The organism is Halorubrum rubrum, from assembly GCF_024494685.1.
GTDB classification, from domain to species: Archaea; Halobacteriota; Halobacteria; order Halobacteriales; family Haloferacaceae; genus Halorubrum; species Halorubrum rubrum.
Genome location: NZ_JANHDM010000007.1, coordinates 1 through 56,880 on the forward strand (window position 1 = coordinate 1; position 56,880 = coordinate 56,880).

Consider the following 56,880-nt stretch of genomic DNA (forward strand, 5'->3'; position numbering starts at 1 on the left):
ATTCGAAAGTGATAGACCGGCAAGATGGTGGCGAATACCCTTTTCAATGATCTCGCGGGGTGTCCGCTCTCGCTCCACAAATTCCAAGTCGATCCACTCGGTAGACTCGCTGAGGCGGTTGGATTCGGACATGGACATTCGAACTACCGACCGCCTCTTTCTTAACTTAACACCGCGGCTGGAATCGGGGTAAGCGTTAATACGGATCACGGAGATCCGTCTGCCGATGAGCACGCAAACCCCGTCTGGAGATCGGCTCGTCGAGTGGGCGAGGCTGGTCGACGAGGACGTGCCGGAGGAGGTCAGGGAGGACCACCCCGGCGACCGATAACTTTCACCCCGGTTCGCGAAGCCTTTAGGCCGAGGGCGGCGAAGCGTCGCCGATGGCGACCGAGGCCGCCGGGATAGACCACCCGTTGCTCGTCGACGACTTCCTCCAGTCCCGCCGCTACCAGCTTCGGCTGGCGGACGCCGCGCTCGACGACCACACCCTGGTGTGTCTCCCCACCGGCCTCGGCAAGACCACGGTGAGCCTGCTCGTCACCGCGAGGCGGCTCCATGAGGCGGGCGGGACCGCCCTCTTTCTGGCACCCACCAAGCCGCTGGTCCAGCAGCACGCGGAGTTCTACCGGGAGGCGACCACGATCCCGGACGACGAGATCGTCGTGTTCACCGGCGACGTGAAGCCCGACGACCGCGCGGCGCTGTTCGCGGACGCCCGCGTCGTGATCGCGACGCCGCAGGTGATCGAGAACGACCTCGTCGGCAACCGGATCTCCGTACGCGACGTGACCCACCTCACCTTCGACGAGTGTCACCGCGCGACCGGCGACTACGCGTACGTCTACATCGCCGAGCGCTACCACGCCGACGCCGCCGACCCGCTCGTGACGGGGATGTCGGCCTCCCCCGGCGGCGACGTCGAGGAGATCGAGACGGTGTGTGAGAACCTCGGGCTGACGAACGTGGAGGTGATGACGGAGGATGACGCCGACGTCGACGAGTACACCCACGACACCGACGTGCGCTGGGAGCGGGTCACGCTCCCCGAGGAGGTCCTCGAGATCCGCGACGCGCTGAACGAGGTGATCACGGACCGCCTGGGGAAGCTGAAGTCGCTCGGGGTGACGAACAAGACGAGCCCGGACCTCTCCCAGCGCGACCTCAACGAGATGCGCGGGAAGCTCAAACGGATGATGGACAACGACCGGTCGGACGGCTACAAGGGGATGAGCACCCACGCCGAGGTGATGAAGCTCCGCCGTGCCGTCGAACTGGTCGAGACCCAGTCGGTGGAGTCGGTCCGGCGCTACTTCGATCGCCAGCGCGAGGCCGCCCGCTCGTCGGGCGCGTCGAAGGCGAGCCAGCGGATGGTCGCGGACCCCAAAGTGAGGGAAGCGATGCGGAAGGCGGAGTCGTTCGACGGGCTCCACCCCAAGTTCTCGCAGGCGCGGATCCTGCTCGCGGAGACGCTCGGGATCAACGAGGGCGAGCGCGCGATCCTCTTCACCGAGTCGCGCGACACCGCGGAGGCGCTCGTCGAGTTCCTCGAGGCGAGCTTCGACGTCCGCAAGTTCGTCGGTCAGGGTGACAAGGAGGGGTCGGACGGGATGAGCCAGAAGCAACAACAGGAGACGCTCGAGGAGTTCAAAGCGGGCGAGTTCGAGGTGCTCGTCTCGACGAGCGTCGCCGAGGAGGGCCTCGACGTGCCCGAGGTCGACCTCGTCTGTTTCTACGAGCCGGTCCCCACCGCGATCCGCTCGATCCAGCGCAAGGGGCGGACCGGTCGACAGGCGGAGGGGAAAGTCGTCGTGTTGATGGCCGAGGACACCCGCGACGAGGCGTTCTTCTGGATCTCCAGGCGGCGCGAGAAGGAGATGGCGAGCCAGCTCGCCGACCTGAAGGCCGCCACCGACGACATCGAGGGGGCCGTCGGTGACGACGGCCAGGCCGGGCTCGACGCGTTCGCCGGCTGCGGAACCGATTCGGCCGGAGACGGGAACCCGGCGGACGGGGGGGACGTCGGGGACGCCGGCAACGCGACGATCGGAACCGCCGCGGACGATCCGGACGGCGCGGCCGCCGCCGGCGACGCGGACGACGGCGGAGACGATCCCGGACTGACCGATTTCGTCGCCGAGGCGCGCGAGGACGGCGACGACGACGGCCGAGACGACGGTCGAGACGGTGAAGGCGACGTCGCGGACGCCGGAGACGCCGTCGTCGCGACCGCGGGCGTCGACGACGGAGTGGAGGTCGTGATCGACCAGCGGGAGCTCGACTCCTCCATCGCGAAGGACCTCTCGACGCGCGACGGGCTCCTCACCCGGCTGGAGACGCTCGCCGTGGGCGACTACGTGCTCTCCGACCGAGTCGCGGTCGAGCGGAAGTCGGCGGCGGACTTCGTCGACTCCATGCTCGATTCCGACCGGTCGATGTTCGAGCAGGTCGGCGAGCTCTCGCGGGCGTACGCCCGTCCCGTGTTGGTCGTCGAGGGAACGAACCTCTACGGCCAGCGCGACATCGAACCCAACGCGATCCGGGGTGCGCTCGCGTCGCTCGCGGTCGATTTCGGGATCAGCGTGCTTCGGACCGAAGGCGAGACGGACACGACCGAGCTGCTCGCGACGATCGCCCGGCGCGAACAGGAGACCCGCGACCGGGAGGTGAGCGTCCACGGCGAGAAGACGACGAAGACCCGCGCGGAACAACAGGAGTACGTCGTCTCCTCCATCGCCGACGTCGGCCCGATCACCGCCCGCGGGCTGCTCGAGCACTTCGGCTCGGTCGAGGCGGTGATGACCGCGTCGGAGGACGACTTACTCGAGGTGGACGGCGTCGGCCCGGTGACCGCGGAGCGGATCCGCGAGGTCGTCGGGAGCGCGTACGAGTGAGCGCGGTCGACTGCGGCCGGGCTCGACCGCTCCCGTCTACAGCTCGTATGTCTCTCCGTCGACCGCGAGCGGCTCCGCGAACGCCTCTTCCGGCGGATAGAAGTGCGCGACGTGGACGAGCCGCGTTCGGTCGGCGTCCAGATCCCCGGCGAGCGCGAGCGCCCCCTCGCGGGTCATGTGTTTCGTGCCGAACGTGCGCGGGACCCCGTCGGGTCCCTCGTGTCGCCCGCCGATCGGATGGTGCTCACACAGCGAGGCGGGGACGATGGCGTCGGCGAGCAGGAGGTCCGGGTCGGCGAGCGCCTCGCGGGACCGCTCGGGCACGTCGTAGCTCGTGTCGCCGGTCAGCGAGAGCTTCCCGCCCGTCTCGGGGTCCTCGACGACGACGCCGAAACACAGGAGGGGCGGGTGGTCGACGGGGACGAACCGGACCTCGAACCCGCAGGTCTCGAACGGTTCGAAGGGGGCGCGCGAATGGACGCCGATCCGGTCCTCGAGGTAGTCGTACTTCCGGCGGACCGTCTCTGCGACGCTCTCGTCGGTCGCCGGGTCGGTCCCGCTCGGCGCGTGGACCGGCAGCCCGTCGACGAGCCGATAGACGTTGCCGAGCCCGTCGAGGTGGTCGAAGTGGATGTGCGTCACGATCCCGGCGTCCGGCAGCCCCACGTCGTTGTCCAGGAACTGGCTCCGGAAGTCGGGGCTGAAATCGACCAGAAGCGACTCGCCGGTCCGCTCGTTCTCGACGTGGACCGAGAACCGCGAGCGCGACACGCCGCGTTCGCGCGCCTCGCGACAGGTGTCACAGCCGCAGCCGACGGTGGGCGTCCCCGTCGTGTCGCCGGTTCCGAGGAGGGTGACCCGCATCTCGTGGTGTGCTCCTCGCCGCACGGCCTTAGCGTCCGTGATCCGGCAACCGGCTCCGTCCCCCGGATCGAGTCGTGATCGCCGACGACCGCGACCCTGATTTATAAGCGAGTTCGGGATCACGCTAACGTATGTACGACAGCCGCGAACTCGTCCTCGCACGGCTCCCGTCAGGCGTCCCGATCCGCACGACCGTCCACGTCTACGGCGAGGGTACCCTCGCCGACGGCGAGGAGGGCCCCGAACTCGACGTCCCCGACGACGGCGGCCCCGTCGTCTACGCGCAGGCGGCCCAACACGGGAGGGAAGTGAACGGCGCGGCCGTCCTCCGGCGGCTCCACGAACGGTTGACGGGTGCGGACGCGGCGGGGGACAGAACGGGGTTCCGCGGGACGTTCGTGAGCGTCCCGGTGGCGGACCCGCTCACGTTCGATCACGTCTCGTACACGACGCCGGAGTCGCTCGACTCGATCAACGCCAACATGAACCGCTGTTGGCCCGGCGACGCCGACGGGACGCTCCACGAGCGGATGGCCGCGCGACTCTGGCCGTTCGCGAGCGCGGCCGACGCGGTCGTCGACCTCCACACCGGCTCGCCGACCATGCTCACCCACACGGTATACATGCGCGGCGACGAGGCGTGTCGCGGGCTCGCGGAGGCGTTCGGCACGGACCTCCTGCTGGCGGAGGCCGCCGGTGACGACGCCGACACGGAGTGGGCAGAGCGGAACTTCGGCGGGAAGTTCCGCGTCGCCGCGACCCGCGAGGGGATCCCGACGATCACGCCCGAGCTCGCCCACAGCCGCGAGATCGTCGAGGAGGCGGTCGAGACCGGCGTCGACGGGATGGTGGGCGTTCTGCGGCACGAGGGCGTGCTCGCCGGCGACCCCGACCCGTGGGAGGGGACGGTCGCGCGCAACCACCTCGGGCGGGTGACCGCGGCCGACTCCGGACTGTTCCGGGCGAAACCCGACCTCGCGATCGGCGACGAGGTGGCGGACGGGGAGCGGCTCGGCGAGGTGTACGACCCGGCGACCTTCGAGACGCTCCAGGTCGCCGAGGCGGACCGCGACGGGATCGTCTACTCGGTCGCCCGCGAGTCGACCGTCACCGCGGGCGCGACGCTGGTGGGCGTCGCCGAGCGGATCGAGGAGTGACGGGGCGGAGGTCCGCCCCCGTGACCCGGCGTCACGCGGTCACCGCACCCGGATCCGACCGTCCGCGTCGACCGTGACGAGCAGGCGCTCGCGGACCTCCCGGCCGTACACCGCGTCGCCGGCGCGCTCGCCGATCGTCTTCATCAGGTCCGGCGCGGTCTGGCTCACCTTCACGCCCGCCTCGTCGCAGGCGTCGTACACGCGCTGTGGCGCGTCGTAGAGGTCGGTTCCCGCGGGGATCTCGACGCGGACGGGCGCGCAGAGCGCCTCGGCGAACGCGACCGTCTCCTTCGCGCGCTCGACGTTGTCTCGCGCGCTCGCCTCGACGCTGGAGACGTTCGCGCGCGAGGTCCCGAACCGGTCGGCGATGTCCGACTGCCGGAGTCCCCGCTCGCGGAGCGCGAGGACCTCGGCCTGCCGCTCGGTGAGCACGCTCGCGTCGGCGTCGAAGCCGGCGCGCGCTAACAGTTCCGCGGCGTCGACGTCGTCCGCGTCGTTCGTGGCGTCCGCGGACGAGGCGTCCTCTGCGACCATGGCTCGACCGACGGGACGGGCGGTGAAAAAACGGCGGTTTCGGCGGGAACGCGACGACGGAGGGAACGACGGCGATCGGCGGGAGCGGGCCGGAATTCGGTCGAACCGGCGGCGTGTGGACTGTCCGTGGGGTGGGCCGACCCCGGCCCGCCTCACTTGCCCCAGAAGTTCTCGCGGCTGCCGAGCCGCTCGCGCTCGGTGCGGCTCGGACGGTCCCGTTCCTCGTCGTCCTCGTCGCCCGCTCCGTCGCGGTCGGCGTCGTCCCCCTCCTCGCCGTCCTCGTCGGGGTCGTCGGGGAGCCGCTCGACTATCTCCTGGGCGGTCGCGTGGCTGGATTTCACCCGGTGGATCGACACCACGGCGCGGGCGGGCGGCAGCAGCCCGTCGACGAGCACGATGAAGCCGTCGTCGGTGCGGCCGACCCCGGCCCCGCTCTCGTGGATGTCGTCGACCTCGACGACGACCTCCTCGCCGGGCTGGACCGGCTGCCGTTTGAGCTCGTAGATCGGCATGTCGTAGTGGTTGCACCACTCGGCACCCCCCTTGTTGCCGTAGTGTTGACACCCCATGCCCTGGATCCGTTCGTCGAAACTGGGGCAGTCGTCGGCGAGTGGACAGTCCGCCATACAGTAGGTCAGACCGGCGGCGGTTGTAAACGTTTTCGACTCTGCGGGTGTGAAACGCCGAGAACGGCCGGCTCGCTCGGGTGAAAATCCGGAGATTCGAGTTCTCGAGGTCCTCTGCGTCACCGGACCGCGACCGTGTCCGACGGATCTCCGTCCCCGGCCTCCTTCAGAGGAACTCGCGGACCTCGGAGTACCACATGTCGTGGTGGTCGACCGCGCCGACCGCGTCCGCGACGTCGACGGCGATGGCGTGCCAGCAGCGCTCCGCGGGGTCCTCGGGGTCGAGGTTGTACGTCGCGTCCGCGCAGTCGCAGCCGCCGTCCTCGACGACGTACTCGTCCTCGTGGCCGACGACGACCGTGAAATCGCGGTAGCGCTTCACCCGCCCCTCCGCGACCGCCTCGATCGCGCGTTTCCCGCGGTCGCCGTGTTCCTCGACGATCGCGGCGGCGATCGGGCCGGTGAGTTCGCCGGCCGTCTCGATCGCCGTCCGCCAGTCGTCGACCGGCTCCATGTCCCGTCCTTTTCGGGCGGCCGGTTAAATCCCGTCGGTGGGGCGGCGGAACGGCCTCTCCGGAGGTGGTTTCAAGCCGCTCGTCCCCGATGACGGGGCATGAGCGAGACGTGTCCGCACCTGGAGTACCGCGAGGAGGGCGACGGCCGGTCCTTCGAGGTCGCCCGCGCGTTCTGTACCGCCACGGGGTCGTTCGTCCAGCCGATGCGCGCTGACGTCTGTAACGCCCGACACGGGCTCGACCCGACGACGGACTGCGAGTTCTACGTCGAGCCCGACGGGGAGACGGGCGACGGATCGGACGGGAACGCCGACGAAGGCGAGGGCGGAAACCGATGACCTACGACGAGTACCTCGACGGGAAGCCGGTCGTGATCACCGCGGCACTCACCGGGGGCGTCCACGGGAAGGAGGCGCACCCGGACCTCCCGGAGACGCCGGCCGAGATCGCCGAGGCCGCGACGGCCTGCGAGGCGGCGGGCGCGAGCATCCTCCACCTCCACGCGCGCCGCGCGAATGGCGAGCGCGCGTTCTCGACCGAGCGGTTCCAGACGGTGACCGACGCGGTCCGCGAGGCGACCGACGACGTCGTGATCCAGCACTCGACGGGCGGCACCGCCGCATCGAACGACCTCCGCCACGAGCCGCTCCGGACCGACCCCGCCCCGGAGATGGCGTCGCTCGACATGGGGCCGCTCAACCGCTACGACCGGCTCACTTCCGAGAACACCCGCGAACTCGTCGCGTCGCTCCACGCGGAGATGCGCGATCGGGGCATCAAACCCGAACTCGAGGTGTTCAACGACGGCCACCTCAACGAGTCGCTCGCGATCCTCGAGGAGTTCGAGGAGCCGCCGTACCTCAACTTCCTGTTCGGCGGCGGCACCACGTCGCCGCCGCACCCGCGGAACCTCCTCAACCGCGTGGAGGGATTGCCAGGACGCGTCGAGTTCAACGTGATCGGTCTCGGTCGCCACCAGCTGCCGATGACGACGCAGTCGGTGCTCCTCGGCGGACACGTCCGGGTCGGGCTGGAGGACAACCGCTACTACGAGCGGGGCGAGCTCGCGACGAACGAGGCGCTGGTCGCGCGGGCGGCCCGGATCGCGGAGGAGCTGAGTCGGCCGGTGGCGTCCCCCGCGGAGACGCGGGAGCTGCTGGGGTTGCGGGGCCGCTGACGGTCCCGTCGGGATCAGTCCTGGCGGTGGCGTCGCCGGCGACCGACGAGGCTGGGGAGGCGTGAGGTACGGGATGGCCGCGGTCGGATGGGACCCAACGGGGTAGCCGCGAGTCGAGCGAGGGCGACCGCAGGGAGCCCTCGCGGCTGGGGCTTCGGCGGTGCTCACCGCAGTCGTCCGTCCCACGTCGTACAGCCGAGCGGCTGGGACTTCGGAGGAGTCATTCGCGGAGATCCCGAGGTAATACCCACGAACGTGCGCATAGAAAAGCATTAGAACGGGCTCGATAACCACGTAAGTGAATGAGTCTGTCCGAGCCGGACCACGAGCTCGTCGCCGCGGAGCTCGGCCGGGAGCCGACGGCGGCCGAGGCTGCGCTGTTCGAGAACCTCTGGAGCGAGCACTGCGCGTACCGCTCCTCGCGGCCCCTGCTGTCGGCGTTCGACAGCGAGGGCGACCAGGTCGTCGTCGGTCCCGGCGACGACGCCGCCGTGCTCGCGCTACCGACCCCCGAAGCGGCCGACGCGCCGACGGGCGAGCGCGACGCCGACGACTACGGCGACACCTACGTCACGTTCGGCATCGAGAGCCACAACCACCCCTCCTACGTCGACCCGTTCGACGGCGCGGCCACCGGCGTCGGCGGCATCGTGCGCGACACGATGAGCATGGGCGCGTACCCGATCGCCCTGCTCGACTCGCTGTACTTCGGCGACTTCGGGAGCGAGGAGTCGCGGTACCTCTTCGAGGGCGTCGTCGAGGGGATCTCCCACTACGGCAACTGTATCGGCGTCCCCACGGTCGGCGGCAGCGTCGCCTTCCACGACGGCTACGAGGGGAACCCGCTCGTCAACGTCGCCTGCGTCGGGGTCACGAACGAGGACCGCCTCGTCACGGCGACCGCCGAGGAACCGGGCAACGCCGTAGTGCTCGTCGGCAACGCCACCGGTCGCGACGGGCTCGGGGGTGCCTCCTTCGCCAGCGAGGACCTCGCCGAGGACGCCGAGACCGAGGACCGGCCCGCGGTCCAGGTCGGCGACCCCTACGCGGAAAAGCGGCTGATCGAGTGTAACGAGGCGCTGATCGACGAGGACCTCGTCGTCGCCGCGCGCGACCTCGGCGCGGCCGGACTCGGCGGGGCCTCCTCCGAACTCGTCGCGAAGGGCGGGCTCGGGGCGACGATCGACCTCGAGGCGGTCCACCAGCGCGAGCCGAACATGAACGCCCTCGAGATCCTGCTCGCCGAGAGCCAGGAGCGGATGTGTTACGAGGTCGACCCCGACGACGTCGACCGCGTTCGCGACCTCGCCGAGCGGTTCGATCTCGGCTGTTCGGTCATCGGCGAGGTGACGGCGGGCAACTACGTCTGTACGTTCGACGGCGAGACCGTCGTCGACGTCGACGCCGAGTTCCTCGCGGACGGCGCGCCGATGAACGACCTCCCGTCGACGGAGCCGGCCGAGCCCGAGCGCGACCTACCGGAGCCCGAACTCGAGGAGGCGTTCGAGGCGGTCGTCTCCGACCCCAACGCCGCCAGCAAGCGCTGGGTGTACCGGCAGTACGACCACGAGGTGGGGACGCGGACCGCGATGAAGCCCGGCGACGACGCGGCGGTCGTCGCCATGCGCGAGGCGGCCCCGGACGCGAGCCCGGACGACCCGGAACCCGTCGCGGACGACGCCACGGGCTCGATCGGCGTCGGGCTCGCGCTCTCCTCGGGCGCGAACCCCCGCTGGACGAGCGTCGCGCCCTACGACGGGGCGCGCGCGGTGGCGATCGAGAACGCGACGAACCTCGCGGCGAAGGGTGCGGTCCCGCTCGCCGCCGTCGACTGTCTCAACGGCGGCAACCCGGAGAAGCCGGACGTGTACGGCGGGTTCGAGGCGATCGTCGACGGGCTCGCGGACGCGTGTGCCGCGCTCGACGCGCCCGTCGTCGGCGGCAACGTCTCGCTGTACAACGACAGCGTCGAGGGGCCGATCCCGCCGACGCCGACGCTCGCGGTGCTCGGCACGCGCGCGGGCTACGACGCGCCGCCCGCCCGCCTGGACGGCGACGCCGCCGACGGGTCCGAGCTCCTCCTCGTCGGTCACGCGGGCGACGGGCTCGGCGGCTCGGCGTACCTCGCGGCGACTGGCGGGTCGGACCGGTTCCCGGCGCTGCCCGAGGACCCGGCCGCGGTCGTCTCGTCGCTCGCGGCGGTCGCGCGCCACGAGGCCACCCTCGCGAGCCACGACGTAAGCGACGGCGGGCTCGCGGTCGCGCTCGCCGAACTCGTCGACGACGACGCCGGCGCGGACGTGTCGCTGCCCGACCACGCGGCGGCCTTCGAGGAGACGCCGGGCCGGGTCGTCGTCCAGACGACCGACCCCGACGCGGTCGCCGACCTGACCGGCGACCTCCCCGTCTTCCGGCTGGGGGAGGTGACGACCGACGGGACGCTGTCGCTGTCGGTCGGCGAGGAGTCGATCGCGGTCGATTCCGACGCGGTCCGGGAACTGCGCGGCGTGATCGAGCGCGAACTGGCCTGACGCTCACCCCGAGGCCGTCCCCCTCCGAGAGCCGCCGCGAACGACACGCTTTTAGGTTCTCCTAAAATATATGACCCCGACCACCGGGCGCCGCTTCTGCCGGCGTCCGAACGCACATGGCTCACTCACAAGGGACGGACTCACGACAGTCGACGGATCGCGCGGGCGGCGCGCCGACCGCCTCGGCGGGCACGGACCGGTCCGTCGCGGACGCCTCGGAGAGGTCGGACGCCGACGACGGGGCCGACCCCGTATTGACGCTCTCGGACGTCTCGAAGGAGTTCGGGCCCGAGCGCGCGGTCGACGAGGTCTCCCTCGAGGTCCGCTCGGGCGAACTGCTCACCTTCCTCGGCCCTTCGGGCTGCGGCAAGACCACCACCCTTCGGATGATCGCCGGACTCGAGGAGCCGACGACGGGGTCGATCGCGCTCGCCGGCGAGACGGTCGCGGACGCGGACGCGGGGAACGCCTTCGTCGCGCCCGAGCGCCGCGACGTGGGGATCGTCTTCCAGAACTTCGCGCTCTTCCCGCACCTCACCGTCCGCGAGAACATCGCGTTCGGGCTGGAAGCCGACGGGACGGACGCCGACGCCCGCGTCGACGAGCTGCTCGAGCTCGTCGAAATGAGCGACCACGGAAAGAAGACGCCCGACCAGCTCTCCGGCGGGCAGAAACAGCGCGTCGCGCTGGCCCGGTCGCTCGCGCCCGAACCGGACGTCCTGCTCCTGGACGAGCCGTTCTCGAACCTCGACGTGCGCCTGCGCGTCGAGATGCGCGAGGAGGTCCGCCGCATTCTGAAGGCCGCGGGCGTCACCGCCGTCTCCGTCACGCACGACCAGGAGGAGGCGCTCTCCATCTCCGACCGCGTCGCCGTGATGAACGACGGCTCCATCGAGCAGGTGGGACGGCCCGAGACCGTCTTCGAACGGCCCGAGTCGAAGTTCGTCGCCTCCTTCCTCGGACGGGCCTCCTTCCTCGAGGGGAGCCTCCGGGAGGGACAGGTCGAGACGGGCGTCGGCCGGTTCAACGCGGTCACGCTGGAGGGGTACGACACGACCTACGACGGCGCGCCCGTCGACGTGCTCGTCCGCCCCGACGACCTGCGGGCGACGCCCGCCGACGAGGACGTCGCCGACGGCGTCGTCGTCTCCAGACAGTACGTCGGCCCCTCGTTCATCTACCGGGTCGAGCTCGACTCCGGCGAGGCGGTCCACTGCCTGCACAACCACGTCGAGGAGTTCGAACTGGACCAGCCGGTCAGCATCGACCTCATCGCCGACCACCCGCTGGCGTGGTATCCGCGGTAGACGTTCCGAGAAGTAGCGTTTCTCGACCGGGTCCGCCGCGCGGCGTCTAGATAACCAACGCCGGCAGCACGTACGCGAGAAGCAGACCGATCAGGGTGACGGCCGCGCCGATGCCGACCTCGCGGCCCCCGAACTCCTGCATCGGGGCGGTCACGCGCTTCTCCGGGTCGGGTTCGTGAGAGTGGTCGTCCATGTTCGGGCGTGTGGTCGCCGGATACAAAAACGCATCTGAACGGAGCGAGTTGGGATCGTCGGCAGTCTGGGGCGTCACGGAGGTTTATACAGATACAAGGAGAATACCTGCGCCTTTAGGCGCAGGATGAATCCGACAACACACTTCGCAGTCCACCGTCTATCGCTAAGCCGGGTATTCTCTCCCCGTCTATACCCGTACTTTTACAATAGATATAAATATAAGATATTATAGAGGCGTTTCAGATGTTGGAAGTCCACAGAACCCACCGGGCGACAATCCGCAACCACTCACAGGTGGCGGAGTCACTCGACCGGCATGGGTGGTCGGCCAGCAAACTCTGGAACGTCGCGAACTACTACGCCTGCAGCGTGTGGGACGAAACGGGAGAGATCCCCGACCACGGCAGACTCAAAGACGAATTGAAGACACACACCAACTACAAGGGACTCCACTCACAGTCCAGTCAGCGCGTTCTGGAGGAACTCGCTGAAGCCTTCACCTCGTGGTATGAGTCTGATGACGATCGGGACAACCCGCCCGGCTACCGCAAGCAAAACTACTACGACTCGCAGGGCCGCCGCGTCCACGAAGAACACCCGCGCAGTACGGTCACGTGGAAACAAAACGGCATCAAACACGACACCGAACACAACCGTGTTCGCCTTTCAAAAGGTGCCAACCACAAGGAACACCCCAAAGCATGGGAGTATATCCTTGTTGAGTACGAACCCCGACCCGGCGTCACCGTCGAGAATCTGCAACAGGTTCGTGCCGTCTACGACCGACAGAAGGACCGGTGGGAACTCCATCTCGTCTGTACCGAAGCGGTGGAAACACCCGACGCGCCCGGCGAGAAAACAGCTGGCGTCGATCTCGGGATCTGTAACGTTGCCGCGGTCGCGTACAGCACGGAAGAAGCAGAGTTGTACCCCGGTAACCGCCTGAAACAGGACGGCTACTACTTCCCGAAAGAGATCGCAAAGTGCGACGACTCGGGCGGCGATCGGGCCACTCGACTGTATCACAAGTGGTCAGAACGTCGCACGCACTTCTTCCACGGTCTCGCCAAGCACATCGTCCAGCGGTGTGTTGAGAAAGATGTTGGTCGCATCAACGTCGGGGACTTAGAAGGCGTCCGCGAGGACGAACCCGGCAACTCGAAGAACTGGGGAAAGCACGGCAACCTTGACCTGCACGGGTGGGCGTTCGATAGGTTCTCGAACATCCTCGAATACAAGGCGAAAGTCGAGGGTATCGACGTCGTAGAAGTGTCAGAGCGCAACACGAGTAAAACGTGTTGTACGTGCGGGAGGAAAGACGAGAGTCAGCGCGTCCACCGCGGTTTGTATGTGTGTGATAGGTGCGACGCTGCGTTTAACGCGGACGTGAATGGGGCGGAGAACATCCGTCTCGACATGAACCAAAGTAACTCCGAGTCTTCGGCCAGTTTGGACGGGGATAGGAGTACCGGCTGGCTGGCACAGCCAGAAGTCTACCTTCATGACTTGTCCAGCGGATTCCAACCGCAGGATCAAGTGGTAGACTGCAAACCCTAATATCCCAATCCAGCGGCGCGGTGCCGTGGGATTCCTCCGCCTGAAGGCGGAGGAGGATGTCAACGGCACTCGTCTCGACGAGCTCGCGATCGGATTCTCTCGGCTCCTCTCACGGCTCGAGAGCGACCACGTCTTCGTGGCGGGCTACGTGGCCATCCTCGCCGGACGATCACGGTCCACCGAGGACGTGGACGTGTTCATCGAGCGCTGGTCGTCGGGGCGGATCGACGACCTCGTTACCGAACTCGAACGCGACGGATACCGGGGGCCGGCCATGCCGCTCTCGGAGACGTACGGAACCCTCGCGAGCGGAACGAGCGTCTGGGTCGCACCGGACGGAGAGACGACCCCCCATCTGGAAGTGATTCCCCGGCGACGAGTTCGATCGTGCCTCCCTGGAGAGCGCGATCGACGTACACGTCGGCGACGAAACGATCCCGATCTGGCCGTTGGAGCTTCGGTGCTGTCGAGGTGGTACCTCCGGCTTCAAGGAGCAAACGGAGTGAGCGAGTAGGGTGGGGTAGTTCACACTCGTTGTCTCTGATGAGAGCCGCGACGACCTCCACGAATCCGCCCGGCAGCCGCTTCACTGTGCCGATCGTGCCGCTTGAGTTCTGTTGGTCCGACGACTCCTACACCGAGTGCGTCACGGCTAACACGACCCCACGCGACGCGCTCTACGACGACCTCCGTGAGGGAACCGGTCTCACCGCGAACCTTGTTCACGAAATCACGCGTCTCAACGCTGCTCACATGGCGGGACCTTGAACGGCGAGAGTCACCAGCCTATTGCCGGCGACTGATTGCCGGGAGTCCACGTCAAAGTCCTACCCTCCAGGACCGAGGCACGGGACGCCGAGGGGGTAGTGTACCAGCGAATGCTCGCCACGGAGTCATAGGGCGTAGGGGCTGTCAGAGTAACGCGACCTGTATGAGCGAAAGCACTACCAACGGGACGTGAAACGCGGCGTGGGCCACCATCGCCGCTTCGAGGCTCCGCTGCCAGTACAGCCACCCGAAGAGAACGCCTGCGATCGCATTCAAGAGAACCGTCCGGGCGACGAGTGCCGGGGTTAAATCAACGGACTGCGCGAGCGCCGGGAGATGGCCGATCCCGAACAGTACTGCCGAGACCACGATCGCGACCCACATGACTCCTGATCCCGGACCGTCCGACCGACGGCCGGTGAGGACCCAGCCGACGAATGCGAGCGTCGACATGAGTCCGTATCGAAGCAGCAGCTCTTCCGTGATCCCACCGTAGAGGAAGCGGACGGGCGCGTAGACGAGGACGGACGCTATTGTCGCGTCGGTCGCTCCGATTGCGGACTGGGGCAAGTCCCGCGTGACGAACGGCGCCAGTACGACATCGAGAAGCAGGATCAGTAGGCCGCCGATGACGCCGAGACTGACAGCGAATCGAACCTCGGGCCGGAGACGTCGCCCGATGTCGTCGCCTGTTCCCACCCAGTCCACGAGGTACGATGACAGATCCACTTGCGGAGCGGTATACGCCCCGACCAGACAGGCGACGGTGAGGAAGAGGAGCGAGTTGACTCCGGCAGACACAGCGAAGAGTGGAAGCGACAGCCCGGCCGGGACGGCTGTCGACGGCGTCGTGAGATAGATGTACCCGCTGAGGGCGAGTATTCCAGGCATACCGGCTAGCAGCATCACTCCGAACCGCTTCGTGAAAGAGGAGGAGGTATGCTCGGTTAGAGACATACGATGCCAAATCTCAGGACGACGATAAAAGTGGTGTCACTGTCTTCGTTCCCGTCGCCAGTATTGTGGGTTCTCACCGAGACGGACCGTCGTATCGCCCCATCCCGGCGTGGAGGTGGCCGTCGAGCTGCGTCCATCCCTGACGGTCGTCCACGTATATTACAGGGGTAGTGCCCGCTTCGAACGTGTTGAAGCTGTTCGAGAGCCAGAATCCCCACTCGTTCCACGCTTCGAATCGGATCTCGTCGATGGTGACGATCGCTTCGGTTGGCGTGTCGTACGTGACTGCGGCGACGGTCGTGAACTCCCAGCACGCGTCCGAGTCGTCCCGCACATACTCACAATCGGTTGAAGAGACGTTTCCAAGCGGTGCGAGGAACGACGCGTTTCCGATCGGATACTGCGTTTCGATGTCGTGGTCAACGGACTGTTGCCACGCGATCGAGTACCGAGTCGGGTCGGGGGAGAGCTCTTTGTTGGTCATGTTCGCGGGAATCTCCTCGGGGTCGATCTGTTCCCGGTCGATCACCGAGCCGTTTGGCGCGTACGTCCAGAGGATGTAGCGGTCGTCGCCGACGAGGCGATCGACGTGGAGCCGGAGCATCGGGCCGTGGGCGGTCTGTACTAGGGTCGTCTCCCAGTCGGAAAGCTCCGTGCCGTTGTCGTCGTAGATCCAAAGTTGCGATGCGGCGTCAGCGTCTACGTCCGCACCAGCGGGAAACGGGAGACGGAACGTGGCGTTCTCGATCGTCGTATTCGTGCTGATGGAGGTCGTGTAGGAGTACGTCGACGTGTGGGAGTAGGCGAAATCCGGCGGGAAGAAGAGAAAGCCGACGGCTGCGACCGGCACGAGAACGACGAGGAGAGCGACTCCGATAACGAGAAGTTGCTTTGAGGAAACCATACAAAGAGTACATTCATATCAAATATAATACTATTGTGGGTCTGGATAGCACTCGGCAGCATCTGATTGGTCGTTCTGGCACGATAGAATCTTTATCTCTGACGATTGTCTTGTTGTGGCGAGGCAGGATTAACCATCGTCATCCGGGTTTGTCACACACGGTCATCACTCGCACCTCGACCGTCGTGGGAGTTGTAGTATTTACAGTCAATCTGGTCGCGTTCTACCTCCAGCGGGTGGGTAGATCATAGAGGCACTAGAGGGGATGGCTCGGATGAACCGGGCTACAAGGGTGAGGCCAGTGAGACTCAGGAGAGCGAACAGCACGACCTGTGGAAGCGGGACGGATTGGCCGTTCTGGAGCATGAATACAATCATAGAATTCCGGGACAAACAGCCCAACACCGGTCGCTACAACCGACAGCACGATGATGCGTATCGACGACACCCCATACAGACGAGAGAGTTGTTGTGGGGTTGGCGTGGCGGTCATGTCGCCGAGCCCTCTGAGCTGTCCGGAGTGACGCCAAGACGTCCTTCGACGAACGCCGCGACATCCGATGTAAACGCATCGACTGCGTTCCAGTCGGTGAATTCAACATCACCGTGTGACCGCCGCTCTTCGTCGAGCAGATCCTTTGCGATCTGTTTCATCATGAGACGCTTGAGGAATCCATACTCTGAGAACCGAAGCGCGCCGCCGAACTGACCGATTCGATCCGGATGCCACCCGGTTTCGGTGATGAATGACTCGACGTATCCGGCAGCTTCATCCCGCTTCTCCTCGCTTGCTGAGGACAACGAGACCTGGAAGAAGGCGGTCGGCATCTCCGCCAGAGCGTCTCGATTTTCGGAGACGAAATCCCGAATCGCCTCCTGATGTTTGCCGACGTGGATCGACGCGCCCACGATGACGGCGTCGTACATGTCCACGGTGAACGAGTCCGGTCGATCGCGCACGTCGAGCGCGCTCGCCTCGTGACCGCGCCCACTGAGTTTCGCCGCAACTCGCTCTGCAACTTTGGCTGTTTGACCTTCTTCCGTCCCGTAGAGTATCAGAAAGGAACTCACGTGTTCTCACACCTCAAGACGGTGTTCGTCGGACCCGTACATAAATTCTGGTCGAACTTGCGCTGCCGTCCAAGTCACGGTGTGGCGGGTGTGTTAGTACGTACCGGGGCAGTTCAGAATTCTCAATAAGCGTCCAATGTTGGTGGGTGTTCACCCGACAGGGTCGGACTCTGTTTTCGGGGGGAGGCCGGCATCTTGGGGCGTTGGCGGATCGCGATTCGCGAGGCGGTCCCTGCCGTAGACGATGATCAGAAGGATCGCAATGAGTACGAGTGGAACTGCCCCGGTAACTTCGGCGAGCAGGTTCAGCCACGGGTCAGGGACACCATTCGGGATGAGCGCCGCCGGATCGGCGGGATGGAAGATTCCCATCGCATTGACGCCAGCATGGAACACCGCGACGGCGAGTACGCTGCCGCCGGTGCTGTTGTACATCCACGTCCAGAGGATGGAACCAGCAAGGATGGAGACTATCCAGAGGAGTTGCTGGGAGAGCGGCCAGCCGCCGTGGGTGGTCGTCGCGTTCAGGAACAACGGGAGATGCCAAGCAGCCCACGTGACGCCCACGATAACACTCGAGGTCAGCGCGCTGTAGGTGTCCTGTAGGATAGGGAGCATGAAGCCACGCCAGCCGAGATCTTCCTGGCCGCCACCCCACACGGTTCCCCACACCATCGCGAACAGGTAGACGAAGGGCGATTCGAATTCGGTGAGGTCGATTGGACCGCCAGCTAAGACGAACAGCAAGACGCCCAGTGAGAGAATAATCAACGGGAGCCCGAACGCGATCGCCCACCATTTCGCACCGATTCGCCACGTGAACATCTGGCCGACCCACTTACCGAGGCTTCCACCGGAAGCCCAGATGACCACCGCCGCACCGATCGGCGGACCGAATCCGCCGAACCCGATCAGGATCGAGTGCGTCCAGGAGGCTTCCATACCCGAATACGCGAGCGCCGCCTGAATCGTCCAGGTGAACGCATAGGCGATTACAACGAAGCTTAGGAGGCGATGTTGGTTGACCCACGAGCGGATACTGGCCATACCTCCGGTTGGGGCACACATCGTAATTAACGGTACTCCCAGGTGCCGAGTTTTCGTCACTCCGCTCTTCTCAACCCCCCTCGAACTCTATCGTATGCCTGACAACGTTCTCGTCGCCTTGGACGGCTCCCCGCTTGCCGAGCGTGTATTCATGTACGCACTCGTGACCTTTCCGAACGCCACGATCACCACAATTTACGTCATCAACCCGATCGACTCGGTAACCATCATCGGATGAAATCCTCGACTCGTGTGCCGAGAGTCGGATCGGATGAATGCTCGTGGGCCCACCTCAAACGTGAAATCAAACCAAATCATAGGTGTCGAGAACGTGCCTGTTACTGAATCACCTCCTCTCTCGACGTGTACGATCCACATTGAACGACGGGGCGGTCGTGGCGACGCGGGAGCACGGGCACTTGAACGACATCTCAGGCGTCTCTCCGGCGTCCACGCTGTTGACGTCTCGTTTCGAACAGGGGACGCCCGGATCACCTACGACGGGAGCGTCATCTCAGAAGAAACGATTCGAGACGCTGTCCGCGACCGCCAGGTGTCGATTCGGGACGAATCTGAGACAGCAACGGATGACGCGAGTACCCGCTCGGAACTCAGGCAGGAGGTCGTGTTCGTCGGCTTGACCCTTCTCGGGATGGCGATCGGCCTAGTGACGGGATGGCTCGAAGGACCACAGCTTCTCATGTGGGCCGGGTACGGCGTCGCATACGTCTTCGGTGGCTGGTACGGGCTCAAAGGCGCGGTCGAGACGCTCCGCCACCGTGCGGTCGACATCGACCTGTTGATGATCGTCGCTGCCCTCGGTGCCCTCTCGATTGGCGCCCCGTTCGAGGGCGCGATGCTGCTGTTCCTGTTTTCGTTATCGAATACGCTCCAACACTACGCCATCGGCCGCTCACGCCGAGCGATCAAGTCACTCGTCGAAATGCGACCGGACGAAGCGCAGGTCCTCCGCGACGGTGAGGAGGTCACTGTGGCCATCGACGAGGTCGCCGTGGGCGACGTGTTCGTCGTCCGGCCCGGCGACAGGATTCCGCTCGACGGCGTCGTCGCGTCTGGCGAGGGGACGGTCGATCAGGCGTCGCTCACCGGCGAGTCAGTGCCCGTGCCGAAAGAATCCGGCGACGAAGTGTTCGGCGGGACGATCAACGGGAGTGGCAGCCTGGAGATCGAGGTCACACGGCAGGCTCACGAGTCGGCGATCAGCCGGCTCATCCACATGGTCGAGCGTGCCCAGAGCGAGAAGGCGCCGACACAGCGGCTCATCGACCGCCTCGAACAGCCGTACGTCCTCGGCGTGTTCGGGCTGACGATCGCAGCGATCGCCATCCCGCTCGCGCTCGGAAGCGAGTTCACTAGCACGTTCTACCGCGCGATGACCCTGATGGTCGCCGCCTCGCCGTGTGCGGTCATCATCTCCACGCCTGCGGCGGTGCTGTCGGCGATCGCCTCCGGTGGGAGGCAGGGCGTCCTGTTCAAGGGCGGCGAACACGTCGAGACGGCGGCGAACATCGACGCGGTCGCGTTCGACAAGACGGGCACACTCACGCGGGGCGAGACACAGCTGACGGACGTGTTCGTCCGGGACGGCCTCGCGGACGAGTCGCTGACTGCCGACGACCTGCTCTCGCTCGCGGCCTCCGTCCAGGCCCGCTCGGAGCACCACCTCGCTCGTGCGACCGTCTCGGAAGCCGAAGACCGCGCCCTCGACGTCCCCGACGCACGTCGGTTTCAGTCGGAGGCCGGGAAAGGAGTGCGCGCCGACGTCGCCGACGGAACCATCCACATCGGAAATCGGAGTTATATCAAGACGGTTCTCGAAGACGCTGCGATCGAGGGGCTCGAACCTGGTCTCGATCGGCTCCAGTCCCTGGAGGCGGAGGGGAAGACCAGCGTCCTCGTCGCCCGCGAGCACGGCGGCGACGTTACGGTCCTGGGATGGCTTGCGTTCACCGACACGGTCCGGCCGAGGGCTGTAGAGATGATCGAGAATCTCCGGTCGCTCGGCGTGGAGCACATCGTCATGCTGACCGGCGACAACGAACGGGTCGCCCAGCAGATCGCCGATGAAGTCGGGATCGACGAGGTACAGGCGGAGCTGCTGCCGGAAGAGAAGGTGGCAACTATCGAAGACCTGGTTGAGCGATACGAGAACGTGGCGATGGTGGGTGACGGGGTGAACGACGCACCGGCGCTGGCGACGGCGACGCTCGGCATCGCCATGGGTGGCGCCGGGACCGACGTTGCCCTCGAGACGGCGGACGTCGTGTTGATGGGCGACGACATCGGGAAGATCCCTTACGTGTTCGGACTCGGTCGCCGGACGCGCCGGACGCTGACAGTCAACCTCGCGATCGCCTTCGGTGCGATCGCGCTGATGGTCGGCACGATTCTGTTGCGAGGCATTCCCTTGCCGCTTGCCGTGGTCGGCCACGAGGGTTCGACGGTCCTCGTTTCCCTGAACGGCCTTCGGTTACTCGCGTTCCACGAATAACCGATCGCTAACAGCTTCGAATAGACCGATGACACCGATCAGCAACAGCTGGTGTCGTCGGGAGTCCACGCACACGCCCTCCCGTCCGCTCTTGGGCGATTTCTTCACCAACACGTCCATTCCGGCAATCTAATTCAACACCCAAAACTGGTAGTTGAGATACGCGGCAAAGGAGACCCACAGGAGGTATGGAACAAGTAGCAGGGCCGCACGTCGATCAACTCGATTGAAGACCCACATCGTTGCCACGATGAGCGCCCAGAGAACGAGAATGACCGCAAGGCCGAGGCCGATCTCTTGCATTCCAAAAAAGACCGCCGACCAGCCTAGATTAAACACAAAATGGAGAGCAAAGACGCTGAATGCGAGACGAACCGCAGTAGGTGCCGAATTGGCCTGTCGCCAGACCAGCCACAGGGCGACCCCGATCAGGGCGAACAGAAACGTCCAGACGGGGCCGAACACCCAGTTCGGTGGCGCAAGTGCGGGACGCTGTAGTGTTCCATACCACTCGCTGAGTCCCTGGACGGTGAATATCGCCCCCGAAGCGCCGATAATCTCGACAGTTAGAATAGCAAGCGCAAGCGCGAGAAGCGGGCGAGTCCGAGCGAGCTGGCTGGCCTTAGCTCCGTATGATGGCATATGTATGACTCAGGTCGCGGCGTCAACGCGATTACCCTCATCGGCACCGTGTTTCTGATGACTGGTGGAGTTTCGTTTACAAAGAGTAATCCCGGACTCAAAAGCTCATCGAAGAGTTCGAACGACCGTTTCGCCGGCATCAGTCGGTCACCCATTTTCAGGAGATAGCGAGCAACTCTGATGCGACTATACACAGGCGTAATAGGCAGGCTGCTTTCGGAGACAGTCGGCTCATGGCTCCTGACGGCACGCGGTGTTGCGACCCCCGTCATATCGGTCCACGCCGGACAACCATCGCAACGACGATTAATGAGGAGTGTGAACAAATCACAAATAGCTAAACTCACCCCCGATCAATCAATGACCTACGAGATCCTTGACCACCCCGCAGACGTCAAGTTCCGGACGTATGGAGCGACGCTTGAAGAAGCGTTCAGCGAGGTAGTCACCGCCGTATCCGATCTGGTCGGAGGTGTGACTGACTCCCATCACCAAACAACTACGCGTGAGACCGATCTGGAGGCCCGGAACCTCGAGGCACTGCTCTTTGATTTCCTGAACCAGATAATTCTGTTTCAGGACCTTGAAGACGCCGTGGTAACACGAGCTTCGAATCTCGATATCGAAGAAACCGACACCGGATATCGGCTCTCGGCGGTACTCCAAGCGAGTCGGATCCCCCCGGATCAGGCCCTGCTCGATCTCAAAGCACCCACCTACAGCCAAATGATGGTTATCGGAAACGGAGAATGGACGATCGAGGCCGTGATAGACGTTTGATCTCACCCTTTGATGTTTGCTATCGGTCGGGTTCGAGCAACTTTGGTGCCGATATCGAGAGCGTCACTCACTCGAATCACCTCGTCGATGTCCTTGTACGCACCGGGGGCCTCTTCGGTGAGCGTCCCGCCCGATCGCGCTCGAACGTAGATACCCTGGCCACGAAGCGTTTGCTGGAGTTTGTTGGCGGTGTACTCCTTCTTGGCTTGGGTTCTGGACATGACTCGACCAGCACCGTGTGCCGTTGAGCCGAACGTCCGGTCGAGGGACTTCTCGCCACCACACAGGATATACGATGACGTTCCCATGCTTCCTGGGATGAACACGGGTTGGCCGACCGCTCGGTATGCCTCGGGAATTTCAGGACGTCCGGCTGGAAACGCCCGTGTCGCACCTTTTCGATGAACTAGGACGGTCTGCTCGTGACTATTGACCCGGTGTCGTTCCTCTTTGGCGATGTTATGACACACGTCGTAAATCAGTTCTATATCGGTTTCACCGAAGATGGCTTCGAACACCTCACGGACGGCCTGTGTCATCGCCTGCCGGTTCGCCCAAGCGAAATTCGCTGCTGCGTGCATCGCACGCTTGTAGTTCGCAGCGACTTGTTCGCCGAGCGGCGCGTAGATGAGCTGTTTGTCCGACAACGAATCCGCGATTTCGGGGAAGGCCCGCTCGAACCGACGGACGAACTCGGTACACGTCTGATGTCCGAGCCCCCGAGAGCCCGAATGGATCATCACGACGACACCGTCTCGTTCGAGTCCGAACGCTGCTGCAGTTCCCTCATCGTAAACTTCCGCGACCCGCTGAACCTCGAGGAAGTGGTTGCCTGATCCGAGCGACCCGACTTGGTTCTGTCCCCGGCTCAGTGCCTCGGCAGGAACGCTCTCAGGGTCGCCTGCCAACCGCCCGTTCTCCTCACAATGGTCGATGTCTGCCTCGGTCGCATGGCCCTGTTCGAGCATCCACTCCATCCCGCCCGCAAGAATCCCCCTAAGGTCGTCCATATCGGTATCGAGGTATCCGCCCTTTCCGAGTCCGCAGGGAATCGTCCGGTAGGGGTGTTCGACGAGCTCTTCCTCATGCCCCCGCACGTCGTCGTATTTCAGTGGCGTTCGCAGAAGACGGACGCCACAGTTGATGTCGAAACCCGATGCCCCCCGGGCTGATCACCCCCGTTTCCGTGTCCACGGCCGCCACGCCTCCGATCGGAAACCCGTATCCCTGGTGGCCATCAGGGAGGACGATCGCAAATTTCTGGATCCCTGGGAGCGTCGCCACGTTCCGACCCTGGGTGAGTGTGAGGTCACCTTCCGTTCGCATTTCCTCGATAAGTGCTTCCGAGCCATAGACGCGGACTGGAACGTACATCTCGTCGGCTCGTGGGATTTCGTAGATGTTCTCTGCCACTTGTGAAAGCTGGATCTGTTGTGTCATGGGCGTGTTCGGATTCACGTTCTCACGGCTCTGGAGCCCGTCTCGACGACGTATTTGTCGGCGGGTGGCTTCGTTTGAACTCGGCTGTCAGGCCGTCATCACCCGGCGCTGACCGAGTGCGGGTATGGGCTCTTCAACTCGTAACTTGTTATATGTTACCAACACCCGCAAAAACCATCGTTCCCGCCCAGTAGCCTCCGGTAGAATTCGACTTCTCGGACGGTGACCAATCGAGTATGGTAGTCTCTAACACAGCATCTAATAACTACGCCGGTCTCAGTAGGAGTATGCCGGATACGAGAGAAGGCCGCGACAAGAAGGGACACGACGAAGAGAAGAGACAACGAGAGCAAGAGCTTGAAGAGGATCTTGAATACGAGAAAGAAGCCGAGAAACGGCGTGAAGAACACGAGGAAGCGGAAGAAGGACTCGCTCAAGACGAATAACGCATCCGAAGTGCTCTTGTCCTGTAACCATACGAGTGTGTGACTGTCTGTGATTCCTGAAGACGATCTCGACTCAGGTAGGTGACTCCGCAGGATTTCTCCATCGGCTCGCTTCACGATTAACGCCCCTGGTCTTCGGTTCCGTCGAGACAGGCTTTCGCTCGTTCGTCGGAGACCTGCTCGAACGACTCGTAGAACTGGCCCACTGCTCCGAAGTGTGGCGGAGATTCGACACAGATCACTTCATCAGCTTCTGACTGGAGCTTTTCAATCGTCTCTGGAGGGGCGACCGGGATAGCGAGAATCACGCGTTCAGCACCCGCGTTCTTGATCTGTCTAATGCACGCGATGGTTGTCGCACCCGTTGCAACACCATCATCGACGATGAGTACCGTTTTTCCGCTGTACTCCAGTGGCGGTCGTTCTCCACGGTATCGCTTTACTTTGTCGAGGGCGGCTTGGCGCTGGCGTTCGATCTGGTCTTGGAGGTACGTGTCCCCGAGCTTCAGCTCGCCGATCAACGATTCGTTTAGCCACACTGTCCCATCACTAGCGACGGCACCAACGGCGAGTTCCGGATTCTGCGGCGCTCCGATTTTTCGGGCAGATACGATGTCGAGCGGGATCTGAAGGCTGTTCGCAACAACCCGTCCAATCGGGAGTCCTCCGCGAGGGATCGCCAGCACAACGTCTGCCTCGGTATCGTGATCGCCGAGAATACGAGCGAGCTGCTGGCCGGCGTCGATTCGATTTTTAAACATGGGATTCCTGTGTTCCGGGACGTTCTTACTGAACCTCTTGGTCAGGCAGCTAATTGAACGATTCGACGGTCCAGACTGGCTGTAGTTGCCTATCCGGCTACAATTTCATTTCAAAAGATAGGTAGATTGTATACTAGTCCGGCTATGTTCCCTCGATTTCGATTTTTCGGGCCTCTTCGGTCTCGAGTTTCGGGAGTGTTACGGTTAGCACACCGTTCTTCATTTGGGCTTTCACACCGTCTTTGTCGACTTCTCCGGGGAGCCGTATCGATCGCTTCGTCGACTCGTGGCGGCGCTCGTGTCGAATAAATCGTTCCTCCTCTTCGTCGAGTATCTTCTCGTGTTCGGCCTCAATCCGGAGCGTATGATCCGTAACCTGAATGTCGACGTCGTCGCGGTCGAAGCCTGGAAGGTCGACCGTCGCGACGAACTCGTCATCCCGATCAACGAGATCGATCGCCATCGCCTCGGCCTCCGATACCCACCGACCAATGGGGCCCTCTGACTCCCACATACGGGACGCGTCGTCAAATTGTCGGCCCATGCGTTCGAAGAGTCGTTCTAATTCCGCGAAGGAGTTACCCCGAGTATTCATTGTTTGAACCACCACCAGATCTATGACAGCCATCACGGAATAGTATTTACTCCATAACATATACTACATCTGATGTTTATTTCAGTACCCTTGAGATCTTCAATCACGATACAGTGGACGTTCTGATAGTGACCTGACCCGACGGTACACCTCCTCGGCTCGGATGCGCTGGAGAGGGATCAATTCGGTGACGAGCGCAACTACGGCTCCGGCGAGGCCCATCTGAAGGACATGTAGATAGTCGACCGTGACGGGCTGAACTACTCACGATTTAAACTCACAAGGATGGATCTCATAGAATCCGTGACGCCGTTCGTCCCGTCGTCCGAGTATTCAGAGGCGAACGATCGCATGGCGAAGACCGTAGGGAATGCCATCACGCGAGTCGGCCCTTCTGATACGGCTTCGGAGAACGACGACTGGACTCCTCTGTGAAACAACTAGTATTGGAATATAAAGGCCCGATTACACCCGTGAGTGCGTACAAACAGTGATGAATCGTCCGATGTTCCCGATACAAATCGAACGGGAACTCGCATTTCCAACAATCAAAAGGGCACGGCCAGTCGGGCCGGTCGCGTTATGTTTGGCGTGAATTGTGGTAGACGGCGACGACTTCGAGCCGATTTTGAGCTGTCTCTAGCCCGACATTGTTGAAACTATTCGCAAACGATGATGTTCGTCGTTCTATCTCTCAAAGGATATGTTCGATGGCATTCCGATTTCCATGTTGAATGACTTGAAATCGATAGCCGTCTTCGGCGAGAGTTGGTCCAAGATAGTCCGCGTCATCGACGCTCGACGTCCTCCATTTCCGCGGTCGGCCGGTCACCTCGTCGATCAGGGAGTTCGCGGACGACGTGTTGCGGGCGGAAGCTGAAGACACTGAAACGGAAGCGGGACCGAGCGAGGAGTAACTACCCCCTACAGCGTGCTCGGATCGATCCGGTTCACCAGTGCCGTGCCGCTCTGCCCGAAGGACTAAACGGATCTCGGTCGTACCTCGCGGTATGGCCTCGATCGTTCGGGACGACGGAATTCGCTCCGGCGAGCCGCGCGTCGAGGGGACGCGGATCACCGTGTACGACATCAAGCGGCGCGTGATCGATGTCGGAGAGGATCCACACGTCGTCGCCGGCGAGTATGGGATCTCGATGGCCGACCTCTTCGGCGCGCTCGCGCACTACTACGAACACCGCGACGGGTTCGAGGACGGCGAGCGGGAGGCCGAACGGACACGTCGCGACGGCGAGCGACGGACCCGGACCCTCGTCGAGGAACTTCACGGCGAGAACGCAGAGTCGACGGAGGACGCGGCGTAGTCGTGTCGTGGATCCTCGCCGACGCGAACGTGCCCGAAGAGTACGTCTCCGCGCTCCGAGGCGACGGGCACGACGTCGTATACTCTCGGGAGATATCCGGACTCGGTCCGGAGGCGACCGACGACGCGATCGTTGCGTACGCCGAATCCGAAGCGATGGCGATCCTCACGACCGACGTGAAAGATTTCGCCGACCGGGACGCTGCCGTCCCGGTGTTCGTCGCACCGCAGGACATGACTGGCGGGGCCGTCCGCGCAGCGGTCGCACGCGTCGAGGCGCTGCCGTTCGATCCGGCGGAGACCGACCCCACCTGGCTTTCGGCGCTGTGGACCGGTACGGTAGGGGGTCGCTCCTCGCTATAGCGTACTCGGACCGATCCGGTTCACGACGCCGACGTCGACGATCCCGAGACGACGACGATCAACGTCCGCGCCACCGAACGCCAGTTCGCGGAGATCGATGCGGTCTGGAGGGAAGAGGGCTACACGTCGCGGAGCGAATTCCTCCGACACGCGATCCGGGACGCGACGGAGCATGCCGGCGCGTCGCGCGACATGCTGGCGAGCATCGCCGCCGAGGAGTACGCGATGCGGAAGGGAGAGCACGACTCCGTTTCCTGCGAGTAAGTTGTCAAAACAGCCGATGACAACTGGATGTAATTATTGAAAAATACAACTACTGTTTAGTTATCTTGTGGACCTTCTGCTTTGATTGTGAGTGATCCTGTCAGATCGTCCTCAGTAGTTGCCAAGGAGCCAGTCGTGTTGACTTCAACAACTACATATATTTCTTGTCCTGACTCAAAATCAACAGGACCTGAAGTGGGTAGATTTTTTGACACAGGGATCGGCGTACCCAGTGCGTTATTCGGTGCTTTCAAATCGGCCCAATAACCATCGGGGTCATTAGACCCGGAGGTGTGGAACTTGATGAATGACTCATTGGAGTACGTAGTACTGTTGTCTACCCAACTATCGTCATCAAGTTCATACTCTAAAATGAGATCGTCGTAATCTTGTCCATCGTTATTGACGATTTTGAAGGCGTAATTAGAGGCGGGATCATCTGTGTCTCCCCAGGTGTATTGAGAGTTAATATTCACACCCTCTTCATTTGGACCTTCGAGATCGATAGTAAGCTCACCGTTGCTATCGATCTCAATGCCTTGATGATCTCCTGCCATCAGTCCAATTTTACTCCCTTCATCACCACTAACATTCACGCTCACTGAGCGAGATGCTGAAGCAGTAGTAAACGCACCGGTACCTGTTGCAGCTGCCGAACCGGCAGCGAGCGATCCGATCCCGATCATGAATTTGCGTCGTTCCATGGTTGGTCTACCTCTGTTACCGCACGCGACCCGCGTTCGGGGACATGAGACATCTCGTGTCACCCTGGGTCGCTCTACTACACCCATGGAACGTATCCCATATCGTTATGAGTCAGCAGAAGAATTTCCGGGGAGAACTGAATCCCTTCTGAGGGTGTCTGTAACTGTTCTGAATGTTCCTGAACCGGATTCAGGGGATACCTGTGGAGAGGGTGTGGACCGTTTCGAAACGAGAGTACAGCAGAATCATCCCTGATCTCGTCGAGATGTTTCCTGGATTCGTTCGTCAGATCGAAGATCTCGATCCTATCTACATTGAATTCTCGACGTTGTACGACGAAACGTCGAAAAACACGCCGAATAAGAGGTAGATCGTGTCGACAGAGAGTGTCGTGAATCAGCTGTACGCTTAGTCGCCGTTGTCGTCGTTGTTGCCGTTATTGTCGCTATCGCCGTTATCGTCGTTGTTGCTGTTATTGCCGTCCTCAGTCGACCCCGTCGATTCCGACGAACTCTGGTACGATCCATCGACGATCTCCTGTCCTGCTCCAGTCCCCCAGCTATCCGGCAGCTCGCCGTCGTCCACGTCGTATTCGGGATGAACGAACGTTTGGTTCGTTTCGGTGAAGTAAACGGCCACGAGATTTCCGCTCGAGTTTCCGTCGAACGAGTGTTTCAGTTTCTTTCCGGTGTCCCAAGAGAAGGAACCTTCCACGCGGGCGTCATCGAGATCGGTGTCATCACCCGGCTCGACGAACCACGCTTCCGCTTCGAACGTTCGTCCTCCCGCGTTCGCATCCGCGTTTCCGGATCCACGGAAGGTGACCTCCGATACCGGTTCGATACAGGTCACTTCGAACTCCCGTGTGTCGCCGAACAGCGTCGCGACGAGGCCCGTCGCTTCGACGGTGACGGTCACCTCGACCTGTGAGGTACCTCCACCTTCCGAGCAGTGGACTTCACCGCGTATCACGTCGGTCGAACCTGGTTTAAACTTCTCACGGTCCGTCTCCGCCAGTTCGATCATCGGCCAGCCGTCATCACCGCTCTGTGGGTTAACTCCGATCTCGACGTTGGTGATCTCGAGTTTAACATCTCCAGCAAAACGATTCTCGACGGTCACCAGATCGATCGTTCCGTCGTCGTTTTCGTCGGCTGGAACGGTCCTGTCAGCCGCGTCATATCCCACGAACGCCTCGTCGTCGCCTACCACGTCCACCGACACCCCCCGTTCCGCCTCCATGCTGCTGAACGCTCCGGTGCCGACGCTCAGCGCGCCGGAGCTCGCGCCGCCGCAAAGCAGGATGAAGCGTCGTCGTTTCATGTCGAGTGACCCCCTCTCATCCGTTCCATCGCCTCCTACCCCTATCGTTATGCGGTTCCGGAAGACCGGTACGCGCCCCCTGAAATCGGTTCAGGCGTCGATCACCCGCTCCGAAATCCGGACCTATCCCCCCGTCCGGCTCACTGGAGCTCCGGCGGCTCCTCCAGTTCCCCGACCTTCATCTCCGCGGTGTAGTACTTGTGCGCGATCGCCGAGAACGTGAATGCGACCACGATAGCGAGGGTCCACGCGAGCGGCGGGAGCAGGGTAAAGGGCCACGCGCCCACCCACACCGCGGCCACGAGTGCCAGTGCGACCCCCGATAACCCCAGGTAGTACTCGCTCCAGGGGATCTCCTTCCCCTCGACCACGTCCATGTAGAGGTCGATGTTCTGGAGCGCGTCGGTGGGCTCGACCACCCCGCGGTTCTTGTTGAAGTCGACGACGCCGGCGCGGTCCATCTTCGGCAGGTGCGACTGCTGGAGCGCGGTGTAGACGCGCTTGCGGTCGCTGCCCGTGATCTCCGCCATGTCGACGTCGTTCTCCCAGGCCGCGATCTGCTCGGCCATGTCGCCGATCTCCATCGTCTCCTCCTCTCGTTTCAACAGATGCACCGCGAACCGTCGCCGCTGGTTCGCGAGCACGTCGTACAGCTCGTCATCGGAGATGTCGACTCCGACGTCAGAGGGCCCCCCGTCGATCTGCTGTGCCGACGCCATTGCTGTCAGACATATATGATCCTGTTAACATAAATCCTCTGGTCGTGATAATCTAATGAGGGTTCTCACGGACTGAAACGGAACTATCGTTGAAAGACTGAAACGCAGTTTTCTCGGGTTTGAACGCGTGTAGTGGTTGTTATCCGAATTGATTACGAGTGTCTCGGGACGTGAGAACGCGCTCACGTACCTGGTTAATTATATATTTTGGCGCGCAGATCCGCCCTTCAGGCCGATCGTGAACGGTGGGAGAGCGGTCTTCAGACCGAGCCTGAAGCGGATCGAATCGGCGCTCAACGGAGACGGAGCGGTCTCCGTTGCTGTTCGAGCTCTCTCCTCCGGAATTAGATCGAGTCGTTTGGTATGGACGTACCTCCGCGGTGAACGCTTCCGAAGCCCCGGCCGCGAGGCCGGCACGTGCGTTCACGAGAGTTGCTCTCGTGAGCCAATCGGAGCGGTGCGTTCTGATGACGACGTAAGCACCGGGGAGCGACAGCGACCGAGCGGGAAGCGTGGTTCGAGAGAGCGCCGCTCTCTCGTCATCACGGACGGCTTCGCCGTCTCGAACGACGGCGAGCGTGCGCCGTCTCCCGGCTGTCTCGTTGAGTCCCGCCCGCACCGCACGCTTCCCCGGCGTCGCCGGACGACGTCCGGGTGCCAGAGGCGCACGGCGCCTCGCTCCGACTCCCTCGCGCGTTTCGGCTCGCGCCACCGCAGTCGATCGATTCTCTTTCCACATGAGCGACGTATCTCCGGGATCGTTCCGCCGACAACGACACCCTTCAGTGGCTTCAGGAACCCCATAATCAAGGCCCCCAGTCCCCAATCGACGGTCGACAGCGACCCATGCCCACCGCCCGCCGCACCGCGATCCTCGCCGTCCTCCTCGTAGCCGCGGGCTCGCTCGCGTTCGCGACGGGCGCGGCCGTCCTCGACGGCGAGGCCGACACCCTCGCCGACGACCGCGTGGCGATCCAGCCCGCGGACGGGCCGAACGGCAAGTACGCCTACCTGAACGAGGACGACGAGATCACGATCGACGTCTCGCCGTCGAACCCGAACCTCTCCGCCGACTTCGAGGGCGTCAACGTCGACTCGACCGGCCGGATCGACGACGTGTTCACGATCACCTACACCGCGAACGAGACGGCCGACGTCTGGATCGAGCACGCGGGCGAGAACCTGACGTTCACCACCGACGACGGCCCGATCGAGAACGAGTCGAACGCGGTCACCCTCGGGCCGGACGGCTCCGTCTCGGTCGGCCTCCGGTTCGACACGCGCGGCGCGGAGGCGGGCACGTACCTGAGCGGCGACGAGTTCGCGGTCCACGCGAACGTCACGGACCCGGCGTCGGCGGAGAACGCGGCGTTCACCGCCGAGGGCGACGACGACGCCGCCGGCCCGCGGGTCCTCGTCGCGGACGCGGGTCCGTCGGCGCGCGAACTCGAGGCGAGCGACGTCGACCCCGGTGACACGCTCCGGTTCGAGACGGACGGCATGTCGGTGAACGGCGGAGATCTCACGCTCGACCGGATCGACCTCCGCGGCGTCGCGACCCGGACCGTCCGCATGGACGCCGACGGAACCCCCGACCCGCTCCCCGAGGCCGGCCCGCTCGAGGCGGCACGGGACCCGGTGCCGCTCGGCTACCTCGCGCTCGAGTACGACTTCGATCCCGCCGAGGTCGACGAGATGGCGATCCGGTTCAGCGTCGACCGCGAGTACCTCGGCGACACCGACCCCGAGAACGTGGTCGTCTTCCGCCGGAGCGACGACGGCGACTGGGAGCCGCGCGAGACCGCGGTCCTCGACGAGGACGTCGTCGAGATCCGCGGGCTCTCCGAGGACCGAGTCCACTTCGTCGCGCGCACGACGGAGTTCTCGACGTTCGCGGTCGCGACCCACACCGACCGGATCGGGATCCGGAACGCCTCCACCGCCGACGAGGCCGTCGAGGCTGGAGCCGAGACGACCGTGACCGCGACCGTCGAGAACGCGGGCGGCGCGGCCGGCGAGCGAACCCTGGAACTCACCGCGGACGGCGGGACGCTCGACGACGAGGCGCTCGACTCCGAGACCGTGTCGCTCGATCCCGACGAGTCGACGACGGTCTCCTTCCCGGTCGAATTCGCGGAGAACGGCGCGTACGACCTCGCGGTCGACGGGACCTCGGCCGGGACCCTCCTCGTCGGCGACGGGACCGGATCGGGCGACGAGACGGCTCGGGCCGCCGCGGACGAGGGGAGCCAGCCCCAGCCCGACGCGGACGGCGGGAACGAGGTCTCCACGGACGGCGGGAGCCAGTCCGACGCGGAGGGGTCGGAAGCCTCCGAGCAGGACCCTCCGACCGAGGAGCCGGGCGGGTTCGGTATCCGGGAACTCGCGGGCGTGATGGGCGTACTCGCCGTGCTCCTCGGGTGGTTGGCGGTGATCCGCCGAATGCCGCGTTCCTGACCGCTCGCGGCGACAGGGATTTACTGTCGGCTGCCGCACGCGTAGTCGTGACGAACCGGTCGATCGACTCGAGCGTCCGTAGCCTGGATCCACCGCTTCGTGAGGTCCTTCTCTCGCGTACGCGCCCGGTCGACCTCCTCGTCCTGTCGGTCGTGCCGGCCGTTCTCCTCGCGACCTTCACGCTTCCGGAGACGACTCGGCGGTCGCTCGCGTTCGCGTACCACGACCCGACCGTGCTCACGGCGTTTTCCGCTCACTACGTCCACCTCGACGCCGATCATCTCCTCGCGAACGTCGCCGCATACGGGCTGCTCGCTGGCGTCGGCTACCTGCTGGCGATCGCGAGCGGACGCCGGCGGTTCTTTTTCACGGCGTTCTCGACGTTCGCTCTCGCGTTCCCGTTCGCGCTCTCCGCGCTGAACCTCGCGGTCCCGCGGCGTGCGATCGGCTTCGGCTTCTCCGGCATCAACATGGCCTTCTCGGGACTCCTGCCGCTTCTTCTCGCCGCGTTCGTCCACGCGAACCTCTCGGGACGCGGCGGGGGGTCCCCGGCTGGGCGAACGGTCCCGCTCTCCGGGTCCGTGCCGATCCGTCTCCTCCCGGCGACGTTCCTCGTCGTCGTCGGCTGGATCGGGGTGTTGGCGCTGCCGGCTTCGACCGAGTGGTCGGGGGTCGTCGGTCCCGGTATCCTCCTCGGGGGGCTACTTCTCGGCGCGGGCGGGGTCCTGTCGACCCCGCTGGAGCGTCGCCCCTCGCTTCGGGAGGGCCTCCGTCGGGTGGTCGACCGGCGGGGATACGGCGACCTCTTCGCCGTCGGCGCGACCCTGGCGGTCGCGTACCCGGTCGTCGGGTTCCCCGCCGAGCCGGCGGTCGAGGGCGGTGTGATCAACCTCTATGTCCACCTCCTCGGCTTCTGTCTCGCCTTCATCGGTCCGTACGTCCTGGTCGCGGGCGGCGTCTTCGACGACCGGACCTCCCGGTCCGAGGCCCCCGCCGACCTCCGAGTCGATTGACACGATCCGCGACTTTATTACGCGCCGACGATAGCGTTCTACCGAGCGCGGCCGTTTCCCGATCGACACATGTCACCTCGACGAATCCTCTCGGTCGGCGCACAGGTCGCGGCCGTCCTCGTGGTGCTCTCGCTCGTCGTCGGCCAGTTCCTCGGACAGCCCGTCCTCCTGAGCTTCGTCGAGACGGGGAGCATGCAGCCCACGCTCGCCCCCGGCGACGGGTTCGTCGCGATCCCCGCGCCGGTCGCCGGCGGGATCGGCGTCGGCGACGTCGTCACCTTCGACGCCCAGGAGATCCAGGGCGGCGGGCTGACAACCCACCGCGTCGTCGACGAGACCGAACGCGGGTACATCACGCAGGGGGACGACAACCCGTTCACCGACCAGGACGGCGGCGAGCCGGTCGTCCAGGAGGCGGACGTCGTCGCCAAGGCGCTCACCGTCGGCGGGAGCGTCGTGGTGATCCCCCACCTCGGGACGGTCGCCATGGCGTTCCAGTCCGGACTGGAGGGCGTCCAGACGTGGCTCGCGGTGACGTTCGGGATGCGGTCGCTCCAGGGCACCCAGGGACTCGCGTACCTCCTCTTCGGGCTCTCGGTCGTCGCGTACGCGGCCGACTGGCTGCTGACGGGGTCGACGCGCGACCGGCCGGAACGCGACCGCTCCCGCGACGACGGCACCTCGGTGACGTTCATCCTCGCCGTGCTCGCGCTCGTGTTGATGAGCACCGCGACCGCAGCGATGGTGGTTCCGGGGGGCACCCAGGAGTACGGCGTCGTCAGCGCGGAGTTCGAGTCCGACAACCCCACAGTGATCGAGCGGGGGACGAGCCAGGAGCTGGAGTACGTCGTCCCGAACGCCGGGCTCGTCCCCGTCCGGACGTACGTCGAGCCGGCCAGTCCGGGCGTGGCGGTCGAGCCGCAACGGGTCGCGGTCGGTCCCCGCGGCGAGGGGTCGACCACGGTGACGCTCACCGCGCCCGAGGAGACCGGCTACTACCGGATGTACGTCGTCGAGCACCGCTATCTTGCGGTGTTGCCGCCGGCGGTCATCGACGGCCTCCATCGGGTCCACCCGTGGGCGCCACTCGTCGCGATCAACGCCCTGCTCGGCGGCGGCATCCTCCTCACCGGCCTCCTCCTGCTCCGCGGGGAGCCGGCGCGGATCCGGAGCCGCGAGTCGCGCCGGAAGACCCCGCTTCACCGACGCCTCCTCCGTAAACTCTACTGACACCATGAGCACGTCCACAGCCCCCGACGAAAGCCGCCTGCGGCTTCGAGCGTTCCTCGACGCACAGTTCACCGTCCTCCTCGTCGTCTGTCTCCTCGTCGCCGCGGCGGGCGGAGCCGTCGTCTACACCACCCACGTCGAGCCCGGCACCGAGACGCAGACGCGGACCGTCTCCTCGTGGACCGTCGAGACCGAGTACGTCCACAGCGCGGAGGTGACGGAGCCGAGCCCCGTGTTCTCGATCGGCGACGAGCTGACGAACCGCGAGACGTACTTCGCGAGCGTCGCCCCCGAGCTCGACGTCGCGGCAGAGACCACCTACGCCGCCGACTCGGCGGAGTCCGTCGACGTGGCGGTCAACTCGACGCTCGTCGTGCGTAACGTCGGCGAGGAGGACGTCGTCTACTGGGAGCAACGCGAGCCGGTCGACTCGACGAACGCGACGGACGTCGAGCGGGGCGAGACGGTCTCGGCCCCGTTCACGCTCAACAGCACCGCGATCGACGAGCGGGTCGCGACGATCGAGGAGGAGCTTGGGGCCTCCCCCGGCGAGACGGAGACGTTCGTCGTCACCGACGTCGAGGTCGCCGGCACGCTCAACGGCGAGGAGGTCACGTACACGCGGTCGACCCAGTTCGGGATCAGCCACGAGGGGGCCACCTACACCGTCTCCGATCCGGGCGTCCAGTCCGACGGCGACGAACAGCAGGTCACCGAGACGGTCGAGCGGACCTACGGGCCGCTCCGGGGGATCGGCGGTCCGGCCCTCCTCGTCGTCGGTCTCCTCGGCACCGCGATCCTCGGGTACGTCCGGTACGAGGGACTCCTCCGAGTCACCGAGGCGGAGCGGGAGTACCTCTCGTTCCGCGACGATCGCTCGGAGTTCGGCGAGTGGATCACGCGAGTCCGACTCCCGCCCGAGGCGCACGAGCGGCCGGAGGCGCACGCCGACGACCTCCGGGACCTGGTCGATTTCGCCATCGACAACGACACCGGCGTCGTCGAGGACCCGAACACGGGCGCGTTCCACGCCGTCTCCGGCGAGTTCGTCTACACCTACCGACCCCCGCTCGCGCCCGCCGCCGGAAGTCTCGACGACTCGGGCGGGGACGGATCCGACGTGGGGGGTCCCGAGGAGGACGACGGGACCGAGGGGGGGCTGTTCACGCGGCCGCTTTTCGGCGGCGGATCGGACGGCGAGGGCCGTGAGATCGACGGCGACACCGGCGTCGACGGCGACGCTGAGAGCGCGGACGACGCGGACGGTCGCGTCGGCGACGACGCGTGATCGCGGGAAAGTAACCTACTTGAGTCCGGCCCGGTTAGGTCCGGCCGCAGTCCCGTGGTGTAGTGGCCAATCATAATGGCCTTTGGAGCCATTGACGGCGGTTCGAATCCGCCCGGGACTATTCGTGCTCACTTCGTTCGCACGGAATAGTCCCGACTCCGGATTCGAAGCAGGGAACGGAGCGAAGCGGAGTGACCGCGGTTCGAATCCGCCCGGGACTACTTTGCGCCGAACAAACTCGTGAGGCGCACATGTCCGCAGCGGTTCGAACCCAGAGGACGAGGGGGTCGCGTCCTCGCGATTCGAGTTCCGCTCGGACTCCGGAACGGTCGTTGACGTTCGTGCTCCCGGCGAGCCCGCGCCGGGCGTCCGGATGACGGATCGGTTTCCGGACTTCTCGCCGGTCGCGCTCGGCGACGTCGGCTTCGTCGGGCGTGTCAGGTCGGGGCTCGAACCGGTCGTCGACGTCGTGGCGCTTTCGGGGCTCGCCGTCCACGATTCACAACGACGGTGTTCCTGACGGGTCGTGTCGGTTGCGACGGCAACTCGTGCGGTACACGCCGAAACGGGCCACGGAACGTCGATCGAGCGTCGCGAAGATAATACGATCGCCGAGCGAGGTCCAATCCGGTGACGCACTGTGCTAAGCGCGGCCCTTGGCGGGCTCGTCTTTGCCCTTCTGCGTGACTTCGTTTGGCGGTGGTACACCAATCCGGATCTCCACCTCGCCGACTCAGCCGATCGAACCTCCGGGAGGATCGAAACGACGTGGGTGACTGGTCCTGTCGCGGGCCGTTCGTGAGCCGGGGCGCCGCCGCGAAGCGTTTCCGGCTCCAGTAAATATACTATCCCTGACGATTCTCATCGGGACGAATGTCGGCGCACGCTCATCCGTTGGGAACGGTCGAGGCGCTGAGTGACGGGGCGATAGATGGATTCGCGGCCGACCTCGACGGCGACCTCATTCTGCCGGACAGCGAGGAGTACGGGGACGCCCGCAACGTCTGGAACGGCCTGATAAACGAGTATCCGGCCGTCGTCTCCCGGGTCGCGAACGCGGGCGACGTGGCCCGATCGATCCGATTCGCCTGCGAGCACGGCCTCCGGATCGCGGTCCGCGGCGGCGCACACCATCAGGCCGGGAGCGCGGTCGTGAGCCAGGGGCTCGTCGTCGACCTCGCGGACATGGACGCGATCGACGTCGACCCCGAGGCGCGGGTGGCTCGTGTCGAGCCGGGCAACCGCGCCGAGGACGTGCTCGCGGCGACCCAGGAGTACGGGCTCGCGATGCCCACCGGCAGCGCGGGGGACGTGGGGATCGCCGGCTCCACGCTCGGCGGCGGCATCGGCTGGATCCGACGGAAACACGGGCTCGGGATCGACGCGCTCCGGAGCGTCGAGATCGTCACTGCCGACGGCGAGCGGCACAGGGCCTCCCCCGAGCGCAATCCGGACCTGTTCTGGGCGGTCCGCGGCGGCGGCGGCAACTTCGGAGTCGTGACCGAGTTCGAGTTCGACCTGTACGAGGTGGGGCCGATGGTCCAGGGCCTCGGCGTCTTCTACCCCGCAGACCTCGCCGAGGAGGTGATGGCCGTCCACCGCGAGGTCGTCTCGGACGCCCCCGCGGAGCTGACGACGATCCTGCTCGACGGCCACGTCCCGAACCTCCCGCCGATGCCCGACGAGATCGCCGGTACCGACGCGGTCGGCGTCCTCGGCGCGTACGCCGGCGACCCGGAGGCGGGCGCGGAGGCCGTCGCTCCGCTCCGCGAGGTCGACGAGCCGATCGTCGACATGAGCGACGTGATGCCCTACGAGGCGCTCCACGACCTGGGGTCACAGCTCTACCCGTGGGGTCGCAAGTACACCCACCGGTCGGTGTTCGTGGACGAACTCACCGACGAGATCCACGGGATCGTCCACGAGCGGACCGCGGCCGCGCCGACGCCGATGTCCGCCGTCGGGATCTGGCCGCTCGGCGGCAACGTCGGACACGGCCCCGACGCCGCCTACGCGTGGGCGGACGACGGGTACATGATCACCGTCGAGGGCAACTGGGAGACGGTCGAGAACCGACCCACGCTCGACTGGGCCGCCGAGACTGACCGGCTGCTGCGCGAGGCGGGCGGCGAGGGCGCGTACGCGGGCTTCACCGGCGTCGAGGAGCGCGACTGGGAGGACTGGGCGGCGCAGGTGTACGGCGACAGCTACGACCGGCTCGCCGCGATCAAAGCCGAGTACGACCCCGACAACGTGTTCAGCCGGAACGTCACCGTCGACCCCGACGACGCCTGACCCGTCGACGGGGGTCGACCCGGACTCGGGGGAACGACCGGAGAGCCGAACCGACCCGACCGGTCGAGGACCGATCGCGAAACCGACGCGAACCCGCATGACCGACCACGCGACTCGCGGATCGACTGACGAGCGCACTCTCGAGAAGCGGGTCCTCCTCGAGAACGAACTGCCGCCGGAGCTCCGACGAGCGATCCGGCGCCGCTCCGACGTCGCTCGAAACCCGCGCTCGCCGAGCGCGGGTGGTCCAACCCGGTGCGCGGTCCGCGAACGCGCCCGCGAGGGCGAACTCGCCCGGCTCCGCCGAGGGAGCCTCGCGTGGAACACGTGCCCGGCCGAACGTTTCCGCGTCGCGTTCTCGCTCAGACCAGTCGCTCGGCGATCCGAGCCGCGCCCTCGGCCGCCGCGGTCGCGGGGTCGTCCGGGGCGACGACCTCGACGTCGCGGTCGAGTTCGGCCGAGAGCCGCTTCTCGAACTCCTCGACGAGTCCGGGGATACACGCCATGCCGCCGGTGACGGCGATCGGGCGGCCCAACGCGAGCTGGTAGGGTTTCATGTGGTCGTTCGCGAGTTCGGGGAGGAACTCGTTTGCCACGACGTCGACCGCGTCGTCGATGTAGCGGTCGACGGGGTCGCGGACGCCGCGATCGACGGTGAACTCGTGGCTCCCGCCGCCGGGCTGTTGGACCACGTCCGTGAACGGCTCGAAGTCGTACACGTCGGCGTGTCCTTCTTTGTACTCGCGGGCGGTCGTCCGATCGATGTGGACCCGACCCTGACTCTCCTCCTCGACGGCGGCGACGATCCAGCGGTCGACCTCGTTGCCCGTCACCGAGCCGGTCGAGAACGGCGAGAGCTGCTCGCCGCGGCGGTACGCACACGCCTCGAGCGTCGTCGAGCCCATGTTGACGGAGACGAACACCTCGTCTATCGCGTCGAGCCCGTCGCCGTAGGCGGGGATGGCCCCGCAGAGCGACTCGGGGAAGCTCCGGACCGCGGCCTCGCCGACGCTCGAGCCCTCGATGACCGCCTCGAGGTTCTCGACGCCCGCCTCGTTGTCGATGGTCGGCACCGCGTAGACGACCGCGCTGTTTTCGGGGACGTCGTGGGCGTCCACGACCGCCTCGAAGAACGCTTCAGCGTCGGCGACGCCGTCGTCGTTCTCGGGGAGTCCCGATCGGAGCATGAACCGCACCGAGTCGGGGTACTCGACGGCGGCGTCGTGGCCGAAAAGCGCCTTCTCCTCGCCCGTGATGGCGTCCTCGTAGGTCGCCAGACAGGTGAGCGTCGAGTGTCGCTCGCGGCCGTCGCGCTCGTCGGGGAGATCGAGCACCGTTCGAGTGCTTCCGAGTTTCACCCCGACGGCGGTCGGGGCGTTCTGGTCGTCGGCGTTCGTCGTGGTGGATTCTGCGTCGCTCATTGTTCACTCGCACACGAGACGATCCGGACGACGGAGACGAGGCTGATCCGATGGTCGGCGGGGGAGAAGGGCCGGTCGCGTCGGGGCGCGTCGAAGCCGGCGAGCCGGCGTTCCAACGCGTCCGCGACCGCCGGCGCGATCCACCCGAGCTCGGCGTAGTACGACAGCGCGTCGCGGCTCCGCAGGTGGCCGCCGACGTCGACGAGGTAGCCGAGCCAGTCGGCGATCTCCCGCTCCGCTTCGGGCACGCTCGGTACGGATCGCAGGTAGGGACGCTCCCCGCCGTCGACCCGCCGCAGCCCGCGTTGCCGCCGGAGGACCTCCCGGAACGCGGCCGAGCGAGCCGCCTGTTCGGCGCGGTTCCGGTTCGGTCGACGAAGTCGCCGCTCCCGAGGCGCTTCGTTCACGCCGCCCCGCGTTCCCGCGAGCCGGCGCAGTTCCCGTACGTCGTATCTCCGTGGGTTCAGACTCATTGTCCGTCCGTCCGTCGTTCGCGTCCGTACCCGAACGCTTCCCACCGACGTATATGAGCGTTCGTGCGCAGTTATCACCCCTGAGAAACTACCACGCGTCTCGACGCCCCGTTCGAGAGACGATCCGCCGGGCGACGGCGACGCTCCCGGCCGCGAGCGCGGCCCCGGCGATCACGTCCGTCGCCCAGTGGGTCCCGAGGTACATGGTCGCGACCACGATGCTGCCCGCGAGCAGGCCCGCAACGGGGGTCCACCGCGGGAACTCCTCGTGCGTCGAGACCGCGACGAGGAGGACGGTCACCGACAGCGCCGTGTGAAGCGACGGGAACACGTTCGTCTCGACGTTCACCCGCGCCGTGAGCCGCGTCACCTCCGGGAACGCCTCGAGCAGCGGTGCCTCGACCCGTGCCGCGTCCGGGTCGGCGCCGGGGAGCCGGTGGTAGTTGCGCGGTCCGTACGCCAACACCGCGCCGTAACAGACGATCGCGACGGCGTAGTTGACCGCGTACGCCGCCACCAGCGTCTTCAGTGGTCGGGGGTTCGACGCGAACAGGTACGCCACGAACGGGAAGACGAGCACCACGACGTACCCGAACACGTACATCGGTCCGAAGTAGTAGAGCCCCCAGTCGGGCAGGGTCGCCTGGAGGGTCGCGACGAAGTCTCCCTCGACGGCGTAGAACCACTCCGTCGGGCGGAGCCCGTGTCGTCGGGAGAACGCCTCGATCCGATCGAGGAGTCCCTTGTTGAGCAACAACACGACCGCCAGTCCGCCCACGTACGGGGCGGCGACGCGGAGCCGCCGCCGGAGTCGGTCGCGGTCGGCGACGACCGACCGGACCCGGTCGAGCCCGACGCACGCCGGGAGCAGAAGGGCGAAACACGCGAGGGTGATCCCCGCGACGAGCGCCGCGAGCACCGCGAAGAGCATGGTCTGCCGGGATTACGATCGCGACGGTTTCACTGCTCCGCCTCCGGCGGGACGGACCGGTATCGACCCGGTGGCCCGGACGGCCGTCCCGACCCGGTGGTCCGTTCGAGGGCGGGCGTCTACTCCCCGTCGCTCCACGGCAGCGGCTCCGTACACCAGTGACAGAAGTCGAGTTCGGCGTCGGTCTCCCGCCCGCAGTGGGGACACTCGAGTCGGGTCGGCCCGCCGCCGTCCGAATCGACGCCTCCGGGACCGGCGCTCCCGTCGTCGCCCTCCTCGGCCGGGTGCCGCCGGACGGCCGCCGCGAGCGCGGCGTCCCGATCCGCCTCCGCGGCCTCCGAGCGCGCGACGAGGTACGCGTCCACCGCCGAGAGGCCGACCAGGACCGAGATCGGCAGGGCGACCCCCGCCGGCACCGCGGCCGCGACGTCGGCGAGCGACCCGCTGAGATCGATCGGGCCCGCGTCCGAGAGACTGTACAGCGCGACCGCTCCGCCGAGGACGGTCACGTGCCACACGATCGCTCGCCCGAACCGCCCCAGGAACGCGTGTCCCAGGCCGGGGACGAACGTCGCCAGGAGGGCGGCGATCGGCGCTCGGAGACGGCCTCGCATGTCGAACGCTTCTCGAGGCCGCTACTTACCCGCTACGGTGTCGGACGGGCGCGGATGACAACGATTAATCGAGGGCTCCGCGTGCGACGATCCATGAACGGGAAGCGGGCGACCGCGTTCGTCCCCGGCCACGTCACCGCCTTCTTCAGCGCGCACCCGGCGGCGGATCCGGCCGCCGCGGGCTCGCGCGGCGCCGGACTCACCCTCTCCGACGGCGTCGACGTGACGGTCGAACCGATCGGCGACGCTTCCGACCCGACCGACGACGCCGACGACTGGTCCGCCGCGGACGACGATGCGGCCGCGGCGATCACCCTCGACGGCTCGCCGGCGGCGATCGGCGCGGTCGCGGACGTGCTGGCCGCACTCGGCGTGCGGGCGCGGGTCGAACTCGAGACCGACCTCCCGCTCGGGGCGGGGTTCGGCGTCTCGGGGGCGGCGGCGCTGGGAACCGCGCTCGCCGCCAACGCGGCCGCCGACCGGGGGCGCACCGAGAACGAGCTCGTCCGGATCGCCCACGAGGCCGAGGTCGAACGCGGAACCGGGCTCGGCGACGTGGTCGCACAGGCCCGCGGCGGACTCCCGATCCGGCTGGAGCCGGGCGCGCCGGGCCACGGCGAGCTCGACGGGATCCCCGCGAACGCCCGCGTCGAGTACGTCACCTTCGGCGAGCTGTCGACCGAGGAAGTGCTCGCCGGCGACACCGCCGCGCTCACCGCGGCCGGCGAGCGGGCCCTCTCCCGGCTCCGTGCGGACCCGCGGCTCCCCACGCTGATGGACGCCTCCCGCGAGTTCGCGGAGCGGGCGGATCTCCTCGTCCCCGAGGTCGCGAAGGCGATCGAGGCGGTGGACCGCTCCGGCGATCGGGACCCGGAATCCGACCGATCCGGCGGCTCCGCGGCGATGGCGATGCTCGGCCGCACCGTCTTCGCGCTCGGAACCGATCTCTCCGACGCCGGCTACGATCCCGCCGTCTGTCACACGCATCCCGCGGGCGCGCAGCTGACCGGCTGCGACTGACCGAGCGAGAGCGGTAACCGCCGCGACCGACCGCGTCCGGCGTCGACGACGGCCCTCTCCGGCGTCAGTCCGTTCGCGCCGTCGCCGGACGCCGCGCGTCGAGGTGGTCGCGGGCCGCCTCGGCGATCACCTCGCCCGGACCGCGGACGCAGTCGCGGCGCAGGTCCGGGTAGTGGCCGTCGACGAGCCCCTCGACGATCTCTTCGGCCTCGAGCGCGCGCTCGATCGGCTCGCCGCGGAGCGCCTCCGAGACCATGCTCGCGACCGCGGTGCTCACCGCGCAGCTCTCGCTCTCGAAGCCGATGTCGGCGACGGTTCCGTCGTCGTCGATCTCCACGAAGAACTCGCCGTCGTCGCCACAGGAGGTCTCCGCCGAGTGTTTCGTGAACGTCGGATCGGCGATCGAACCCGCGTTCCGCGGCGCGCGGTAGTGGTCGGCGAAGCGGTCGTGGAAGCGGTCGGAGGCGACGAGGTCGTCGCGGTGCTGCCGGGCGTTCTCCAGCGCGTCGATCAGGGCGTCGACCTCCCGCTCCGTGTTGTAGACGTAAAACGAGGCCCGCACGGAGCCGGGGATCTCGAGCCGGTCGTGGAGCGGCTGGGTACAGTGGTCGCCGGCGCGGACGGCGATTCCGCGGTCGTTCAGCACCGACGAGAGGTCGTGGCCGTGGACGCCGTCGACGTTGAACGAGACGAGCCCGGAGCGCTCCTCGCCGCGCGGGACGCCGTAGACGGCCACGTCGTCGCGCTCCTCCAGTCGCCGCATCGCGTACTGGGCGAGGTCGTTCTCGTGGGCGGCGACGGCGTCCATCCCGATCTCGTCGAGGTAGTCGGCGGCGGCCGCGAGCGCGATCCCCTCGGCTATCGGCGGCGTCCCGGCCTCGAACTTCCAGGGCGGCCGGTTCCACGTCGCCCCCTCGAAGGTGACGTGGCGGATCATCTCGCCGCCGTAGAGGAACGGCTCCATCTCCTCGAGGACGTGCCGTTTCCCGTAGAGCACGCCGATCCCGGTCGGGCCGGCCATCTTGTGGCCCGAGAAGGCGAGGAAGTCGGCGTCGAGCGCCTCTACGTCGACCGGGCGGTTCGGAACCGACTGCGCCCCGTCGACGAAGACGAGCGCGCCGTGGTCGTGCGCGAGGTCGGCGAGGTCGGCGACGGGGTTCACCGTGCCGAGGACGTTCGAGACGTGCGCCACCGACAGCATCCGGGTGTCGTCGTCGATCACCTCGGCCGCGTGCTCCATGTCGAGGTGACCCTCCTCGTCGACGCGGACGTACCGGATCTCCGCGCCGGTCCGGCGGGCGACCTGCTGCCAGGTGACGAGCGAGGCGTGGTGTTCCATCTCGGTGACGACCACGTTGTCGCCGGGTTCGAACTCCTCCATGCCGAACCCGTAGGCGACGAGGTTCACCGCCTCCGTGGCGTTCTTCGTGAAGACGATCTCCTCGAGTCCGCCGCTCGCGCCGACGAACTCCGCGATCCGCTCGTGTGCCTCCTCGTAGGCGATCGACGCCTCGTGGCTCAGCCCGTGGATCCCGCGGTGGACGTTGGCGTTGTACTCCTCGTAGTACTCGCGGAACACGTCGTACACCTGCGTGGGCGTCTGGGTCGTCGCGGCGTTGTCGAGGTAGACGAGCGGCTCGCCGTCGACCTCCCGGTCCAGTATCGGGAAGTCGTCTCGAACGTGTGCGGGGTCGGCCATACCGGCAACAGATACCAGTCGTACAATAAGTTTCGGGGTGAGGAGATGGCCGCTCCCGTTACCGATCGGGAGTTACCCCGTGCCCTGGGCCGCCGATGTCGTGTACCGGACCCTCGCCACTCTCGACGACGTCCTCCGCCAACAGTCGGTTGCCGTCGAGGTCGACGTACGAGAACGACCCCAGCCCGGCGACGACGTGGGCGCTGGTGTGGATGCCGACCGAACTCTCCAACATACAGCCGACCATCAGATCGAGGTCCGCGCCGTTCGCGATGGCGGCGATCTCCGCGACCGCGAGCGGGCCGGACTTTCCCAGCTTGACGTTGACGACGTCGGCCGCCTCCTCCCGGACGACGCGGACCGCGTCCTGTGGCGTGAAGACGGTCTCGTCGGCCGCGACGGGGACGTCGATGCGACGGCGCGCGTCCGCGAGCCCCGCGAGGTCGCTCGCCGGAACGGGCTGTTCGATCAGATCGAGGCGTATCCCCCGCTGGGCGACGCGGTCCGCGAACAGCGCCGTCTCCTTCGGACTCCACCCCTGGTTGGCGTCGACCTTCAGCGCGGCGTCCGGCGCGGTCTCCCGTATCGCGGCCACCCGCTCGACGTCCGCGTCCAGGTCGGTTCCCGTCTTGATCTTCAGGTGTTCGTACCCCGCGTCGACCGCCTCCTCGGCTCGTCTCCTGGCGGCCGCCGGCTCGACGATGGGGATCGTCATGTCCGTCTCGACGGGCGAGGGCGTGCCGCCGAAGAGCTCCGAGAGCGCGATATCCCGCTCCCGACAGAACGCGTCGAGGATCGCCGTTTCGACCGCGAACGTCGCCGAGACGGCTCCGGGGAACGTGTTCCGCAGCTCCGCCACGACGCTTCGGTACTCGCCGACGGGCCGGTCCTCGACGACGTCCGCGGCGGCACGCGCCGTCGCGACCGCTGCCTCACGCGTCTCCCCGGTCACCGGCGGAAGGGGGGACCCCTCGCCGTACCCCTTCACGCCCTCCTCGGTCTCGACCGTGACGAGCACGTTCGAGGCCTCGTGTTGAACGCCGAGCGAGATCTCGAACGGCTCGGAGAGGGGGAGGTCGAGCGGTTCCACGGCGAGGTCGACGACGGTACTCACGTTCCACCTCCCGTCGCGCCGGTCGAAGCCTCCGGTTCCAGGGCGTCCCGAACCGCGCCGAGGAGCTCCTTCGCGCCGCCTTCGTCGTAGACGTTCGCGACCGGGTACTCGTGACGATCGCGCTCCGCTTCGGGATCTCCCCAGGTCGAGATCCCGGCGACGGTAGCGTCGGAGAGCGTTTCGACGAGTTCGGCCTCCCGCTCGACGCCGTCGACCCGAAACCGGTCGAAGTGTGTCCGTCGGACTCGAGCCGGGTCGTCGGCGAGGACGACCGCGTCGGGCCACGACCCGTGGAGGACGCCGAGCGTGACGCTGGAGTACGCGCGGTGGGTGAGCGACGCCTGCCCCTCCACGAAGACGAGGTCGTGTTCCGCTCCCACCGACATCACCATGTCCTCGACGACCCCGCCCGTGAAGTCGGCGGGGACGCGGTCGACCACGACCCCCTCGTGCGCGCCGACCATGATCCCGGTCTGTCCGGTGGCGACCCAGCCGGCGTCGAGGTCGGCCTCGCGGGCCGCCTGATAGAGTTCGAACGTCGTCGTGCGCTTGCCGACCGCACAGTCGGTTCCGAGCGTGAGAACCACGTCGGCGTCGACGTCGTCGACCGACCCGTCCCCGACGCGGAGCGCGTCCTCCCTGGGGGGCTTCCGTACGTCGAGGATTCGGGCGCCGTGCCCGTCGGCTACCCCCGACCAGCGTTCGTCGTCGCCGAGGAAGTGGTGGAGCCCGCTCACGACGTCACAGCCCGCGCGAAGGGCGTCCTCGATGTCCCCGATCCACGCGTCGGGGAGCTGTCCTCCCGCCGGCGCGACGCCGATGACGAGTGCCTCGGCTTCCGGAGCGATGTCGAGGGCGTCGGCCACGCACTCCACGATCGGAATCTCGGGTGCGTCGCGTTTCTCGAGGACTTCGGCCGGCGTCCGTCCCGCCGTCCCCGAGTCGACTACCGCCCGGACGTCGAACACCTCGCTGTGTGTGACGACTCCGTTTGCCGTCTTCCCGCCGTTCTTCCCGAACTCTCCCTCGGCGAGGACGATGGCGGGAGCCGGGACGTCGAACGTGTCTCGAAGGTTCATCGGATACGAGACGGTCACTCCCGTTCAAGCAAAACCCTACAACCTTCCATGATGGGTCCCCGACGCCCCTCCGATTCGGGTGTGGTTCAGTCGATCCGATACCGTTCGACCGCCGAATCGTCCAACGTCACTCCGAGGCCCGGATCGCTCGGGACCGTGAAGCGACCTCCCGAGGCGTTCCACGCCTCCGGGTCCTCGACGAGCGTCGACGCCGCGTGGACGTTCAGGGCACCGGACGGATAGGGGATCGCCGGCGACGACGCCGCGAAGTGCGCGTTTGCGGCCGTCCCGACACCGAGTTCGAGCATCGTTCCCATGAAACAGGGGAGTCCGTGCGCGCTCGCGACCGTCGCGACGTCGCGCGCACGCGAGAGCCCGCCGGTCTTCGCGAGCTTGATGTTGACGATATCACAGGCGTCCCGGCCCGCGAGGTCGGCGACGTCCGACGGGGAGAAACAGGCCTCGTCGGCCAACACCGGCACGCCCGTCGCCTCCCGTACCCGCCGGAGCCCCGCGACGTCGTCGTAGGGTACCGGCTGTTCCACCAGGACGAGCCCGCCGGCGGCCTCGTCGAGGACGGGGACGCGACGCACCGCCTCCGCGGCGGACCATCCCTGGTTGGCGTCGACGCGGATCCTCGCGTCGGGCACCGCGTCGACGATCGCCGCGATCGCCTCCCGCTCTGCCTCGAAGTCCGGCCCGCCGACCTTCACCTTGAACGCCGTGAACCCCTCTTTCCGGGCCTCGACCGCGAGCTCGCGGACCTCCTCCGGCGGACGGATGCCGATGGAGTAGTGGAGGGGGATCGTCGGATCGCCGTCGGGCGCGCCGCCGAGCAGATCGTACACCGGGAGGTCGCGTAGCTTCCCCAGCGCGTCGTACAGCGCCACGTCGACGCCGCTGATCGGGAACGGCTCCCCCGAGAGCGTCCGCTCCGCCCGGTCGACGAGCCGCGGGATGCGGTGGAGCGGCTCGCCCTCGACGAGCGGCGCGAGACGATCCTCGACCAGGTCCAGGACCGCACGCCGTGTCAGCCCGTGCGGCCACGTCGACAGCGGCGCGATTTCGCCGACGCCCGTGACGCCGGCGTCGGTCTCGACGCGGACGAGGACGTGGTCGTACGACCCTTGTCCACCGGCCGCGACCGAGAGGCTCGTCTCGTAGGACGTCTCCACCGGTACTGACACCGGGATCGTCTCGACGGCGGTGACCGTGGCGCTCATGTGCCGATCACGTCCCCAGGCCGCGCGCCGGTGTGGTCGCCGTCTTCGACGACGAACTCCCCGTTGACGAGGACGTGCTCCACGCCGGCGGGATACGCGGCTGGATCGAGGAAGTCGCCGGTCTGCTCGACGGTTTCGGGGTCGAACACCGTCAGGTCGGCGCGGGCGTCCCGTTTCACCACGCCGCGATCGTCGAGGCCCAACCGCGAGGCGGGCATGCCCGTCATCTTGTGGACGGCGCGCTCGAGCGGGATCACCTCCTCCTCGCGGACGTAGTGGCCGAGCACGCGCGGGAACGTCCCGTAGTTCCGCGGGTGCGGAACGCCCTCTCCGAGCGGCCCGGACTGGCGGAGCGAGGAGCCGTCGCTGCCGACCATGGTGAGGTCGTGGCGCATCACCGTTCGGACGTCGGTCTCGTCCATGCCGAAGTTGACGTGCATGGTCCGGTTCCCGTCCTCGAGGACGATGTCGAGGAGGATATCGGCAGGTCGGCGGTCCTCCCCGTCACGCGCCGCGAGTTCGGCGATCGTCTTCCCCTCACACGCCTTCAGGTCGGGGTTCTGGACTCCCGTCACGAGGATGCCGTCCCAATTGCTCGTGCGGTCTGCCTTCAGGTCGTCGCGGATCCGGGCTCGGGTCTCGGGGTCGCGGAGCCGCTCCAGGAGCGCGTCGTCGCCCCCGTCGTGGGCCCAGTTGGGAAGCAGCGCCCCGAGGCTCGTCGAGGAGGCGACGTACGGGTACTGGTCACACTGTACGTCGATCCCCTCCCGCTGACGAACGAGCTCCATCCGGCGGAGGGTGGCCCTGACCTTGCCCCAGTTGTCGGGACCGATCGCCTTGTGGTGGGACACCTGTACCGGAACGTCCGCCCGGCGGCCGATCTCGAGGGTCTCCTCGACGCTCTCGATGAGGCCGTCGCTCTCGGAGCGCATGTGGGTCGCGTAGAAGCCGTCGTGGTCGGCCGCGACCTCGGCGAGCGCGACGACCTCGTCGACGTCGGCGTAACACCCCGGCGGGTAGAAGAGGCCGGTGGAGAGGCCGACCGCGCCGTCCGCCATCGCCTCGGCGACGAGGTCGCACATCTCCTCGAGTTCGTCGGGCGACGGAGAACGGTCCTCGTGGCCTAAGACGGCCGCGCGGACGTTCCCGTGGCCGACGAGCGACCCGACGTTGAGCGAGAGCCCGTCCGCCTCGAGGAACGCGAGGTAGTTCGCCATCGAGTCCCACTCGTCGGGATCCACCTCGTCCCCGAGTCCGTTGCTCTCGAACCAGTCGTCGACGGAGCGGGCGGCCGCCCCGTACCGCGGCGCGGCGCTCGTCCCGCAGTTCCCGACGATCTCGAGCGTCACGCCCTGTCGGACCTTGCTGTGCGCGTCGCGGTTCGCCGGGAGCGTGAAGTCGGAGTGCGTGTGGATGTCGATGAATCCCGGCGCGACCACGTCGCCGGCGAGGTCGATCTCGGCGTCCCCCTCGCCCGCGACCGCACCGACCGCGGCGATCCGACCGTCGGCGACCGCGACGTCCCCGCGGTACCACGGCGATCCAGTCCCGTCGACGATCCGCCCGTTTCGAAGCACGTATTCGTAGCTCATCGAGCGAACTCACGGGAAGCGGTGGGTAAAGCGTGCTGCCGCTACACCGCAGCCGAATCACGGGAGGCGGAGGAGTGAAAGCCGGGACGACCGTTCCATCGGAACATGTCACGGACGATATCGGGCGAACGGTTCAGAGAGCGGTTCGACCGCTTCAACGAGATCGGGGCGACGGAGCGGGGCGGCGTGAACAGGCCGACGCTCTCCGAGGAGAACGCACGGGCACGGGACACGCTGGTCGAGTGGTTCGAGGAGGCCGGCCTCGAGGTTCGGATCGACGAGATCGGAAACGTCTTCGGGAGGCGTTCGGGTCGAAACGACGACCTTCCGCCGGTGCTGCTCGGCTCGCACGTCGACAGCCAGTACAACGGCGGCCGATACGACGGCGTCATCGGCGTGCTCGGCGGCCTGGAAGTCGTCGAGACGCTGAACGCGGCCGGCGTCGAGACCGAGCGGCCGATCGAGGTGGTCTCCTGGACCAACGAGGAGGGCGTCCGGTTCCAGCCGGACATGCTGGGAAGCGGCGTGTTCGCGGGGAAGTTCGACCTCGAGTTCGCGTACTCCCTCGAGGACAAGGAGGGGAACACCTTCGGCGAGGAGCTGGAACGGATCGGCTACCGCGGCGAGGAGCCGTGTGAACCCCGCGACCTCCACTGTTACCTCGAGCTCCACGTCGAGCAGGGGCCCACACTCGAGGACCGCGACCTGGCCGTCGGCGTCGTCGAGGGCGTCTACGGCTTCGTCTGGTTCGACGCCGCGTTCACGGGCAGCGCGGACCACGCCGGCCCGACGCCGATGCACCTGCGGAACGACGCGCTTGTCGCGACGGGCGACGTGATCGAGTCGGTCCGGCGCATCGCCGGGACGGGCGGCGACGACCTCGTGGGGACGGTCGGGTCGCTCGACGTCGACCCCAACTCGATCAACGTCATCCCGGAGCGCGTGGAGTTCACCGTCGACTTCCGCTCCTACGACGACGCCGTCGTCGACCGGGCGGCCGACCGGGTTCGCGAGGAGATCGACCACGCCGCGTCGCGTGAGGGGATCGAGGCCGAACACGAGGTCATCATGCGGATCGACTCCCAGTCGTTCGACGACGACGTGGTCGAGGCGGTCGCCGACGCGGCCGACGCGCTCGACGCCGACGCCACCCGGCTCGTCAGCGGGGCTGGCCACGACGCGAGCTACCTCAACCGCGTCTGTCCGACCGGGATGGTGTTCGTCCCCAGCGTCGGCGGCGTCAGCCACACCGAGGACGAGTTCACCGAGTGGGACGACGTCGTCACGGGTGCGAACGTCCTCCTGAACGCGGCGGTCGAGAAGGCGAACGAACGGGCCGACGGCGAGTGAGATCCGGAACGTCCCCTCGCCGCCGCGTGGAGCGACGCGGACGATCCGACCCGAGGATGGACGGGGGCGGGTTTTTCTAGGACGGAACGGGACCACACCCCATGACGGATCTGCTCATCGAGAACGCTCGGGTCGTCGACGGGACGGGCGCACCGTGGTTCCGCGGTGCCGTGGCCGTCGAGGACGGCCGGATCGAGGCGATACGCCGCGAGTCGTCCCCCGACGTCGATCCGGTGGCGACGGTCGACGCGGCGGAGAAGGTGGTGTGTCCGGGATTCATCGACACGCACTCGCATTCGGACCTGGAGCTGTTCGAGGACCCGACGCTCGCACCCAAGATCAGACAGGGAATCACCACCGAGATACTGGGGCAGGACGGGTTCTCCATGGCTCCGATGTATCGCGACGGCGGTGCCGACCAGTGGGCGAAACAGCTCGGCGCGCTCGCCGGCCGGGCCGACGTCGAGTGGACCTGGGGAAGCGTCGCCGACTACCTCGACGCCGTCGAGGAGAACGGCGTCGCACCCAACGTGGCGCTCCTCGTCGGACACGGGGCGGTTCGGTTCGACGTGCTCGGGATGGCCGACCGCGCCCCCACCGACGCCGAGCTCGACGAGATGGGCGAGCTGGTTACCGAGGCGCTCGAGGACGGTGCCGTCGGCTTCTCCACGGGACTGATCTACACGCCGTGTACCTACGCGGACACACGCGAGATACGGGAGCTGGCCGCCCGTCTCGGCCCGTACGGACGACCGTTCGTCGCGCACGTCCGGAGCGAGGGGCGGTGGATCTGGGAGGCGCTCGACGAGTTCGTCGACGTCGGTGCCGCGGAGGACGTTCCGCTCCACCTCTCACACTTCAAGGTCGCCGGCCCGATGCAACACGGGAAGGCCGGACGGGCGACTGAGCTCGTCGAGGCCGCCCGCGAGCGGGGCGTCGACCTCACGGCCGAACAGTACCCCTACACGGCCGGCAGCACGATGCTCTCTGCCGTTCTCCCGCCGTGGGTTCATGCTGAGGGACCGGACGGAACGCTCGAACACCTGACCGACGAGACGGCCAGGGACCGCATCCGCCGTGACGTCGAGGAGTGGCGCATCGACGGCTGGGAGAACATCGGCAAGCTCGCCGGGTGGGAGAACGTCGTCATCGCGAACGTCGAGACGGCGGCGAACGAGCACGTCGAGGGCATGGACGTGGCCGCCATCGCCGCGGAGCGTGACGTGGAGCCGGTCGACGCGATCTGCGACCTCCTCGTCGAGGAGGACCTCGGCGTCAGCATGACGATCCACATGCTCGAAGAGTCGGACGTGCGGGAGATCCTCTCGTACGAGCGGGTCTGTGTCGGGTCCGACGGACTGTTCGGCGGCAAACCCCATCCCCGCGTCTACGGCACGTACCCGCGGATCCTGGGACACTACGTCCGTGAGGAGAATCACCTCTCGTTGGAGGAGGCGGTACGGAAGATGACGTCGCTTCCGGCGCGCGCGATGGGACTCGACCGGAAGGGCGTCCTCCGGCCGGGGATGGACGCCGACCTGGTCGTGTTCGACCCGGTCACCGTCGAGAGCCGGGCGACGTTCGAGAACCCGCGGCGGCATCCGAAGGGGATCGACCACGTGCTCGTGAACGGCGAGTTCGTGGTTCGTGACGCCGAGACCACCGGAAACCTGGCCGGTCGGGCGGTTCGCCGGTAGTCGCCGGGTGATTCGCCGGTAGTCGCCGGACCGCCCGACGGAAGTCGTCCGGAGCCGCTCCCGCGACGAACAAAGCCTTTACCGCGTGGCCCGCCTACTCCCGGCAAATGGTGCTCGACGACCTCGGAACGTCCCTGCGGAGCAGCCTCGACACGCTCCAGGGGAAGACGCGTCTCGACGAGGACGACGTCGAGGAGATCGTCAAGGAGATCCAGCGGTCGTTGCTCTCCGCCGACGTCGACGTCTCCCTCGTCATGGAGCTGTCGGACTCGATCGAGACGCGCGCGCTGGAGGAGGAGCCGCCCGGCGGCACGACCGCCCGCGACCACGTCCTCAAGATCGTCTACGAGGAGATGGTCGCCCTCGTCGGCGACTCCACGGCGCTGCCGCTCGAATCGCAGACGATCCTCCTGGCCGGGCTTCAGGGCTCCGGGAAGACCACCTCCGCCGCCAAGATGGCGTGGTGGTTCTCGACGAAGGGGCTCCGCCCGGCGGTGATCCAGACGGACACCTTCCGCCCCGGCGCGTACGACCAGGCGAAACAGATGGCCGAGCGGGCGGAGGTCGACTTCTACGGCGACCCCGACGGCGACGACCCGGTCGAGATCGCCCGCGAGGGGATGGAGGCGACCGCCGACGCCGACGTGCGTATCGTCGACACCGCGGGCCGACACGCCCTCGAGGACGACCTCATCGCCGAGATCGAGGAGATCGAACGCGAGGTCGACCCGGACCGCTCGCTGCTCGTGCTCGACGCCGCGATCGGGCAAGGGGCCAAGGATCAGGCCCGCCAGTTCGAGGAGTCGATCGGGATCGACGGCGTCGTGATCACCAAACTCGACGGGACCGCGAAGGGCGGGGGGGCGCTCACCGCCGTCAACGAGACGGGATCGTCCATCGCCTTCCTCGGCTCCGGCGAGACGGTCCAGGACATCGAGCGGTTCGAGCCCTCCGGGTTCATCTCCCGGCTGCTCGGGATGGGCGACCTGAAACAGCTCTCCGAGCGCGTCGAGCGCGCGATGCAGGAGACCCAGGAGGAGGACGACGACTGGGACCCGGAGGACATGCTGGAGGGGAGCTTCACCCTGAAGGACATGAAAAAGCAGATGGACGCGATGAACCGGATGGGCCCGCTCGACCAGGTGATGGACATGATTCCTGGGATGGGCGGCGGGATGATGGACCAACTTCCCGACGACGCGATGGACGTGACCCAGGACCGGATGCGCAAGTTCGAGCGGATCATGGACTCGATGACCGACGAGGAGCTCGAGAACCCTCGCGTCGTCGGCCAGGAACGCACCCGCCGGATCGCCCGCGGCTCGGGGACCGACGAGGAGACGGTCCGCCAGCTGCTCGAACAGCACTCGATGATGGAGCGGACCATCGAGCAGTTCCAGGGGATGGGCGAGGGAGACATGCAGCGCATGATGAAGAAGATGGGCGGCGGCGGTGGCGGCCTCGGCGACATGATGGGCGGCGGCAAGGGCCCGTTCGGGTAGACCGCCCCGCGAGCCGCGGTCGCGCCCGAGTCGGTCCCGCCGGCCGGGATCGGAGCCGTCTCACACCCCGTCCGGCAGACCGTCAACTCTGCCGACTTCCTCCGTTTTAAGCGTTCGACCGGACAAGGGCGGCCGATGGACCTCCGGCGGCTCGCCGAGTACGACGTGCTCCTGTTGACCGCGCTTCTGTGGTTTCTCGGCAAGTTCCTTCGGTACGCGTTCCCGCCGCTTTTCGAGCCCCTCCAGGCGAGTTACGGCGTGAGCAACGCCGCCGTCGGAACGGCGTACACCGGATTCATGCTGGTGTACGCGCTGATGCAGTTCCCGAGCGGCGCGCTCGCCGACCGGGTCGGCGCGGTGCGAGTGATGGCGGTCGGCGCGGCGGTCGCGGGGACCGGGGCGCTCGCGCTCGCCGTCGACGCCCCCTTCGTCGCGCTCGCGGCCGTCATGCTCGTCATCGGCGGCGGGACGGGCGCGCACAAGACGGTCGCGGTGCGCCTCCTCGCGCGCGTCTACCCGGCGCGGACGGGCCGCGCGCTCGGCGCACACGACACGCTCGGCGCGCTCGGCGGGGTCGCCGCGCCCGCGGCCGTCGTGCTCTTCCTCTCCGCCCCGCCGCTCCTCGCGAGCGTGCTAGCGCGTCTGCCGGGTGCGGACTGGCGCGGGCTGTTCGTCGTCTCCGGGGTCGTCGTCCTCGCGGTGGCGGCCGCGTTCGCCCTCCGCGTTCCGGACCGGCTCCCGGAGGACGCCGACCGCGGGGAGCCCCGCGAGGGTCCCGATCCGAACGCGCGAGACTACCTCGTGTTGTTTCGCGACCGGCGGATGACGGCGTTCGTGCTCGTGACGATCGCCTCCTCGTTCGCGTACAACGGGGCCGTCGCCTTCTTCCCGCTGTACCTCTCGCAGGCCGCCGGCCTCTCCACGTCGACGGCGAGCCTGCTGTACTCGGTGCTGTTCGCGGTCACGTTCGTTCAGCTCGTCTCGGGCGACCTCTCCGACCGGCTCGGTCGTCTTCCGGTGATGACGAGCGCGCTCGGGCTGGCGGCGATCTCGCTCGTCGGCGTCGTCGTCCTCGTCGATGCCGGACCGCTCGTTCTCGGGGTGCTCGTCGCCGTCCTCGGGATCGGTTCGCACGGGTATCGTCCCGTCCGGGGTGCGTATCTGGTCGAGGAGCTCCCGGAGCGACTCGCCGGCGGCGGCCTCGGCGTCGTCCGGACCCTGCTTATGGTCGCCGGCGCGCTCGCACCGGGGATCGTCGGGGCGACCGCCGACGTCGCCGGGTTCCGGCCCGCGTTCGCGCTGCTCGCGGGAGCCGTCGCACTGGCCGCGATCGCGGCGGCGGGACTGTGGGCGACCGAGTGAGCCCGCCCGCTTGAGTCCCCGACCGGCTCCGCGCTCTCGGACGAACCGCGGATCGTTCGCGGTCCGCCGCCGTGAGCGCTGTGAGCGCCTCGCGTGGCCACGGGGATCGATCGCGGACGATCTCCCCGGCGAACGATCCGTTAGTCAATCGGCCGTTCGCGGTACGTACCTCACCGATCACACGACAAAAATCACCGATTCGACCGCTATCTACGCGTTTCATGTGTGTACTAACACATTTGCACGAACATCGGTGGGTTTATATATATATTCTCGCGACACTACATCGGACATGGTAGGGAGTAGCATATGTTACACGTAAACAGCTTAACTACCCGACCGGAGGCGGAGTACGGGCCGAGAGACGATCCGATCGGCACGGGTCGTCGTCTCGAAACATGCCGCGATACGGGGGGTACTCCATGACGGGTGCCGAGACGTTCGGTGCGATCTCGATCGTCCCGCCGCTTCTGGCGATCGTCCTCGCGATCGTCACCCGTCGGGCGATCCTCGCGCTGTTCCTCGGGATCTGGTCCGGCGGGATCATCTTCACGGGGAGCATCGGAGTCATCCAGACGCTCAACTGGACGGTCTCGTCGCTCGGCGAGAGCCTGTTCAACGCCAAGATCCTCACGATCGTGATGTTCCTCGGCGGCGGGGTCGCCATGATATGGCGGCTCGGCGGGGCGAAAGCCATCGGGAACGCCGCCACCGCTCGGCTGGACTCCCAACGGAAGGTCGGGCTCGCGACGTGGATCTTCGGCATGCTCTGGTTCTTCGGGGACTACTCCAACACCGCCATCGTCGGCACGACCATGCGGGACATGGCCGACGAGATGCGGATGTCAAGAGAGAAGCTGTCGTACATCATCGACTCCACCGCCGCGCCGGTGGCGACGTTCGGCATCTCCAGTTGGGTGGTCTACCAGCTGAGCATGATCGAACAGGGGTACGAGGCTGCCGGGATCGCCGACCAAGCGCCCGGAGCGTTCAACCTCTTCCTCCAGAGCATCCCCTTCAACATGTACTGTATCTTCGCCGTCGTGATGGTGGGTATCCTCGTCATCACGCAGCGTGACTTCGGCGAGATGCTCGATGCCGAACACCGCTCGTGGAAACACGGGAAGGTGCTCCGGGACAACGCGGTCCCGATGCAGAGCGCCGAGGACAGTCTGGGGGAGATGGTGACGGACTCGCCGCAGCTCCGGTACTTCCTCATTCCCGTCGGCTCGCTCATCACCGTCGTCTTCGCCGGCTCCGCCTACACGGGCATCGCGGAGGCCGGGGCGAACCCCGAACTCATCGACATCGTCGGCAACGCCGCGTTCGTCGACGCCCTGCTGTGGGGGTCGTTCTCGATGGTCGCGATGGCTCTCATCAGCGGGTTCGTCGGCGGCCTGATGGACCTCGAGGAGGCGATGGAGACGATCATCGACGGGTTCAGCATGATGATCACCGCGGCGTCGATCCTCGTCATGGCGTGGACCATCGGCACCGTCACGACCGAGCTCGGGACGGGCGTCTACGTGACCAGCGTCGCGGAGA

Annotated in this window: 50 protein-coding genes, 1 tRNA gene and 5 pseudogenes (1 of these 56 only partly in view); 28 read left to right on the plus strand and 28 right to left on the minus strand. The window is 66.3% G+C overall.

Features of this window, described 5'->3' with window-relative positions; translation table 11 throughout:
• Positions 1-132 (minus strand): annotated as a pseudogene (locus NO889_RS08770) (IS6 family transposase); the annotation flags it as partial.
• Between the two features lie 251 nt (positions 133-383).
• Between NO889_RS08770 and NO889_RS08775 the strand changes: the two are divergent.
• Entirely contained in the window at positions 384-2,894 is a 2,511-nt protein-coding gene (locus tag NO889_RS08775) for a DEAD/DEAH box helicase (protein ID WP_256411884.1), read from the plus strand.
• Between the two features lie 36 nt (positions 2,895-2,930).
• On the opposite strand, the gene NO889_RS08780 is transcribed toward NO889_RS08775, so the two are convergent.
• Positions 2,931-3,758 (minus strand): MBL fold metallo-hydrolase, encoded by an 828-nt coding sequence (locus NO889_RS08780; protein ID WP_256411885.1) that lies wholly within the window; start codon positions 3,756-3,758, stop codon positions 2,931-2,933.
• Between the two features lie 131 nt (positions 3,759-3,889).
• On the opposite strand from NO889_RS08780, the gene NO889_RS08785 reads away from it, so the two are divergent.
• A complete protein-coding gene (locus tag NO889_RS08785; RefSeq protein ID WP_256411886.1) occupies positions 3,890-4,915 on the plus strand; it encodes a succinylglutamate desuccinylase/aspartoacylase family protein in 1,026 nt (341 codons plus the stop codon).
• A 39-nt stretch (positions 4,916-4,954) separates the two neighbouring features.
• On the opposite strand, the gene NO889_RS08790 is transcribed toward NO889_RS08785, so the two are convergent.
• From NO889_RS08790 to NO889_RS08800, 3 genes are all read right to left on the minus strand, one after another.
• Complete coding sequence (locus NO889_RS08790; RefSeq protein ID WP_256411887.1) at positions 4,955-5,449, minus strand: Tfx family DNA-binding protein; 495 nt, start codon at positions 5,447-5,449, stop codon at positions 4,955-4,957.
• A 152-nt stretch (positions 5,450-5,601) separates the two neighbouring features.
• Positions 5,602-6,075 (minus strand): TRAM domain-containing protein, encoded by a 474-nt coding sequence (locus NO889_RS08795; RefSeq protein ID WP_256411888.1) that lies wholly within the window; start codon positions 6,073-6,075, stop codon positions 5,602-5,604.
• Positions 6,076-6,241: 166 nt separating this feature from the next.
• Positions 6,242-6,589, minus strand: a complete 348-nt coding sequence (locus NO889_RS08800; protein ID WP_256411889.1) for a hypothetical protein — start codon at positions 6,587-6,589, stop codon at positions 6,242-6,244.
• A 99-nt stretch (positions 6,590-6,688) separates the two neighbouring features.
• Here NO889_RS08800 and NO889_RS08805 point away from each other — a divergent pair, with 99 nt between their 5' ends.
• The 4 genes from NO889_RS08805 to NO889_RS08820 all read left to right on the plus strand — a co-directional run bounded on the left by NO889_RS08805 (position 6,689) and on the right by NO889_RS08820 (position 11,605).
• Positions 6,689-6,928, plus strand: a complete 240-nt coding sequence (locus NO889_RS08805) for a hypothetical protein (RefSeq protein ID WP_256411890.1) — start codon at positions 6,689-6,691, stop codon at positions 6,926-6,928.
• Positions 6,925-7,767, plus strand: coding sequence for a beta-keto acid cleavage family enzyme (locus NO889_RS08810; protein ID WP_256411891.1), 843 nt, complete (start codon positions 6,925-6,927; stop codon positions 7,765-7,767). The genes NO889_RS08805 and NO889_RS08810 overlap by 4 nt, the downstream gene beginning before the upstream one ends.
• A gap of 302 nt (positions 7,768-8,069) precedes the next feature.
• The gene (purL, locus tag NO889_RS08815) at positions 8,070-10,298 is read left to right on the plus strand and encodes a phosphoribosylformylglycinamidine synthase subunit PurL (RefSeq protein ID WP_256411892.1); all 2,229 of its coding nucleotides are present in this window, start codon (positions 8,070-8,072) and stop codon (positions 10,296-10,298) included.
• A gap of 116 nt (positions 10,299-10,414) precedes the next feature.
• Positions 10,415-11,605, plus strand: coding sequence for an ABC transporter ATP-binding protein (locus NO889_RS08820; protein ID WP_256411893.1), 1,191 nt, complete (start codon positions 10,415-10,417; stop codon positions 11,603-11,605).
• 46 nt (positions 11,606-11,651) lie between these two features.
• On the opposite strand, the gene NO889_RS08825 is transcribed toward NO889_RS08820, so the two are convergent.
• Positions 11,652-11,798: a DUF7550 family protein gene (locus NO889_RS08825; RefSeq protein WP_256411894.1), complete on the minus strand. Its 147-nt coding sequence runs from the start codon at positions 11,796-11,798 to the stop codon at positions 11,652-11,654.
• Positions 11,799-12,043: 245 nt separating this feature from the next.
• Between NO889_RS08825 and NO889_RS08830 the strand changes: the two genes are divergently transcribed.
• From NO889_RS08830 to NO889_RS08840, 3 genes and pseudogenes are all read left to right on the plus strand, one after another.
• Positions 12,044-13,357, plus strand: a complete 1,314-nt coding sequence (locus NO889_RS08830) for an RNA-guided endonuclease InsQ/TnpB family protein (RefSeq protein ID WP_256411895.1) — start codon at positions 12,044-12,046, stop codon at positions 13,355-13,357.
• 25 nt (positions 13,358-13,382) lie between these two features.
• Entirely contained in the window at positions 13,383-13,871 is a 489-nt protein-coding gene (locus NO889_RS08835) for a hypothetical protein (RefSeq protein ID WP_256411896.1), read from the plus strand.
• A 16-nt stretch (positions 13,872-13,887) separates the two neighbouring features.
• Positions 13,888-14,095, plus strand: a pseudogene (locus NO889_RS08840) (RNA-guided endonuclease TnpB family protein); the annotation flags it as partial.
• 174 nt (positions 14,096-14,269) lie between these two features.
• Here NO889_RS08840 and NO889_RS08845 read toward each other — a convergent pair.
• The 4 genes from NO889_RS08845 to NO889_RS08860 all read right to left on the minus strand — a co-directional run bounded on the left by NO889_RS08845 (position 14,270) and on the right by NO889_RS08860 (position 18,104).
• Positions 14,270-15,082 (minus strand): CPBP family intramembrane glutamic endopeptidase, encoded by an 813-nt coding sequence (locus NO889_RS08845; protein ID WP_256411897.1) that lies wholly within the window; start codon positions 15,080-15,082, stop codon positions 14,270-14,272.
• A 73-nt stretch (positions 15,083-15,155) separates the two neighbouring features.
• A complete protein-coding gene (locus NO889_RS08850; RefSeq protein ID WP_256411898.1) occupies positions 15,156-15,986 on the minus strand; it encodes a hypothetical protein in 831 nt (276 codons plus the stop codon).
• Between the two features lie 489 nt (positions 15,987-16,475).
• Positions 16,476-17,057: a flavodoxin domain-containing protein gene (locus NO889_RS08855; RefSeq protein WP_256411899.1), complete on the minus strand. Its 582-nt coding sequence runs from the start codon at positions 17,055-17,057 to the stop codon at positions 16,476-16,478.
• Between the two features lie 150 nt (positions 17,058-17,207).
• Positions 17,208-18,104 carry a CPBP family intramembrane glutamic endopeptidase gene (locus tag NO889_RS08860; protein ID WP_256411900.1) on the minus strand — a complete coding sequence of 299 codons (897 nt, stop codon included), beginning with the start codon at positions 18,102-18,104 and terminating at the stop codon, positions 17,208-17,210.
• A gap of 94 nt (positions 18,105-18,198) precedes the next feature.
• Here NO889_RS08860 and NO889_RS08865 point away from each other — a divergent pair.
• Both NO889_RS08865 and NO889_RS08870 read left to right on the plus strand, forming a co-directional pair.
• Positions 18,199-18,327, plus strand: a pseudogene (locus tag NO889_RS08865) (universal stress protein); the annotation flags it as partial.
• Positions 18,328-18,435: 108 nt separating this feature from the next.
• Positions 18,436-20,616 (plus strand): heavy metal translocating P-type ATPase, encoded by a 2,181-nt coding sequence (locus tag NO889_RS08870; RefSeq protein ID WP_321169282.1) that lies wholly within the window; start codon positions 18,436-18,438, stop codon positions 20,614-20,616.
• 129 nt (positions 20,617-20,745) lie between these two features.
• Here the strand turns inward: NO889_RS08870 and NO889_RS08875 are convergent, their stop codons facing one another.
• The gene (locus tag NO889_RS08875) at positions 20,746-21,258 is read right to left on the minus strand and encodes a TspO/MBR family protein (RefSeq protein ID WP_256411903.1); all 513 of its coding nucleotides are present in this window, start codon (positions 21,256-21,258) and stop codon (positions 20,746-20,748) included.
• A gap of 360 nt (positions 21,259-21,618) precedes the next feature.
• Here NO889_RS08875 and NO889_RS08880 point away from each other — a divergent pair, with 360 nt between their 5' ends.
• Positions 21,619-22,038, plus strand: coding sequence for an archease (locus NO889_RS08880; RefSeq protein WP_256411904.1), 420 nt, complete (start codon positions 21,619-21,621; stop codon positions 22,036-22,038).
• Between the two features lie 2 nt (positions 22,039-22,040).
• Here the strand turns inward: NO889_RS08880 and NO889_RS08885 are convergent.
• A pseudogene (locus NO889_RS08885) lies at positions 22,041-23,478 on the minus strand (RtcB family protein).
• Between the two features lie 287 nt (positions 23,479-23,765).
• Here NO889_RS08885 and NO889_RS08890 point away from each other — a divergent pair.
• The gene (locus tag NO889_RS08890; protein ID WP_256411905.1) at positions 23,766-23,924 is read left to right on the plus strand and encodes a hypothetical protein; all 159 of its coding nucleotides are present in this window, start codon (positions 23,766-23,768) and stop codon (positions 23,922-23,924) included.
• A 119-nt stretch (positions 23,925-24,043) separates the two neighbouring features.
• Here NO889_RS08890 and NO889_RS08895 read toward each other — a convergent pair whose 3' ends face one another.
• From NO889_RS08895 to NO889_RS16540, 3 genes and pseudogenes are all read right to left on the minus strand, one after another.
• Complete coding sequence (locus NO889_RS08895) at positions 24,044-24,685, minus strand: phosphoribosyltransferase (protein WP_256411906.1); 642 nt, start codon at positions 24,683-24,685, stop codon at positions 24,044-24,046.
• 142 nt (positions 24,686-24,827) lie between these two features.
• Positions 24,828-25,199: an Hsp20/alpha crystallin family protein gene (locus NO889_RS08900; RefSeq protein ID WP_256411907.1), complete on the minus strand. Its 372-nt coding sequence runs from the start codon at positions 25,197-25,199 to the stop codon at positions 24,828-24,830.
• A 661-nt stretch (positions 25,200-25,860) separates the two neighbouring features.
• Positions 25,861-26,076, minus strand: a pseudogene (locus NO889_RS16540) (IS6 family transposase); the annotation flags it as partial.
• 214 nt (positions 26,077-26,290) lie between these two features.
• Between NO889_RS16540 and NO889_RS08905 the strand changes: the two are divergent.
• A complete protein-coding gene (locus NO889_RS08905; protein WP_256411908.1) occupies positions 26,291-26,602 on the plus strand; it encodes a DUF433 domain-containing protein in 312 nt (103 codons plus the stop codon).
• A gap of 2 nt (positions 26,603-26,604) precedes the next feature.
• Positions 26,605-26,964 (plus strand): DUF5615 family PIN-like protein, encoded by a 360-nt coding sequence (locus NO889_RS08910; protein ID WP_256411909.1) that lies wholly within the window; start codon positions 26,605-26,607, stop codon positions 26,962-26,964.
• On the opposite strand, the gene NO889_RS08915 is transcribed toward NO889_RS08910, so the two are convergent.
• The 4 genes from NO889_RS08915 to NO889_RS08930 all read right to left on the minus strand — a co-directional run bounded on the left by NO889_RS08915 (position 26,959) and on the right by NO889_RS08930 (position 29,975).
• On the minus strand, positions 26,959-27,138 hold the full coding sequence (locus NO889_RS08915; protein WP_256411910.1) for a hypothetical protein: 180 nt from the start codon (positions 27,136-27,138) through the stop codon (positions 26,959-26,961). The genes NO889_RS08910 and NO889_RS08915 overlap by 6 nt on opposite strands.
• A 146-nt stretch (positions 27,139-27,284) precedes the next feature.
• Entirely contained in the window at positions 27,285-27,914 is a 630-nt protein-coding gene (locus NO889_RS08920) for a hypothetical protein (protein WP_256411911.1), read from the minus strand.
• Positions 27,915-28,341: 427 nt separating this feature from the next.
• A complete protein-coding gene (locus tag NO889_RS08925; RefSeq protein ID WP_256411912.1) occupies positions 28,342-29,175 on the minus strand; it encodes a hypothetical protein in 834 nt (277 codons plus the stop codon).
• Between the two features lie 221 nt (positions 29,176-29,396).
• A complete protein-coding gene (locus NO889_RS08930; RefSeq protein WP_256411913.1) occupies positions 29,397-29,975 on the minus strand; it encodes a DUF7344 domain-containing protein in 579 nt (192 codons plus the stop codon).
• 846 nt (positions 29,976-30,821) lie between these two features.
• Between NO889_RS08930 and NO889_RS08935 the strand changes: the two genes are divergently transcribed.
• The 7 genes from NO889_RS08935 (at position 30,822) to NO889_RS08965 (ending at position 38,258) form a co-directional block, all read left to right on the plus strand.
• Positions 30,822-32,432 carry a DUF1102 domain-containing protein gene (locus tag NO889_RS08935; RefSeq protein ID WP_256411914.1) on the plus strand — a complete coding sequence of 537 codons (1,611 nt, stop codon included), beginning with the start codon at positions 30,822-30,824 and terminating at the stop codon, positions 32,430-32,432.
• A gap of 47 nt (positions 32,433-32,479) precedes the next feature.
• Entirely contained in the window at positions 32,480-33,445 is a 966-nt protein-coding gene (locus tag NO889_RS08940) for a hypothetical protein (protein WP_256411915.1), read from the plus strand.
• Between the two features lie 69 nt (positions 33,446-33,514).
• On the plus strand, positions 33,515-34,675 hold the full coding sequence (locus tag NO889_RS08945) for a signal peptidase I (RefSeq protein ID WP_256411916.1): 1,161 nt from the start codon (positions 33,515-33,517) through the stop codon (positions 34,673-34,675).
• Positions 34,676-34,679: 4 nt separating this feature from the next.
• Positions 34,680-35,963 (plus strand): DUF5305 domain-containing protein, encoded by a 1,284-nt coding sequence (locus NO889_RS08950; protein ID WP_256411917.1) that lies wholly within the window; start codon positions 34,680-34,682, stop codon positions 35,961-35,963.
• Positions 35,964-36,011: 48 nt separating this feature from the next.
• Positions 36,012-36,084 (plus strand) — tRNA-Gln (locus NO889_RS08955).
• Positions 36,085-36,336: 252 nt separating this feature from the next.
• A complete protein-coding gene (locus NO889_RS08960; RefSeq protein ID WP_256411918.1) occupies positions 36,337-36,483 on the plus strand; it encodes a hypothetical protein in 147 nt (48 codons plus the stop codon).
• Positions 36,484-36,836: 353 nt separating this feature from the next.
• Positions 36,837-38,258: an FAD-binding oxidoreductase gene (locus NO889_RS08965; protein WP_256411919.1), complete on the plus strand. Its 1,422-nt coding sequence runs from the start codon at positions 36,837-36,839 to the stop codon at positions 38,256-38,258.
• Positions 38,259-38,620: 362 nt separating this feature from the next.
• Here the strand turns inward: NO889_RS08965 and NO889_RS08970 are convergent, their stop codons facing one another.
• From NO889_RS08970 to NO889_RS08985, 4 genes are all read right to left on the minus strand, one after another.
• Positions 38,621-39,679 carry an actin-like salactin gene (locus NO889_RS08970; RefSeq protein WP_256411920.1) on the minus strand — a complete coding sequence of 353 codons (1,059 nt, stop codon included), beginning with the start codon at positions 39,677-39,679 and terminating at the stop codon, positions 38,621-38,623.
• Positions 39,676-40,152, minus strand: a complete 477-nt coding sequence (locus NO889_RS08975; RefSeq protein WP_256411921.1) for a FlaD/FlaE family flagellar protein — start codon at positions 40,150-40,152, stop codon at positions 39,676-39,678. The genes NO889_RS08970 and NO889_RS08975 overlap by 4 nt, the downstream gene beginning before the upstream one ends.
• An 88-nt stretch (positions 40,153-40,240) precedes the next feature.
• Positions 40,241-41,083: a phosphatase PAP2 family protein gene (locus NO889_RS08980; protein WP_256411922.1), complete on the minus strand. Its 843-nt coding sequence runs from the start codon at positions 41,081-41,083 to the stop codon at positions 40,241-40,243.
• Between the two features lie 119 nt (positions 41,084-41,202).
• Complete coding sequence (locus NO889_RS08985) at positions 41,203-41,697, minus strand: zinc ribbon domain-containing protein (RefSeq protein WP_256411923.1); 495 nt, start codon at positions 41,695-41,697, stop codon at positions 41,203-41,205.
• Positions 41,698-41,790: 93 nt separating this feature from the next.
• Between NO889_RS08985 and NO889_RS08990 the strand changes: the two genes are divergently transcribed.
• The gene (locus NO889_RS08990; RefSeq protein ID WP_256411924.1) at positions 41,791-42,717 is read left to right on the plus strand and encodes a pantoate kinase; all 927 of its coding nucleotides are present in this window, start codon (positions 41,791-41,793) and stop codon (positions 42,715-42,717) included.
• A 64-nt stretch (positions 42,718-42,781) separates the two neighbouring features.
• On the opposite strand, the gene NO889_RS08995 is transcribed toward NO889_RS08990, so the two are convergent.
• The 5 genes from NO889_RS08995 to NO889_RS09015 all read right to left on the minus strand — a co-directional run bounded on the left by NO889_RS08995 (position 42,782) and on the right by NO889_RS09015 (position 49,424).
• Positions 42,782-44,416, minus strand: coding sequence for a SufS family cysteine desulfurase (locus tag NO889_RS08995; protein ID WP_256411925.1), 1,635 nt, complete (start codon positions 44,414-44,416; stop codon positions 42,782-42,784).
• A 58-nt stretch (positions 44,417-44,474) separates the two neighbouring features.
• Positions 44,475-45,530, minus strand: a complete 1,056-nt coding sequence (locus NO889_RS16445; protein ID WP_256411926.1) for a dipeptide epimerase — start codon at positions 45,528-45,530, stop codon at positions 44,475-44,477.
• Complete coding sequence (locus NO889_RS09005) at positions 45,527-46,609, minus strand: DUF1611 domain-containing protein (RefSeq protein WP_256411927.1); 1,083 nt, start codon at positions 46,607-46,609, stop codon at positions 45,527-45,529. Before NO889_RS09005 ends, NO889_RS16445 begins: the two co-directional genes overlap by 4 nt.
• Positions 46,610-46,695: 86 nt before the next feature.
• On the minus strand, positions 46,696-47,832 hold the full coding sequence (locus NO889_RS09010) for a mandelate racemase/muconate lactonizing enzyme family protein (protein ID WP_256411928.1): 1,137 nt from the start codon (positions 47,830-47,832) through the stop codon (positions 46,696-46,698).
• Positions 47,829-49,424, minus strand: coding sequence for an N-acyl-D-amino-acid deacylase family protein (locus NO889_RS09015; RefSeq protein ID WP_256411929.1), 1,596 nt, complete (start codon positions 49,422-49,424; stop codon positions 47,829-47,831). The genes NO889_RS09010 and NO889_RS09015 overlap by 4 nt, the downstream gene beginning before the upstream one ends.
• A gap of 105 nt (positions 49,425-49,529) precedes the next feature.
• Between NO889_RS09015 and NO889_RS09020 the strand changes: the two genes are divergently transcribed.
• The 5 genes from NO889_RS09020 to NO889_RS09040 all read left to right on the plus strand — a co-directional run.
• Complete coding sequence (locus NO889_RS09020) at positions 49,530-50,774, plus strand: Zn-dependent hydrolase (RefSeq protein ID WP_256411930.1); 1,245 nt, start codon at positions 49,530-49,532, stop codon at positions 50,772-50,774.
• Between the two features lie 101 nt (positions 50,775-50,875).
• On the plus strand, positions 50,876-52,471 hold the full coding sequence (locus NO889_RS09025) for an N-acyl-D-amino-acid deacylase family protein (protein WP_256411931.1): 1,596 nt from the start codon (positions 50,876-50,878) through the stop codon (positions 52,469-52,471).
• 107 nt (positions 52,472-52,578) lie between these two features.
• Positions 52,579-53,973 carry a signal recognition particle protein Srp54 gene (locus tag NO889_RS09030; RefSeq protein ID WP_256411932.1) on the plus strand — a complete coding sequence of 465 codons (1,395 nt, stop codon included), beginning with the start codon at positions 52,579-52,581 and terminating at the stop codon, positions 53,971-53,973.
• 135 nt (positions 53,974-54,108) lie between these two features.
• The gene (locus NO889_RS09035) at positions 54,109-55,335 is read left to right on the plus strand and encodes an MFS transporter (RefSeq protein ID WP_256411933.1); all 1,227 of its coding nucleotides are present in this window, start codon (positions 54,109-54,111) and stop codon (positions 55,333-55,335) included.
• Between the two features lie 422 nt (positions 55,336-55,757).
• A protein-coding gene (locus NO889_RS09040) for a Na+/H+ antiporter NhaC family protein (protein WP_256411934.1) crosses the window boundary here: on the plus strand, positions 55,758-56,880 show its 5' portion. 491 nt of this gene lie beyond the right edge of the window; the window shows 1,123 of its 1,614 coding nt (coding positions 1-1,123); it begins with the start codon at positions 55,758-55,760; its stop codon lies off the right edge, out of view.

Excerpts from the sequence above, each read along its gene's own strand:
- NO889_RS08775 (WP_256411884.1), top strand. The coding sequence starts at position 384 with ATGGCGACCGAGGCCGCCGGGATAGACCACCCGTTGCTCGTCGACGAC.
- NO889_RS08780 (WP_256411885.1), bottom strand. The coding sequence starts at position 3,758 with ATGCGGGTCACCCTCCTCGGAACCGGCGACACGACGGGGACGCCCACC.
- NO889_RS08785 (WP_256411886.1), top strand. The coding sequence starts at position 3,890 with ATGTACGACAGCCGCGAACTCGTCCTCGCACGGCTCCCGTCAGGCGTC.
- NO889_RS08790 (WP_256411887.1), bottom strand. The coding sequence starts at position 5,449 with ATGGTCGCAGAGGACGCCTCGTCCGCGGACGCCACGAACGACGCGGAC.
- NO889_RS08795 (WP_256411888.1), bottom strand. The coding sequence starts at position 6,075 with ATGGCGGACTGTCCACTCGCCGACGACTGCCCCAGTTTCGACGAACGG.
- NO889_RS08800 (WP_256411889.1), bottom strand. The coding sequence starts at position 6,589 with ATGGAGCCGGTCGACGACTGGCGGACGGCGATCGAGACGGCCGGCGAA.
- NO889_RS08805 (WP_256411890.1), top strand. The coding sequence starts at position 6,689 with ATGAGCGAGACGTGTCCGCACCTGGAGTACCGCGAGGAGGGCGACGGC.
- NO889_RS08810 (WP_256411891.1), top strand. The coding sequence starts at position 6,925 with ATGACCTACGACGAGTACCTCGACGGGAAGCCGGTCGTGATCACCGCG.
- purL (WP_256411892.1), top strand. The coding sequence starts at position 8,070 with ATGAGTCTGTCCGAGCCGGACCACGAGCTCGTCGCCGCGGAGCTCGGC.
- NO889_RS08820 (WP_256411893.1), top strand. The coding sequence starts at position 10,415 with ATGGCTCACTCACAAGGGACGGACTCACGACAGTCGACGGATCGCGCG.
- NO889_RS08825 (WP_256411894.1), bottom strand. The coding sequence starts at position 11,798 with ATGGACGACCACTCTCACGAACCCGACCCGGAGAAGCGCGTGACCGCC.
- NO889_RS08830 (WP_256411895.1), top strand. The coding sequence starts at position 12,044 with ATGTTGGAAGTCCACAGAACCCACCGGGCGACAATCCGCAACCACTCA.
- NO889_RS08845 (WP_256411897.1), bottom strand. The coding sequence starts at position 15,082 with ATGTCTCTAACCGAGCATACCTCCTCCTCTTTCACGAAGCGGTTCGGA.
- NO889_RS08850 (WP_256411898.1), bottom strand. The coding sequence starts at position 15,986 with ATGGTTTCCTCAAAGCAACTTCTCGTTATCGGAGTCGCTCTCCTCGTC.
- NO889_RS08860 (WP_256411900.1), bottom strand. The coding sequence starts at position 18,104 with ATGGCCAGTATCCGCTCGTGGGTCAACCAACATCGCCTCCTAAGCTTC.
- NO889_RS08875 (WP_256411903.1), bottom strand. The coding sequence starts at position 21,258 with ATGCCATCATACGGAGCTAAGGCCAGCCAGCTCGCTCGGACTCGCCCG.
- NO889_RS08880 (WP_256411904.1), top strand. The coding sequence starts at position 21,619 with ATGACCTACGAGATCCTTGACCACCCCGCAGACGTCAAGTTCCGGACG.
- NO889_RS08890 (WP_256411905.1), top strand. The coding sequence starts at position 23,766 with ATGCCGGATACGAGAGAAGGCCGCGACAAGAAGGGACACGACGAAGAG.
- NO889_RS08895 (WP_256411906.1), bottom strand. The coding sequence starts at position 24,685 with ATGTTTAAAAATCGAATCGACGCCGGCCAGCAGCTCGCTCGTATTCTC.
- NO889_RS08900 (WP_256411907.1), bottom strand. The coding sequence starts at position 25,199 with ATGTGGGAGTCAGAGGGCCCCATTGGTCGGTGGGTATCGGAGGCCGAG.
- NO889_RS08905 (WP_256411908.1), top strand. The coding sequence starts at position 26,291 with ATGGCCTCGATCGTTCGGGACGACGGAATTCGCTCCGGCGAGCCGCGC.
- NO889_RS08915 (WP_256411910.1), bottom strand. The coding sequence starts at position 27,138 with ATGCTCCGTCGCGTCCCGGATCGCGTGTCGGAGGAATTCGCTCCGCGA.
- NO889_RS08920 (WP_256411911.1), bottom strand. The coding sequence starts at position 27,914 with ATGATCGGGATCGGATCGCTCGCTGCCGGTTCGGCAGCTGCAACAGGT.
- NO889_RS08925 (WP_256411912.1), bottom strand. The coding sequence starts at position 29,175 with ATGGAGGCGGAACGGGGGGTGTCGGTGGACGTGGTAGGCGACGACGAG.
- NO889_RS08930 (WP_256411913.1), bottom strand. The coding sequence starts at position 29,975 with ATGGCGTCGGCACAGCAGATCGACGGGGGGCCCTCTGACGTCGGAGTC.
- NO889_RS08935 (WP_256411914.1), top strand. The coding sequence starts at position 30,822 with ATGCCCACCGCCCGCCGCACCGCGATCCTCGCCGTCCTCCTCGTAGCC.
- NO889_RS08945 (WP_256411916.1), top strand. The coding sequence starts at position 33,515 with ATGTCACCTCGACGAATCCTCTCGGTCGGCGCACAGGTCGCGGCCGTC.
- NO889_RS08950 (WP_256411917.1), top strand. The coding sequence starts at position 34,680 with ATGAGCACGTCCACAGCCCCCGACGAAAGCCGCCTGCGGCTTCGAGCG.
- NO889_RS08960 (WP_256411918.1), top strand. The coding sequence starts at position 36,337 with ATGACGGATCGGTTTCCGGACTTCTCGCCGGTCGCGCTCGGCGACGTC.
- NO889_RS08965 (WP_256411919.1), top strand. The coding sequence starts at position 36,837 with ATGTCGGCGCACGCTCATCCGTTGGGAACGGTCGAGGCGCTGAGTGAC.
- NO889_RS08970 (WP_256411920.1), bottom strand. The coding sequence starts at position 39,679 with ATGAGCGACGCAGAATCCACCACGACGAACGCCGACGACCAGAACGCC.
- NO889_RS08975 (WP_256411921.1), bottom strand. The coding sequence starts at position 40,152 with ATGAGTCTGAACCCACGGAGATACGACGTACGGGAACTGCGCCGGCTC.
- NO889_RS08980 (WP_256411922.1), bottom strand. The coding sequence starts at position 41,083 with ATGCTCTTCGCGGTGCTCGCGGCGCTCGTCGCGGGGATCACCCTCGCG.
- NO889_RS08985 (WP_256411923.1), bottom strand. The coding sequence starts at position 41,697 with ATGCGAGGCCGTCTCCGAGCGCCGATCGCCGCCCTCCTGGCGACGTTC.
- NO889_RS08990 (WP_256411924.1), top strand. The coding sequence starts at position 41,791 with ATGAACGGGAAGCGGGCGACCGCGTTCGTCCCCGGCCACGTCACCGCC.
- NO889_RS08995 (WP_256411925.1), bottom strand. The coding sequence starts at position 44,416 with ATGGCCGACCCCGCACACGTTCGAGACGACTTCCCGATACTGGACCGG.
- NO889_RS09005 (WP_256411927.1), bottom strand. The coding sequence starts at position 46,609 with ATGAACCTTCGAGACACGTTCGACGTCCCGGCTCCCGCCATCGTCCTC.
- NO889_RS09010 (WP_256411928.1), bottom strand. The coding sequence starts at position 47,832 with ATGAGCGCCACGGTCACCGCCGTCGAGACGATCCCGGTGTCAGTACCG.
- NO889_RS09015 (WP_256411929.1), bottom strand. The coding sequence starts at position 49,424 with ATGAGCTACGAATACGTGCTTCGAAACGGGCGGATCGTCGACGGGACT.
- NO889_RS09020 (WP_256411930.1), top strand. The coding sequence starts at position 49,530 with ATGTCACGGACGATATCGGGCGAACGGTTCAGAGAGCGGTTCGACCGC.
- NO889_RS09025 (WP_256411931.1), top strand. The coding sequence starts at position 50,876 with ATGACGGATCTGCTCATCGAGAACGCTCGGGTCGTCGACGGGACGGGC.
- NO889_RS09030 (WP_256411932.1), top strand. The coding sequence starts at position 52,579 with ATGGTGCTCGACGACCTCGGAACGTCCCTGCGGAGCAGCCTCGACACG.
- NO889_RS09035 (WP_256411933.1), top strand. The coding sequence starts at position 54,109 with ATGGACCTCCGGCGGCTCGCCGAGTACGACGTGCTCCTGTTGACCGCG.